Source organism: Bradyrhizobium sp. SZCCHNRI20481 (assembly GCF_032485055.1).
Classification (GTDB): Bacteria; Pseudomonadota; Alphaproteobacteria; order Rhizobiales; family Xanthobacteraceae; genus Bradyrhizobium.
The window spans coordinates 1-57,671 of the sequence record NZ_JAUEUE010000009.1 but is presented as its reverse complement, the minus strand read 5'-3'; the positions used below and the strand labels follow the sequence as shown (position 1 = coordinate 57,671).

Sequence of the window (57,671 nt, the reverse complement as noted above, 5' to 3'; positions counted from 1 at the left end):
CGGTCGTGCGCATCGTCAGGGCGACGCGTCGCTGGTACGAAGCGGGACTGCCGGCCTAGCTCCGGTCGGTGCTTCGCCAGGGGCCGGTTCGCCTCACCGCCGCGGCTCGTCCTGATCGTCGTCGTCGCCTTCGCGCTCGCGGCGGGCCGGTTCGTAGCTCAGCGGCTGACTTTCGGCCCGCGCATGCAGCGCCGCAAGATGCGGGTAGGCCCCAAGACCAGCTCCAAGACCGGCTCCAAGACCAGCTTCAAGACCGCCGTCCACGGCACGGGCCACCGGCACCAGCGTGGGCGCCGTCTCCCGGCTGGCTTGTGACATGGCCAAGATGCCGCCCAGCCCCGCCAGCACGGCTGCCAATGTCATCGTCTTACGCATGCTCGTCTCCGAACTCACCGCCCCCGGCTCGCTCCGTCCTGACGTGATCATGTTGCAACGAGACTGACGGCACCCTGTCGGGTCGTGTCAGCGGGGAGTCAGCTTGCCTCGGGCAGGATGCCGATCCTGTGCGAGTTTCCACCCCCGCATCTGTCTGATGCGCAATTCCGACATCGGAAGTTCAAACTATCATCCGCACCACCTCGGTAGCATTTGCGAATGCTCCGCAATTCGTGCCCCGCAATTCGAACCAGTGGCGAGAGCGCAACGAATGACGACGATCTCTGAAGATGACGGCGTCAGGCCCCGGAAGGATCATGCATTTGCCTCAAATTGGACGGTTCATGCGCATCACGGCATCTGCGATGCTGATCTCGACGGCTGCGTCCGCGGCGACGGTGGCGCGCGAGGATGATCGTGAGCGCCGTGATGCCATGCGTCATGCCGTGGAGGCGGGCGACGTCTTGCCGCTGTCGCAGATCCTGCCGAGATTGCGTGGCCGGGTCGCCGGCGACGTGATGGGGATCGATGTCGAGCGCCTGCGTGGCCGCTGGCGCTATGAGTTTCGGGTGATCGGCCGCGATGGCCGCGTGCGTGAGGTCTATGTCGATGCGCGCAGCGGCGAGATCGAACGGATCGAGGAAAAGTAGATGCGTGTGCTGCTGGTCGAGGATGATCCGCGGCTGGCGTCCGACCTGGTGCGGACGCTTCAGGCGGCGGGCTATCTGGTCGAAACGTCCGACAACGGCGAGCAGGCCTGGTTTCTCGGCGACACCGAGGACTATGGCGCCGTGATCCTCGATCTCGGCCTCCCCGGCATGGACGGCCTGTCGGTGCTGAAGCGCTGGCGCGGCGCGGGGCGACACATGCCGGTGCTGATCCTGACGGCGCGCGCGAGCTGGGCGGAGCGGGTCGACGGCATCGATGCCGGCGCCGACGACTATCTGCCGAAGCCGTTTCGCAACGAGGAGCTGCTGGCGCGATTGCGCGCGATCGTGCGGCGGTCCGCCGGCCGTGCGGCGCCGGTGCTCTCGTCCGGCGACCTGACGCTCGACGAGCGCCAGATGAAGGTCAGCCTGTCCGGCGTGCCGGTGACGCTGTCGCAGCTCGAATACCGGCTGATCGCCTATCTGCTGCGGCAGAGCGGGCGCGTCGTGCCGCAGCATGAGCTGGAGGAGAACGTCTACGGCCTCGGCCACGAGCACGATTCCAACGCGCTCGAGGTGCTGATCCGGCGCGTCCGCAAGAAGCTCGGCGCCGACATCATCGAGACCCGCCGCGGCTTTGGCTACATGATCCCGGAGACGGCGGAATGAGGCTCGGCTCGCTGCGGCTGCGGCTGGTGGCGGCGGGCACCATCGCGCTGCTGGTCGCGCTCGGCGTCGCCGGCTTCGGCATGGTCGTGCTGTTCAAGCGCCACGTCGCGCGGACGCTCGCCTCCGATCTCGACATTCACCTGCGCCAATTGCTGAACGGCCTCGAGGTCGATGCGGAAGGGCGCATCGTGGTCGCGCGGCCGCCGGCCGATCCGCGCTTCGTGGTGCCGCTGTCGGGGCTGTACTGGCAGATCTCGGACGATCATGGCCAGTTGCTGCGCTCGCGCTCGCTGTGGGACACCATCCTGCCGCTGCCGATCGACGAGCCCGGACCGAGCGACGTGCATCAGCATGAGCTCGCCGGGCCGGATGGCGAACACGTGCTGGTCGCCGAGCGCGGCATCCTGATGAATCCGGCAAGGCAGATCCGCGTGCGCGCGGCCGTGGCCTACGGCCTCGACGGTGCCACCAGCGCGGTGCTGACCTTCGCCAAGGATCTGTCGATCGCGCTCGCCGTGCTGGCCGTCATCCTCGCCGTCGGCACGTCGGTTCAGGTCACTCTCGGCCTGCGTCCGCTCGGCGTGCTGCGCCGTGGCGTCGCCGAGATCCGCAGCGGTCGGCGCCAGCATCTTCCCGTGGACGTGCCGACCGAGGTGGCGCCGCTGGTCGAGGAGGTCAACGCGCTGCTCGATGCGCAGCAGCGCGAGATCATGCGCTCGCGCAGCCGTGCGGCCGATCTCGCCCACGGCTTCAAGACGCCGCTCGCCGCCCTCACGGCCGACGCCGCGCGCTTGAGGGAGCTCGGCCAGCTCGAGCTGGCGCGCAACATCGAGGATGTCGCCGAGGCGATGAGCCGGCAGGTTGATCGCGAGCTGGCGCTGGCGCGGCTGCGCGGCAAGGCCCGCGGCGGGCCGGAGGCCGCGACCGAGCTCGCGCCTTTGGTGAATGCGCTGCTCGGGACGCTCGGCCGCACGCCGGCGGCCGCCCATGTCAGCTTCGATGGCGAAGTGCCCCCGGGCCTGAGCGTCGCCATGGATCGGACGGATCTCGCCGAGGTGCTCGGCAATCTGCTGGAGAACGCCGCGCGTCATGCGGCGAGCACGGTTCGCATCGTCGCGAGTGCCACCCCTCTGATCGTCATCGTCGAGGATGACGGTCCGGGCATTCCGGACGCGAAGATCGGCCGCGTGCTCGAGCGCGGCGGCCGCCTCGACGAGCAGGGGCCGGGCAGCGGGCTGGGGCTCGCGATCGTGCAGGACGTGCTCGAAGCCTATGGCTGGCGGCTGCAGATCGGCCGTTCCGAGCTGGGCGGCGCCAGGATCACGATCGCGCCGGCCATCGTCTCGGCGCTCCGCTGGCCGCAGCCCGCGATGTCCCAGGCGACCCCGGCGCCGTCCATTCTGACAGTAGGCTGACATCCCGCGTCAGCGGCGCGACGCCCCCGGTCAGCTATTACCTCAGGTCATGACGCCCCGCGCGGCTTGCCACCGCGGGGGTGCCCAATGGTCGAAGGAAGCTGATCATGCGTATTCGAAATTCCGCCAAGGCGTATGGGTCCGTCGCGATCGGGCTGCACTGGATCGTCGCCGTGCTGGTGCCGGCGGCCTGGATCTCGGGTCATCTCGGCGACATCCTGCCACGCGGCTCTCATGACACGGGCCTGTTCATGCACGTCTCGCTCGGGCTGGCGATGCTGGGCTTTGCGCTCGCGCGCCTGGCCTGGCGCCTGGCCGATCCGCCGCCGGCGCCTGAAGCGACCAAATTCGGCGCGTGGACCGTTCACATCGGCGAGATCACGCATCTGCTGATCTACGGCATCATGTTCGCCATTCCGGTCCTCGGCATCGTCACCCAGTTTGCCCGCGGCTACGGCTTGCCGGTGTTCGGCCTGTTCGAGATCGCCTCACCCTGGGTCGGCGACCGCGGCTTCGCCCACGACATGAAGGAGATGCACGAGGCGCTGGCCAATGGCCTGATGATCCTGATCGGCCTGCACGCCGGTGCGGCGCTGCTGCATCATTACTGGCTGCACGATCGCACCCTGCGGCGGATGGTGCCGGGACTGCGGTGATCGGTCCTGTCATCCGGGCCTGCTAAGAGGCCTCCGTCGATCACGCCATCGGAGGCCGTCATGCCGGCAACGCCGCACATCGAAAAGCACTTCACCGCGTCGGAAGTCGTCCGCGACGTCGTGATCGGCATGGCCGACGGGCTCACCGTGCCGTTCGCGCTCGCCGCCGGTCTCTCGGCTGCGGTCGCCAAGACCGACGTGATCGTCACCGCCGGCCTTGCCGAGGTCGTCGCCGGCGCGATCGCGATGGGGCTCGGCGGTTACCTCGCCGCCCGCTCCGACGCCGAGCACTATGCCGCCGAGGAGAAGCGGGAGCACGACGAGATCGAGCACCTTCGCGGCCGCGAGGTCGAGGAGGTCGCGGCGATCTTCCGCGGCTATGGTCTCGAAGGCCAGGCCTTGGCGACCGTGGTCGACGCCATCGCGTCCGATCGCAAGCGCTGGGTCGACTTCATGATGCGCTTCGAGCTCGGTCTCGAACGCCCGGATCCGAAGCGCGCGCCGGTCAGCGCCGTGACCATCGGCGGCTCCTACGTGATCGGCGGCCTGATCCCGCTGATCCCCTACATGCTGGCGCCTGACATCTCGTCCGCACTCCGGATCTCCGTGGTCGCAACCGGCATCGCGCTCTTGATCTTCGGCGCCATCAAGGGCCACTTCACCGGCGTCAACAAGATCAAGTCGGCGCTGCAGACTGCGCTGGTCGGCGGCCTCGCCGCCGGCGCGGCATTCTGGCTGGCGCATCTGTTCGGGTAGGGCGGGACAGGATTGCGGTCGAGGCCATTCGGAAGAAGGTCACCGGGCCGGTCATGATTGACGAGGGACCGTAGGGTGGGCAAAGGCGCGCCGGGGCGAGGCCTTGTCGGGCGAGCTTTCGCGCGCGCCGTGCCCACCGCCCGCACCCAGCGCCGCCGATGGTGGGCACGCGCCGCCTTTGGCGTCGCTTTGCCCAGCCTACGGCAGCGTCGTCTGCGGCAAAGGGCTTTGCCCGAGTTCGAGATCGCCGCGCCGGCAGACCCTTTCGGATTGATCAGCCTCGTGCCATGATGTGTGATGATGCGCGCGCTTCTCTTCATGACTTCGATCACAGTGCTTGCAACCGCTCCGGCCGCAGCTCAACGGTTCGATGGCATTGATCCGGTGTGCCTCCAGACATGGGAGTGGGGCGGTTCCAGCACAATCTCGTGCCAGTACAGGTCGTGGGAGGCGTGTAGAGCGGGGGCTGCGGGCATGTCGGCCATGTGCTTGCCGAACCCCTATGCACAACGCCCGTCTGAGCCAAGCCGCCGTCGGCCTCCCCGGTAGGCGCCGATTGCGATCTGACAAGACCCCAATCGTCAACGGAGCGGGCACGCGCCGCCCGATGCTTGCTCGGGCTGATCGGAACCAGTCCGTATTTCTGAGAAAAATAAATCTGTTGCCATTTTTCGGAAATCGTGCTTGATTGTCGCCATCCCGTGCTCATCGAGAGGGGCGCTTCGCGATCGTCACGGAACGTTGGGCGCGGGATGCGGTGGCTGCAGGGTGCCGCAGCGTGGGGCGACTCGCGCGGACGAACGGCAGCTTGCGGACGCGAAGTCGCGTGGTCCTGGCGCCCCGATGCTGGCGCCAAGTCTTCGGGCGATGACCCCGGGGGCGACGGTGACTAACTGTGGTCTTCCAGGAGGTTGTCCATCCGGTCTGAACCGAGGAAGCTGAGGTTGCGAAGCTTCAGTGTTCCAAGGAGAGACCAGATGGACGTCCACAAGAATGCGCCTATGACACCGAAAGGTCGAGAGGCGATGGTGCGGAGTGTCGTTGAGGGTGGGCTGAGCTATGCTGAAGCTGCTTACCAGTACAATACGACGCCGAAGACCGTAGCCAAATGGGTGAAGCGGTTCCGCGAGGAAGGTGTCGAGGGATTGCTCGATCGCTCCTCCAGACCGCACTCATCGCCAGGCCAAACCACTGCTGCCACATGTACCGCTATCGAGGCTTTGCGCCGTCAGCGCCACACGGGCAAGCAGATTGCGGCTGAGGTTAAGGTGTCGCCGGCCACGGTCAGCCGCGTTCTGCGACGACTGGGGTTGAACCGAATCCGTGATCTGGAGCCGATCGAACCCGTGCGTCGCTATGAGCACGCTGCGCCGGGCGAGATGATCCATATCGATATCAAAAAGCTCGGCCGTTTCGCGCAAAGCGGCCATCGCGTCACCGGCAATCGGAACGGCTATAGTCATTGTCGCGGACTTGGCTGGGAGTACATGCATGTCTGCATCGATGACCACTCCCGTGTCGCCTTTTCACAGCTCAAGCCTGATCAGACCGCCGAGAGTGCTGTTGCGTTTCTCAAGGCCGCTGTCGCTCACTACAAGAGCTTGGGCGTTACCGTCACCCGCGTCATGACCGACAACGGTGGCTGCTATATCGGCTTCGATTTCGATAAGGCCTGCCGCGATATTGGTCTCAAGCATATCCGCACCAAGCCCTACACGCCCAGAACCAATGGCAAGGCTGAGCGCTTTATCCAGACAGCGCTCCGGGAGTGGGCCTATGCACACACCTATCCCACTTCCGATCAGCGCGCCGCGCAACTGCCCATCTGGCTGCACCAGTATAATTGGCACCGGCCTCACGGCGGCATAAACTCCCAGCCGCCCATCAGCAGACTCGGTTTAACCGAGGACAACCTCCTGAGGCTCCACAACTAACAAGCCGGTACACCGAGGAGATCGCGAAGTAAGCGTGAAAACCATCGCGCGGGGAATGCCGGGATGTCTCGGCTGAACCTGTGGTGACTGCCGCCTGCTTTTTTTCTGCAGGCGGGCCATGGGGGCGGCCAGCTCCCGGCATTCCCTGCGCCCACTGCCTGATCGGGGGCAACACCGATGACATCACTCGGGCGCATGGCGCCGCGAGAGCAGTGACGCACGTCTTCACGGCGATGCCCAGGGGAGGGAGCGCGGGAACCAAATTCCGCAGTCAAGGTTAGCTGGCATGCAGGAGGACTCCCGATGCGCCGTCCGAAGATTCAGCCGTCCCGCAACAAGCTCGACATGACCGATCAGGCCCAGGTCCGCGTGGTGACCAAGCGGCTGAAGATGTCGCCTGGGGAATTGTCCGAGATGGTCGAACGCATCGGCAACTCCATCGCAGCCATCACCAAGGAAGTCGCGCAGCAGCGAGCCGCGAAGGCAGCGCCGGAAGGAGCCGTGATCGCGTCGGTGACGGTGACCGAGACCAAGGCGGAAGTGATCGTGCCGGACGAGACGCCAGCGGCAACCTAGCAATCGACGCTGATCATCGAGACCCCCGGCAATCGATCTGGGGAATTGGACGAAGGGGGCAAAGGATGGACCAACGCACCGACCTCGGTGACGCTTTGACGCAGGCGGCGTTCAATCTGCGCAAGACCAGGATCAGCGAAGGCCGTCCGTTTCCGCTCGGCGCGACCTGGGACGGGCTCGGCGTCAACTTTGCGATCTTTTCCGCCCATGCGACCAAGATCGAGCTGTGCCTGTTCGACGACACCGGCGAGACCGAGCTCGAGCGCATCGAGCTGCCCGAATACACCGACGAGGTCTGGCACGGCTACCTGCCGGCCGCGCGGCCCGGCACGGTGTATGGCTATCGCGTGCATGGACCCTACGAGCCGGACGCCGGTCACAGGTTCAATCCGAACAAGCTCGTGATCGACCCCTATGCCAAGCAGCTCGTCGGCAACCTGCGGTGGGGGCCGGAGCTGTTCGGCTATCGGCCCGATCATGCCGACAAGGACCTGTCGTTCGACGACCGCGACAGCGCGCCCTTGATGCTGAAGTGCCGGGTCATCGATCCCGCCTTCACCTGGGGCACCTCACGCAAGCCGGAAATTCCGTGGGAGCGGACGATCTTCTACGAGATGCACGTCAAGGGCTTCACCAAGCTGCATCCGCTGGTGCCCGAGGCCGACCGCGGCACCTTCGCCGGTCTCGCGCATCAGGACATTCCGGCCTATCTGCGCTCCCTGGGCATCACCTCGGCCGAGCTGTTGCCGATCCACGCCTTCATCGACGACAGCTATCTGGTCGAGAAGGGGCTGCGCAACTACTGGGGCTACAATTCGATCGGCTTCTTCGCACCGGAGCCGCGCTATCTGAAGACGCCGTTCGCGACCGAATTCAAGACCATGGTCAACCAGTTCCACGCCAACGGCATCGAGGTGATCCTCGACGTGGTTTACAACCACACCGCCGAAGGCAACGAGCTCGGGCCGACCTTGTCGTTCAAAGGCATCGACAATGCCAGCTACTACCGGCTGATGCCGGACCAGAAACGCTACTACATCAACGACACCGGCACCGGCAATACGGTGAACCTGTCGCACCAGCGCGTGCTGCAGCTCGTCGCGGACTCCTTGCGCTATTGGGCGACCGAGATGCGGGTCGACGGCTTCCGCTTCGATCTCGCCACCATCCTGGCGCGCGAGCCCTATGGCTTCGACGAGGGCGGCAGCTTCCTGGATGCCTGTCGTCAGGACCCTGTGCTGTCGAGCGTCAAGCTGATCGCCGAGCCCTGGGACATCGGTCCGGGCGGCTATCAGGTCGGCCAGTTTCCACCGGGCTGGGCGGAATGGAACGACAAGTTCCGCGACACCGCGCGTGCGTTCTGGAAGGGCGATGGCGGCACGCTCGCCGATTTCGCCAAGCGCATCTCCGGCTCGGGCGATCTGTTCAACAAGCGCGGCCGCCGCCCCTGGGCGAGCGTGAACTTCATCACCGCGCATGACGGCTTCAACCTCAACGACCTCGTCTCCTACAACGACAAGCACAACGAGGCCAATGGCGAGGACAATCGCGACGGCCACAGCAACAACCACTCCTGGAATTGCGGCGTCGAAGGACCGACCGACGACCCCGAGATCACCGCGTTGCGCGAGCGCCAGAAGCGCAATCTGCTGGCCACGATGCTGCTGTCGCATGGCACGCCGATGCTGCTGGCCGGCGACGAGTTCGGCCATACCCAGAACGGCACCAACAACGCCTATGCGCAGGACAATGAGACCACCTGGCTCGACTGGATGGGCATCACGCCGCAGGGGCGGGCGTTACGCGAATTCACGCGCAAGCTGATCGCCATGCGCAAGGCGTTTCCGATCCTCTTTCGCAGCCGCTTCCTGATCGGCTCGCACAATGAGGACCTCGGCGTCAACGACGTGACCTGGCTCGACCCGTCGGGCGAGGAGATGACGACGGAGCAGTGGACTGACGATCACGCGCGTTGCTTCGGCATGCTGCTCGACGGCCGCGCCCAGGAGACCGGCGTCAAGCGGCGTGGCTCGGATGCGACGCTCCTGCTGGTCTACAACGCGCATTTCGACGTCGTGAACTTCACGCTTCCGTCCGTGCCCGAAGGCCATAATTGGCTGGCGCTGCTCGACACCAACCAGCCGGACGCCCAGCCGCAGTCGCTGCCCTTCGGCCACGTCTACGCGGTGACCGGGCGATCGCTGCTGGCCTTCGGCCTGTCCTCGGAGCAGCAGCCGATGCGCGGCCTGCGCCATGGCCTCGGTGCCCTGCTCGACATCGCGGAGGCGCCGCTGGGGTAGGATGTTCGGCGGATTTTGCGGTCAGGCACCGCGGGCGTATTTCGCAAGCCGCGCGTCGAGCACACCGAGCATGGCCTCGCGCGCCGGATCGCGCGAGCCGCGCAGCCAGGCTGCCGCGAGCGGAAGCCGTCCGGCGGTGCTGCCGCGTGTCATCCGCAGCGGCACGAAGCGGACGCCGGAGACCGCGAGCCGCGAGGTCCAGCGCGGCACGATGGCAATGCCGAGTCGCGCGGCGACGAGATGCACGATGGTCTGCTTCTCATCGGCAAACTGCGCCACGTCGGGCGATAGCCCGGCCTGCGCGAACAGCTTCATGGTGAGGTCGTGGCTGTGCGGCCGCGATCGCCGATCCGGGACGATCAGCGGCTGGTCGGCGATGTCGGCCAGCGAGACCGCGGCGCGCGACGCCAGACGGTGCCGCTGCGGCAGCGCAACGACGGCGCTCTCGCTGAGCAGCGCGCGGAATTCGAGCCTGACATCGGTGCGCGCTGGCGGCCTGACGAAGGCGAGGTCGAGCGCGCCGGAGAGAATCTTCGGCAGCAGCCGGATCGTCTTCTCTTCCAGGAGATGCACCGCGATGCCGGGATGCTGCTCGCGAAAATCGTGCAGCAATTGCGGCAGCAGCCCGGCGGCCGCGCTGTCGATGGCGCCGACGCGCAGCCGCTGCGCCTTCGTGCCGCGCGCGCGGCGGCGGAAGCCGGTTTCGACCGCCTCGACGCGGGCCAGGATCGCCCGGGCGTCGCGCAGCAAGGTCGTGCCGTGCTCGGTCAGCGACACCGCGCGCGTGGTGCGAGCGAACAGCGGCGTCGCGAGATCCTCCTCCAGCAGCTTGATCTGGCGTCCGAGCGCCGAGGGCAGCATCTGCAGCCGCTGCGCCGCCTTGCCGAAATGCAGCTCCTCGGCGGCGGCCACGAAGCAGCGGAGCTGGTGCAATTCCATGGCGGGGTCCTGATGAGGCGATGGGCCGGATTATATCATTTTTTTGTATAATGATGCGAGTATTGAAGCCGGCCTGGTTCGCCGCCTACGCTTGTCAGATCAACGACAAGACGGGACAGGGAGGTGACGATGGCCGGAGAGCTGGAAATGCGCGTGCTGCGCAGGATCACGTTGCGCATCGTGCCCTTCATCATGCTGCTCTACTTCGTAGCCTTCATCGACCGCGTCAACGTCGGCTTCGCAGCGCTGACCATGAACAAGGACATCGGGCTGTCAGCCTCGGCCTATGGCTTCGGCGCCGGCATCTTCTTCTGGGGCTATTTCCTGTTCGAGGTCCCCTCCAACCTCGCGCTGGACAAGTTCGGCGCCCGCATCTGGATCGCGCGGGTCATGATCACCTGGGGCCTCGTCTCCGGCGCGATGGCGTTCGTGCAGGGACCGACGAGCTTCTATGTGCTGCGCTTCCTGCTTGGTGCTGCGGAAGCAGGCTTCTTCCCCGGCATCATCCTCTATCTCTCCTACTGGTTCCCGGCGCGCCAGCGCGCAGCCGTCACCGCGCTGTTCATGGCCGCCGCGCCGCTCTCCACGGTTCTCGGCTCTCCGGTTTCCGGCGCGCTGCTGGAGATGGACGGCATTCTCGGCTTCAAGGGCTGGCAGTGGCTGTTCCTGATCGAGGCGCTGCCGGCGGTGCTGCTCGGCTTCGTCGTGCTCGCCTACATGACCGATCGTCCGGAGCAGGCCCGCTGGCTCGCCGACGACGAGCGCGACTGGCTGGTGCGCACCATGAATGCAGAGGTGGCGAGCAAGGCCGCCACCGCGAGCCACAGCATCTGGCGCGGGCTGGCCGACATCCGCGTGCTGGCGCTCGCGCTGGTCTATTTCGGCACCTCGGCCGGCCTCTACACGCTCGGCGTCTGGGCGCCGCAGATCATCAAGCAGTTCGGCCTGTCGTCCTTCACCGTCGGCTTCCTCAACGCGGTGCCACCGACCGTGGCCGTGGTCGTCATGATCCTGTGGGCGCGCCATTCCGACCGTACCGCCGAGCGCACCTGGCACGTCGTGCTGGCCTGCGTGGCCGCAGCCGTCGGGCTCTGGTTGGCCGGGCTGTCGACCAGTGTCGCCGCCGTCCTCGCTGCGCTCACGCTCGTCAATGTCGGCATCTCCTCCTCGAAGCCTCCGCTGTGGAGCATGCCGACCATGTTCCTGTCCGGCTCGGCCGCCGCGGCGGGCATTGCAACCATCAACTCGATCGGCAATCTCGGCGGATTCGTCGGTCCCGCGATGATCGGCTGGATCAAGGACCAGACCGGCAGCTTCAATGGCGGGCTCTATTTTGTCGCCGGCCTGCTGGTGGTATCGGCGGTGCTGACGCTGTTGCTGTCACGTTCACAACGTGCAAAGGCCGCTGCGGCCACGCAATCCTGACCCATCACACGGAGCCCTTTCATGCGCACCCATTCCATCGCCGCGATTCCCGCCGACGGCATCGGCCCCGAGGTCATCTCCGAAGGTGTCCGTGTGCTCGAGGCGCTGGCCAAGCGCTCGGGCGACATCAGCTTCAACGTCAAGACCTTCGACTGGGGCTCGGACTACTACAAGAAGCACGGCGTGATGATGCCGGCCGACGGCCTCGCCGAGCTGAAGAAGTTCGACGCGATCTATTTCGGCGCGGTCGGCGCTCCCGACGTGCCCGACCACATCACGCTGTGGGGGCTGCGGCTGCCGATCTGCCAGGGATTTGATCAGTACGCCAATGTGCGGCCGACCAAGATCCTGCCTGGCGTGGCCTCGCCCTTGCGCAATGTCGGCGTCGGCGATCTCGATTGGGTGATCGTGCGCGAGAATTCCGAAGGCGAATATGCCGGCATGGGCGGTCGCGCGCACCGCGGCCTGCCGGAGGAGGTCGGCACGGAGGTTGCCGTCTTCACCCGCGTCGGCGTCACCCGCATCATGCGCTACGCGTTCAAGCTGGCGCAGTCGCGGCCGCGCAAGTTCCTCACCGTCGTCACCAAGTCGAATGCGCAACGCCACGGCATGGTGATGTGGGACGAGATCGCCGCCGAAGTGGCGCGCGAATTCCCCGACGTGACCTGGGACAAGATGCTGGTCGACGCGATGACCGTGCGCATGACCCTGCAGCCGAAGAGCCTCGACACCATCGTGGCGACCAATTTGCATGCCGACATCCTGTCCGATCTCGCCGGCGCGCTGGCCGGCAGCCTCGGCGTGGCGCCGACCGGCAACATCGATCCGGAGCGGCGCTTCCCCTCGATGTTCGAGCCGATCCACGGCTCGGCCTTCGACATCACCGGCAAGGGCATCGCCAATCCGGTCGCGACGTTCTGGACCGGCGCGCAAATGCTCGAGCATCTCGGCGAGACGGACGCGGCCGCGCGGCTGATGGCTGCGGTCGAGAAAGTCTGTGCAGCCGGCATCCTGACCCCCGATGTTGGCGGCAAGGCGACGACCAAGCAGGTGACCGACGCCGTCATCGACGCGATCCACGGCTCCAACGTCTGAGGCGTGCTGTTCTCTTGCACAATTTTGGCGTGTTTCGTGTCGCGCTTGCAATGGACGCTGCGGGGCGTATATCAGCGCTTCCGCTGCGTCCGCGCATGCCAATCACATGCGTGTCATAGAGACGCGAGACACGGCTTAAGGAGAAAGGACACATCATGCGTCGTCACCGTCGAGCCAAGATCGTTGCGACTGTCGGTCCCGCGAGCAATTCTCCGGAGATGCTGAAAGCGCTGTTCCTCGCCGGTGTGGACACCTTTCGTCTCAACTTCAGCCACGGCACCCAGGCCGATCACGCCAAGGTCCATGCCGCGATCCGCGCGCTCGAGAAGCAAGTGCAGCGGCCGATCGGCATCTTGATGGATCTGCAGGGTCCTAAGATTCGCGTCGGCACTCTGCGCGACAAGAAGATCCAGGTCGAAGTCGGCGAGACGATTCGATTTGTCCTCAACGGCACCGAGGGCGACAAGACATCGATTCCGTTGCCGCATCCGGAGATCTTTGCGGCGGTCTCGCCCGGTCACGATCTTCTGATCGATGACGGCCGCGTGCGCGTCCGCGTCACCGGCCTCGGCGACGACTGGATCGAGGCCAAGGTGATCGTCAGCGGCGCGATTTCCAATCACAAGGGCGTCAATCTGCCGGGCACCATTCTGGAGCTGTCGCCGCTGACGGCCAAGGACCGCTCCGATCTCGCCTTCGGGCTCGAGCTCGGCGTCGACTGGGTGGCGCTGTCGTTCGTGCAGAAGCCGTCGGACGTGCTTGAGGCGAGGGGCCTCATCAAGGGCCGCGCCGGCATCATGTCCAAGATCGAGAAGCCGGCGGCGCTGGAGCGGATCGACGACATCATCCAGTTGTCGGACGCGATCATGGTCGCCCGCGGCGATCTCGGCGTCGAGATTCCCAACGAGGACGTGCCGGGCAAGCAGAAGGAGCTGGTGCGCGCCTGCCGGCTCGCCGTGAAGCCGGTGATCGTCGCGACGCAGATGCTGGATTCGATGGTGGCGACGCCGACGCCGACGCGCGCCGAGGTCTCGGACGTCGCCACTGCGATCTATGACGGCGCCGACGCGGTGATGCTGTCGGCGGAGTCTGCCAGCGGCCAATACCCGCGCGAGGCGGTGGCGATGATGGACAGCATCATCAAGGCCACCGAAGGCCACAAGATGTATCGCTCGATCGTCGAGGCGACGCAGCCGGGCGAGGAGCAGACGCCGCCGCATGCGGTGGCAACCGCGGCGGCCGATCTCGCCTCGGCGATCCACGCCAGGGCGATCGTGGCCTATACGTCGAGCGGAACCTCGGCCTCGCGCGTTGCGCGCAAGCGGCCGAGCCTGCCGATTCTGGCGATCACGCCGAACGAGGATACCTCGCGGCGCATGTGCCTGCTGTGGGGCGCGCACAGCGTGCTGTCGCAGGACGTGCAGAGCTACGAGGAGATGGTCGAGCGCGCGACCTTCTTCGCTGTGCAGGAGGAGTTCGCTGAAGCCGGCGACCTGCTCGTCGTCGTCGCCGGCATCCCGTTCGCGCGAGCCGGCACCACCAACAATCTGCGCGTCGTCACCGTGCCGAGATAGGAGGCTGATTTTCCCTGTTCGCGCCGCCCGCCTGTCGCCTGATTGTCGCACCCCGCTGGTATCGCGGGGCAGTGACGAAGGACGTCGCGAGTCGTCGAACGAGCGGTGTCCGGTAGCGGTCCGGCAGGATGGGTTCTGCTGGTGCGGCGTTTCGTCATCGCGGTGTCATCAGGGACTGTTAGGTGGGCGCGCATGGGACTTGAGACTGCTGGTGAAGAAAGCCCGGCTCGGCGCTTTCGGACGTTGTTCATCTCGGACGTTCATCTCGGAGCCCGCGGCTCGCAGGCCAATCTCCTCGTCGATTTCCTGCGCCACCATGATGCAGATACGATCTATCTGGTCGGCGACATCATCGACGGCTGGGCGCTCAAATCGAGCTGGCATTGGCCGCAGTCGCATAACGACCTGGTGCAGAAGATGCTGCGCAAGGCGCGCAAGGGCGCCAAGATCGTCTATGTCCCCGGCAATCACGACGAGTTCCTGCGCGGTTATTACGGCACGCATTTCGGCGGCATCGACGTCGTCGAGAACATCGTCCACACCGGCGCTGACGGCAAACGCTATCTGGTGATCCACGGCGACATCTTTGATCTGGTCGTGCAGAACGCGCGCTGGCTCGCCCATCTCGGCGACAAGGCCTATGACTTCGCGATCCAGATGAACCGTCTGGTCAACTTTTTCCGTCGCATGTTCGGCGTTCCCTATTGGTCGCTGTCGCAATGGGCCAAGCAGAAGGTCAAGAACGCGGTGAACTACATCGGCGCGTTCGAGACGGCGCTGGCCTCCGAGGCGCGAAGGCATGGCGCTGACGGCGTGATCTGCGGCCACATTCATTGCGCTGTCATCCGCGATCAGGACGACATTCGCTACATGAATTGCGGCGACTGGGTCGAGAGCTGCACGGCGCTGGTCGAGCACGAGGACGGCCGCTTCGAGATCCTCACCTGGACCGATCCGCTGCGGCAGCGCGCGCCGGTTCCCCAACTGGCCGCCCGCGCCGCCTGACACCGGCTCCCTTGCCTCTCGGCAATCGGGCGCGGTAAAATAGGGGCATGACAGCTCATTCCCCGATCCTGCCCGTGACCGCCGCCGACATCGATGCGGCGGCACGCGTCCTCGCGCCCGTGGCCGTGCGGACTCCGCTGCTGCCGGCTCCCGTGCTGAGCGAGCAGTTCAAAGCGAACGTCTTCGTGAAGCCGGAGGTGCTGCAGCGGACCGGCTCGTTCAAGTTCCGCGGCGCCTACAACAAGCTGGCGTCGATCCCGCAGGCAGCGCGCGGCAACGGCGTCGTCGCATTCTCCTCCGGCAATCATGCGCAGGGCGTCGCCCATGCCGCCACATTGCTGGGCATGGACGCCACGATCGTGATGCCCTCGGATGCGCCGGCGGCCAAGCGCGAGCGCACCAAGGCGTTCGGTGCCGAGGTCGTGCTCTATGATCGCGATCGCGAGGACCGCGAAGCGATCGCGCGCGACATCGCAGCAAAGCGCGGCTCGACGGTGGTGCCGCCCTATGACGATCCCCACGTCATCGCAGGGCAGGGCACCGTCGGTCGTGAAATCGCCGAGGACCTTGCGGCGCTCGGCCTGTCGCCGGATCTGGTGATCGTCCCGGCTTCGGGCGGTGGTCTGCTTGCCGGCGTCTCGACCGCGGTGAAGGCGCATTTTCCGAGCACCCAGATGGTCGTGGCTGAGCCCAAGGGCTTTGACGACCATGCGCGCTCGCTGCGGGCCGGCCACCGCGAGGCCCATGATGCGAAGGGACGCACCATCTGCGACGCGCTGATGGCGGCGATTCCGGGCGAGATCACCTTCGCGATCAACAGCCAACTTCTGTCGGCTGCGGTCGAGGCCTCGGATGAGGAGGTGGGCCGCGCGGTCGGCTTTGCCTTCCGGGAGCTGAAGCTCGTGGTCGAGCCCGGTGGTTCGGTCGGGCTGGCGGCACTGCTGGCCGGCCGGCTGGATGTGGCGGGCAAGACGGTGGTGATCGTTTTGTCCGGCGGCAATGTCGATGCTGAGCTCTACGCCAGGCTGATCGCCTGACGATCAAGCCTCAGTGAAAGCTGAGGCCGCCTTTTGCAGATCCCCCACCGCCGATCCGCAGTCCGGACTGCGCGACGTGCGGCGTGCCCCGCGTCGGGCCGCCCTGCATCCCTCCTTGGCCACGCGCCATCGACGGACGCGACGCGTTGATGTTCGGCTTGAACGGTCCGGAATTGCCGAGGAAGGGACGCCGGACCTCGCGGGTGTCGAATGGCCGTCCAGGACTGCGCTTCAGTGGATCGCGCTGGATCTTCGCGGCGACAGGCGGATTTGCCGGCGGCATGATCCTGTCGCGCAACCTGGTCTGAGCGATAGGCCTGGGATCGACGACCTTGTTGGGACCCGCGTTGTTGATGGCATTGCCTTTCGTGACCACCGTTGGCGGCATCGGTCCGCGCGGCGGCACGGTGGTGACCGGCAGCTTCGGTTGCAGGCCTGGATGGCTCTGGATCTGGGCGCCGGGATTGAACGGCCGCGCGATCGGTGCCAGTTGCGGTGGCATGATGAGACGGCTCGGTTGCAGCACGGGGATGGGCCGAGGCTGTCCCTGCAGCCGCAGCGCGACCGGCGCATATGGGCTGTCGGCATAGGATTCACGGAAGCTCTGATAGGCGGCCGGCGAATTCGCCAGCACGGCCTGGTGCCACGCCGCGGCCTGCACGAGGCCGGCGAGCAGTGCGCGGATGCGGTCGGCGAGCGGATCGCGTGGGTACATCGCGATGAACTCGCGATAATATTGCGGACGGTTCTCCGACAGCACGTAGTCATAGGCCTGCCGCACGGAACGGCTCGGCAGGTCGGCGGCCATCTGCACCACGGGCGCGTTCACCGGCGCGCGCGCTGCGGCAACCAGGGATTCGCCGAAGAAGGTGAAATCACTGGTCAACGACGAGCTTTCCCACGGCGTCTGTCGACCATCAGTGCTCTGGTTCACCTGCAGGCGAATGCGCTTGAACAATTGCTCGATCGGCAGGTTCGGCTGTCGCGCCAGGTTCAGGAACGCCTGCGCGTACGGGCTGTGCTCGCCACGCCCGTCGAGCGCCTCCTCGCCAGGCGAGGTCGAATATCCGAGGATGGAGCCGTTCGGTGCGTCGACGATGGCAAGTCCGCGTCCGGCATCGTTGATGGCAGGGAATGGATTGTTGCGGCAGGCGTCCAGCACGACGATCCGCATGCGGCTCGGGATGGCGTCGAGCGTTGCCATCAGGTCCACCAGACGGATCGTCCCCGTCGTCAGGTCGGAGGGCGCTGAGATACGGGCATCGATCGGGATCAGATAGTTCTCGCCCGCGAGCTGAACCCCGTGGCCGGCGTAGTAGACCATTGCCACGGTGTTCGGGCCGTTTGCTGCCACCCGGCTCGAAAAATCCTGGACGACCTTGAGCATCTCGTTCTGCGTCAGGTCGGTCGCCGTGATCACCTCGAAGCCGGCCGAGTTCAACAGCTTGGCGACAGCATGGGCGTCGTTGTCCGGGTTCTCCAGCGGTGGCGCGTTCTGATAGCTCGCATTGCCGATCACGAGTGCGACGCGTGGCTCGGCTCCTTGAGGGATCGCTGCGGGGGTGTTGCTCTCCTTTGCAGGTGAGGGAGCTGCCAGCGCGCGCGGTGGCGTGTGAAGGTTGTCGATCTCACTGCCGGCGGCGAACGCCGAGTCCGGGCCGACCCAGGCCATCAGGCCCAGCAGCGCGGACATGAGCAGGGATTTCCAGGCGGATGTTACAGCGCGAAATTTCGGAACGGACACGGCGTTCTCCTCGAGCATGCGCCAAGCGAATGGCTTGAGGATTAGGCTACGCAGATCACGCGGCAGCGTACGTGATCCGCGTCACCTATCAACGCGTCACCTTTCGGTGCTCAGTGATCGAGGTTCGACAGGAGGTGGCCGAGACGCTCTCGCCCTACGAGAAGAATGCGATCTTCTCAGGCTGGGTCATGCGACGGATCGGCGCCAGCAAGTCATTGGCGGGCGCCTGTGGCCGCTGCAGAAGGCCGTTCGACAGGAGCGTCGATCCCAGCGACGGCTCGTAGGCAGGCCTGGGCATCGCGGATGCGCTGGTGCTGTGAGCCGCGGCGGCGGTCGGGCGGACCTGCTGGCTCGGCGCAACGTCGGCCTGCGCCGTTGCGGGAGATTGAGCTGCGACCGCAGCCGCCACGGCGGCCAGGGTCTCGATGGTGATCGCCTCCGGAAGCGGTGCCGATACAGGCACGCTGGGGACTGGCGCCGGGGCTGGAGGCGAGGCCATGCGCGGGGCCGCCGCGGGCGGGGCCGGCATCGGTGGGGCATACATTGGCGGGGCAGATATCGTGGGCGCAGCGGGAGCCGGCGCCGCCGTGGTAACCGGGGCTTCTGCCGTGGTCAGCGCGAGATCCGGCTCCGACGGCGCCGGCTCGCTGAAGCTCGCGACGATGTCGTCGTCGACCGACGTTGGCTCCTCAATGTCGAAGCCAAGCGTCCTGGCCCGGCTGAACTCCTCATCGTCGATCGGATCGGGAGCACCCATCTCCGCCGCGACCAATTCCAGGATGGCTTCGTCGTGGGCTTCTGCGGCGACGGCGTCATCCAGGGTCGCCGCGGCGTGCTGCTCGATTTCGAGAAGGGTTTCGTCCACCGACGGCTCGGTCGCAGCTGCGGGGGGCTGCACCAGCGCCGCAGCGTCGGTGTCAACCATCCTGGCTTCAACCGCTGCAGCCGCCATGATCACACCGTCAGCGCCGGAGGATGTCTCGACCGATTCGATCGCGGCCACTGCGGCAACGAGCGGAATGGTCATCTCGAGCCCGGCTTGGGCCGCCTCCGTCTGTTCCGGCACGGGCAACGGCCCCGAAGCCACCTGCGGCTCAGCCGAGACCGTCGCCTCCGCAGCCGGACCCGATGCGACATCAGGTACTGGCGGGGCGGCGGACTCGGTCGCCGGCTTGATCTCGTCAGCCGCGGGCGGAACGCTTGCTTCCGCCGCGTCGAGCTCCTTCAGCCGCGTCTTGATGATTTCGAAGGCCGCAAGCAGCGCGACCTTGGGGTCGGCACTCGCAAGCTGGTCGCACGCGGCCTCGATCGATGTGACCTGTGAATCGATCAGGTCGCAGATCCGGGAATCGGCGCCGATCTCGCGCCAGCGCCAGGAAATTTCCTTGATGATTCGGATGCCCTTGCGCACCGGCGCCAGGTTCTGCTCAAGGGCCATGCTGTCGACCGCAGAGGCTGCGGCAAGTGCAGCGTCTTCGACCGAGGCGCGGATCGCGGCCAGCGCTTCGGGCAGCGCCTTGCTGTCGGCCTGCTCGAACTCCTGCTGCTGCTGACGCTGCGAGGCCAGCGCATGCTCGATGCGGGCCACGGCGTCGAGCACCATGCCGGTGTCGGCATTGCGGTTGCGTTTGGCGTATTCGCCGAGGAACCAGCGGCCTCGGGACGTCTCCATGAAGGCGTCGCGGATCGCCTCGTAATCGGCCTCGTTCGGCTGAGCCGCGCGGGCGGATATCGGCGAGAGGGCGAAGACTTCATCGACCATGGCAAACCTATCGCGCACATTGCTGCGCGTTGGCATAACGATCACCATGATATTGATCGAATCGCAATTGAATTGATGCCACTGTCCCGACAAATCTCCACCACATCGCCGGTATTGTCGCGCCGATTCGCGGACAGGTTGGGGCTGTTCTATGGCGCGGTGTTCATGCTGTCGGGGACGCATCTGCCGTTTTTCCCCGTGTGGCTACGGGCGATCGGGCTGGACGCCTCGTGGATCGGCGTGATCATCGCGGTTCCCGCCGTGACCCGCTTCACCGTCCTGCCGCTGATCACCGCGGTTGCCGAGCGCCGGCAGGCCCTGCGCGCCGCGATGCGGCTGACCACCTTCGCAACGGCATCGGGCTTTGTGGTTCTCGCCTTCCAGCGCGAACCCTGGCTGGTATTCCTGGTCTACGTGGCAACCTGCTGTCTATGGACACCCGTTGTCCCGCTGACGGACGCTTATGCGCTCCGTGGCGTGATGAGCTATGGCCTGAACTACGGTCGCCTGCGGCTGTGGGGATCGGCCGCATTCATCGCCGGAACGCTGCTGTGCGGCGGGGTGGCCGACCTCGCGCCGTCGTCCGAGCTGATCTGGATCATCCTCTTGGTCGCGCTGTGCGGTGCGGCAAGCAGCCTGCTGCTGCAGGCGCTGCCGCCCCTGCCGCATGGCGCCGGCCTGGCCCGGGACGGGCGCAGTCTGCTGGGCCATCCGAGCTTCCTCTGCATCATCGCGGCTTCGGCGCTGATCCAGGCCAGCCATGCGGCCTACTACACGTTCTCCGCCATCGCGTGGAAGGCGCAGGGCTTCAGCGGGCTGACCATCGCTTGGCTCTGGACCATGGGCGTGCTGGCCGAGATCGTCGTGTTCGCCCTGTCACCACGCTTCACGTTGGCGCCCGCCAGCCTGGTCATGATCGGTGCATTGGCTGCCGTGCTGCGCTGGAGCCTCACGGCTCAGGAGCCGCATGCGGCCGGGCTCGCCGCGGTCCAGATCAGTCACGGCTTCACCTTCGGGCTGACCCTGGTCGGAACCATGGGGCTGCTGGTCCGCCATGTGCCGGCGCAACTGACGGCGCGCGGGCAGGGCTATTATGCGGCTGCGAGCGGCGTGGTCGGCTCGGCGGCATCGGCCCTCTCGGGGCCGGTCTATGCGGCCTATGGACCCGGTGTCTACTACGTGATGGCCGCGATGGCCGGAGCGGGTGGCGTCCTGATGTGGATCGCGCACCGAAGCCTGTCGCTTCAGCCCCACAACGCCTGATCGGGCGGATAGACCAGGCTGTCCTCGTAGTGCAGGCCGTGCTCGCAATCCTCGGCGAGCAGCAGCGGTCCGTCCAGATCGACGAAACGGGCGAGCGGCGTCAGCAGCATGGCCGGTGCCATCGAGAGCGATGTCGCCACCATGCAGCCGACCATGATGTCGAAGCCGAGCGCGCGCGCGGCATCGGCCATGGCAAGCGCCTCGGTGAGCCCTCCGGCCTTGTCGAGCTTGATGTTGACGGCGTCGTAGCGTCCGCGCAGCGCTTCGAGCGAGTTGCGGTCGTGCACGCTCTCGTCGGCGCACACCGCGAGCGGGCGCGCAATGTTGGCGAGCGCTTCGTCGTTTCCTGCGGGAAGCGGCTGCTCGACCAGCGTGACGCCGGCGGCGGCGCAGGCCGCGAGATTGGACTCCAAATTCGCCTCGGTCCAGGCCTCGTTGGCATCGACGATCAGTTGTGACTGCGGAGCTGCCTCGCGCACGGCTGCAATCCGCGCCGGATCGCCGTCGCCGCCGAGCTTGATCTTGAGCAGCGGGCGGTGCGCGGCCTTGGCCGCAGCTTTGGCCATCACGTCGGGGGTCCCGAGCGAAATCGTGTAGGCGGTCACGCATGGCCCCGGCGCGCGGCGTCCGAGCAGGTCCCAGATGCGCCGGCCGCTCCGCTTGGCTTCAAGGTCGAGCAGCGCGCAGTCGAGCGCATTGCGCGCCGCCCCCGGTGGCATCGCCGTCTGCAGGGCGTTGCGGTCGAGACCAGAGGCGATCGCATCGCGCATCGCGAGCAGCGCGCTCAACGATGCCTCGGGGGTCTCGCCATAGCGCGCATAGGGCACGCATTCGCCGCGGCCGACGATCGTGCCGTGTCGCACTTCCGCGATCACCGTGACCGCTTCGGTCTTGGCGCCGCGGCTGATCGTGAAGCTGCCGGCGATCGGCCAGTGGCCGATCCGGGCGTCCAGTATCGGAAAACCGTTGGAAGTCATTTGAAAGTCTGGCGATTTGTGAACCGGAATGAGGCGCTTGGGGCTTGCGCGATCTGACCGACTATGGCTGTTGATAGTGGTCTCCGGCAAGGTGGTAGCGACGCGGTGGGATTTTTCTCGTCAAGGAGCGGACGTCCGAGGCTCCGAGGATGGCCGTCGTGAAGGGCGGCCCTGATTTGCAGCGCAGTGGCGATGGCAACGCGCTGTCGCTGCGCGCGACCGGCGCCTGGACTGCGCCCTTTGCGCCGTCGCTCGAACGGCTCGTCGCCGATGCCGAAAAGCTCGCCGGCAAGAAGGTCGATGTCTCGATCGACGTCTCCCAGGTGTCCAAGCTCGATACGTTCGGCGCCTGGCTGATCGAGCGGCTGCGCCGCAGCTTCACGACCGGAACCGTCGAGGTCCGGATCGATGGGCTCTCTGCGAACTACGCCAGCCTGGTCGATGAGGTTCGCCGCGTCAGCACCGCGCCCAATGGCGACGCGACGATGGTGACCATCACCGGCATGCTCGGCCAGATCGGCCTCAGTGTCGCCGGCATCTTCGGCACGGTCGCCGCGCTGATCGACATGCTCGGCGCCGTGATCGTCGCCAGCGGCCGGGTCCTCGTTCATCCCCGCAGCTTCCGGCTGACCTCGACCATCCATCATCTCGAGCAGGTGTGCTGGCGCGCGGTGCCGATCATCGTGCTGATCACCTTCCTGATCGGCTGCATCATCGCCCAGCAGGGCATCTTCCATTTCCGCAGGTTCGGCGCCGACATCTTCGTGGTCGACATGCTCGGCGTGCTGGTGCTGCGCGAGATCGGCGTGCTGCTTGTGGCGATCATGATCGCCGGCCGCTCGGGCAGCGCCTACACGGCCGAGCTCGGCTCGATGAAGATGCGCGAGGAGATCGATGCGCTGCGCACCATGGGCTTCGATCCGATCGAGGTCCTGATCCTGCCGCGCATGCTCGCGCTGGTGATCGCGCTGCCGATCCTGGCCTTCCTCGGCGACATCGCCGCGCTCTATGGCGGCGGGCTGGTGGCGTGGTTCTATGGCGGCGTCGATCCCGAGGCCTTCCTGCTGCGCCTGCGCGATGCGATCTCGATCGATCATTTCACGGTCGGGCTGCTCAAGGCGCCGGTGATGGCGGCGGTGATCGGGATCGTCGCCTGCGTCGAAGGACTGGCCGTGCAGGGCAGCGCCGAGTCGCTCGGGCGCCACACCACCTCATCGGTGGTGAAGGGTATCTTCTTCGTCATCGTGATGGACGGCGTGTTCGCGATCTTCTTCGCCGCGGTCGGGATGTGACATGACGCAGGAGATGTCCGATCCGATCATCCGCGTGCGTGACGTCACCGTGCAGTTCGGCAAGACGCGCGTGCTCGACGGGCTCGACCTCGATGTCAAGCGCGGCGAGATCCTGGGCTTCGTCGGTCCCTCCGGTGCGGGCAAGTCGGTGCTGACGCGCACCATCATCGGCCTGGTGCCCAAGCTGTCGGGCAACATCGAGGTGTTCGGCGTCGATCTCGACGCCGCCGATCGTGCCGGCCGCCGCGCCGTCGAGCGGCGCTGGGGCGTGCTGTTCCAGCAGGGCGCGTTGTTCTCCTCGCTCACGGTGCGGCAGAACATCCAGTTCCCGGTCCGGGAATATCTCAAGGTCTCGCAGCGTTTGCTCGACGAGATCATGGTCGCCAAGCTGGTGATGGTCGGATTGCGGCCCGATGTTGCTGATCGTTTCCCGAGCGAGCTGTCGGGGGGCATGATCAAGCGCGTCGCGCTGGCCCGCGCGCTCGCGCTCGATCCGGAGCTGGTGTTCCTCGATGAGCCGACCTCGGGGCTCGACCCGATCGGCGCCGGCGATTTCGACGAGCTTGTCCGTACCCTGCAGCGCACTTTGGGACTGACCGTTTTCATGGTAACCCATGATCTCGACAGCCTGTATACGGCGTGCGACCGCATCGCCGTGCTGGGCAACGGCAAGATTATCGCTGCGGGATCGATGGCCGATATGCAGGCCTCGGAACATCCGTGGCTCCGGCAGTATTTCCACGGCAAGCGTGCACGGGCCGTGATGGGTTAGTGCGTAGCGCCCCTCGGGGCGATTATTTTTGTGAGCGGGAGTGGGGACTCCTGCGACATAGCTGATGGGGTGGGTGCCGCAGTCCGGCGCCAACCGAGAGCGCATGGGAGCGGCGGCTGGGATCTCCGCTGCGACGTGCCGGTACCGGAGTTGGTAATGGAAACGCGGGCGAATTACGTCCTGATCGGATCGTTCACGCTGGCAGTGATTGCCGCGGCGGTCGGGTTTGTCCTCTGGTTTCAGAGCCTGCACACGACCAAGCAGCGCAGCCCGCTGCGGGTCGTGTTCGAGGGGCCGGCCGCGGGTCTGCGCAACGGCGGCAGCGTCAACTTCAATGGTATCCGGGTCGGTGAGGTCATCTCGGTCAAGCTCGACAATCCGCGCCGCGTCGTGGCGCTGGCGATGGTCGAGAACAACGCGCCGATCCGCAAGGACACCCTGGTCGGGCTCGAGTTCCAGGGACTGACCGGCGTCGCCGCGATCTCGCTCAAGGGCGGCGAGGAGGCTGCGCCGCCGCCGCCGCTCGACGAGGATGGCGTGCCGGTGCTGCGTGCCGATCCGACCCGGCTGCAGGACGTGACCGAAGCGATCCGCGCCACCCTGCAGAACATCAACAAGGTGGTCGCCGACAACCAGGACGCCGTGAAGAACTCGATCAAGAACCTCGAGGTCTTCACCCAGTCGCTGGCCCGCAATTCCGAGCGCATCGATGGCGTCATGAGCCGTGTCGACGGCATCATGGGCAAGGCCGATACCCTGATGCTCGGTCTCAACACGCTGGCCGGCGGCAAGGATGGCGGCGAGCTGTTCCTGACGGTGAAATCGATCCGCGAGCTCGCCGAGGATCTGGACAAGCGCTCCGGCGCGCTGATGGCCGATGGACGGCGCACGCTGTCCGACATCAGCCGCGCCGTGAACAATTTCGATCGCAATCCGACCCGGGTCCTGTTCGGGGCCAGCAACGCCAGCCCGAGCAACGCCCAGGCCTCGCAGCCCGCGCCCGCACCGCCGGCGGCGACGGGACGGCGGTGACGCGAGCGAGTTGCGAATAGGGAGTAGCGAATAGGGGCGCGCGGCAGCGGACTGCGCTCCATCGCTGTCGCTATCCACCGCTGCTGGCTGGCTACGGAGCACGTCGCACACCGTTGTGCCGGCGATGCGGGGCCCGAACGGCCAAAGCCGAAAGCGCCTTCATTGCATCTCCAAACGCGAAGCGGAGGCCTCGTGGCCTCCGCTTGTTCTTCTTGTCGCAGCGCTGGTTCTACTGAACCCTTCGCTACTCGCTACTCGCTACTCGCCCATTCGCTCCCATCACGCCAGCCGGCCGGCGGCGTGGGCGAGCAGGGTGTAGACCAGCCCGGTCTCCGAGGTGAGTTGGGCGCGCAGCGCCTGCGGGTTGCGGTCGTCGCGGGCGACCTCGTCGAGCAGCCGTTCGAACTCGGTGATGTAGCGGTCCACCGTCTGCTTGAAGGTGCGGTCGGCGCGGTACTTGCGGGCGACCTCGTCGAACGCCTTCTGGCCGGCCGGGGTGTAGAGACGCTTGGAGAACGCCTTGGTCTCGCCGCGCTGGTAACGGTCCCACATCTCGGCCGCGAGATTGCGGTCCATCAGCCGTGCGATGTCGAGCGACAGCGACTCCAGCGGATTGCCCGGCTGCTGCTGGGCCGGTCCGCGGCCGCGCGGCGCAGTCTGGCCGGCGGTGCTGTTATCGGCCCGGTTGAGCAGGTCGGACAGCCAGTTGTCGCTGCGCTGATCGGCGACCGGACCCATCGGCGGCGCCTCGACCCGGCGCGGCTGCGGGGCCGGCGGCTGCATGCCGAGATCCGGCGGCGGCAGGTTGGCGACGCTGGTCGCAGCCGGCTCGCGCAGGCGCATGTCCGGCCGGCCGCCGACGGCTGCGGCGACGATCGGCTCTTCCTGACGGATCACGGCTGCGGGCGCGGCGACCGCGGCGGGACGCGACGCGCTGACCACGTCGAGACCGCGGCCGTGATGCGCGACGATCCGGTTGAGCTCGGCCAGCGCCTCGATCTGGTCGACGATGACCTTGCGCATCTGCGCCGTGCTCTCGGCGGCCTCCTGCGGCATCTCCAGCACGCCGCGGCGCAGCTCGTTGCGCGTCGCCTCGAGCTCGCGATGCATCTCGGCGGTCATCTGCTTCATGCTCGACACCAGCGTGGCGAACTTCTCCGCCGACTGCTTGAACATCGCATCGGCTTCCTGCGTGCTCTGCTGGTAGATCTCCTGCATCTGCGACGTGGTGAGGCGGCGTTCCTCCTCGGCGTTGGCGCGGATGGCCTCGAACTGGCGGCTGAGCGCGGTCGAGCCGGCACCCGCCGTTTCCGCCACGACCCGGGCGATGTCGCGGGCGCGCTCCTCGGCGGCCGCCAAGGACTCGTCGAGCAGGGTGGTGAAGCGCGTCAGACGCTGGTCGAGATCGGCGGTGCGCAGATCGATGGTGGTGACCAGCGATTCCAGCGTCGTCTTGCGATCCGAGATCGAGACGGTCGCATCGCGGTTGCTCTGCTCGACAATGGCCGCCGCCTCGATCAGCGCCTTGCCATGCGCGTCGAACTGGCCGGACAGCGAGTTGAGATCCTCCAGCGCCCGCGACGTCTTGGAGTTGAACACGTTGAGCTGGTCCTCGAGCGTCTGCGTCGCGGTGCCGTTGCGTGCGGTGACGTCGTTCATCGCGGTGACGAAGTCGGCCACCCGGGTGACCAGCGCCCGCTCCAGCGAGTTGAGGTTGTCGTGGGCGCCGGTCAGGACCTCCTGCAGCAGGATGTTGCCCTCGCGCAGACGTTCGAACAGGGCGACCGTGTCGGTGCGCAGGATCTTGCTCGTCTCCTGCATCTCGGTGACCGCAGCCACCGAGACCTGGCGCGACTGCTCGATCGCCGCGCGCGAGGCCTGCTCCAGCTCCTTGAGCGACTTGGTGATCGCGGTGGTCGCGAGCTCGCCCGCGGAGGTGATGGTGCGGGCGACCTCGGAGCCGTTGCCATTGACGCTCTGGGCGAAGTTCTGGCCGCGGACCTCGATCGCCTTCAGCGCGTCGGTGGTGACGCGATCGATCTCGATCGTGAGCTGGTTGGTCTTCGAGTTCAGCGTCTCGACCAGCGTGCCGCGCTTGCCGTCGAGCATCTGCGACAGTCGTTCGCTCTGCTGCTGCACATAGGTGACGATCTCGTCGGTCTTGCCGGTCATGGCCGAGCCGAACGAGTTGCCGGCGGCAAGCACCGAGCGCTCGATCTCGGTCGAGGTCGATTTGACCCGCGTGGAGACCTCGTTGGAGGCGGCGACGAGTGCGCTCTGCGCATTGAGCGCGCTGCTCTGGATCGCATCGGTGGTGTTCGCCGCGACGGAATTGATGACGCGCTCGATCTCCGACGACATCGCCTTGAGCTGGCCCGCGGTGTCGGTGGAGGTGGCCGTCAGCAGGTTCTGTGCCTCGCGCGCGCCGCCGACGATCACCGCGACCGTCTCGGTCGTGGTCGTGGTCAGCACCGCCTGGGCTTCGCGTGCGCTGCCGACCAGGGTGGCCGCGGTGTCGGCCGACGTGGCGGTCAGCGACATCTGCGCCTGGCGCGCGCTGTTGAGGATCGAGGCCGCGGTATCGGCGCCGACAGACGACAGCGTCCGCTCGACATCGACGGCCAGCGACTTGACGTGCTCGGTTGCTTCCGTCGAGGCGGTGACGAGCTTCGTCTGGACGTCGCGGGCGCTGTCGACGATCGCTGCGGCCGTGCTGGTTCCGACCGCGGCGAGCGTACGCTCGACGTCGGCTGCCAGCGACTTGACGTGATTGGCCGCTTCGGACGACGCGCTGATCAGCGTGGTCTGCGCTTCCCGGGCGCCGCCGGTGATCGCTTCCGCGGTCGTGGTTCCTGCGATCGACAGCGAGCGCTGGACGTCGACGGTCAGCGCCTTGACCTGTTCGGCCGCTTCGCTCGATGCCGCGAGCAGGGCATGCTGGGCATCACGAGCGCCCGCCGTGATGGCTTCGGCGGTTCCCGTCCCGGCACTGGTCAGCGAGCGCTGCACATCGGCTGCGAGCGACTTCACGTGCTCGGCCGCGTTGGAGGAGGCGGACACCAGCGTGTTCTGAACCTCGCGCGCACCGGCGAGGATCGAGGCTGCCGTGGCCGAGCCTGCGGCCGTCAGCGCCTGCTCGACGTCGACGGCGAGCGACTTGACGTGGGTGGCGGCATCGGAGGAGGCGGACACCAGCGTGTTCTGGGCCTCGCGCGCACCGGCGAGGATCGAGGCTGCGGTGGTCGAGCCTGCCGCCGTGAGCGTGCGCTCGACGTCGGCCGACAGCGACTTGATCTGGTCGGCGGTCTCGCCGGAGGCCGCGACCAATGTGGCCTGGGCCTCGCGCGCACTGGTCAGGACGGCCTCGGCCGCGCCGCTGCCCGCGTTCGACAGGGCGCGCTCGACCTCGGCGGACGTGTTCTTCAACTGCGAGCCGACGTCGGTCGAGACGTTGAGCAGCGCCTGCTGTGCCGAGCGGGCCCCGGTCTGGATGGTCTCGCTGGTGTTGACCACGAGATTGGTCAGCGCCCGCTCCGCGTCTTCCACGTGCGACTTGATGCTGGCGGACAGCAGCTCGGCGCGGGTCATCAGCTCGTCGCTCGCCTGACGGCCGCTGCTCTCGATGCGGCCGGCCACGGCCTCGACGCGCGAGCCGAGCAGGTCTTCGAACTGCGAGACGCGCTGGTCGATGTCCTTGGCGATCGAGCCGACGCGGGTCTCGATGCCCTGATGGATGTCCTGGAAGCGCGCGGTGACGGCTTCGGTCAGCTCGTAGCTGCGGCCGTCGATGATGTTCGACAGGCTGTGGATGCGCTGATCGATCGCTTCGAGCGCCTTGTCGGTGCCGTCGGTCAGCGAGGAGGTCAGAATGTTGAGGCGGGAATCGATCGACTGGATCGCCTGGGCCGAGCCATCGGTCAGCGAGGAGGTCAGCACGGTCAGCCGCGAGTCGATCGCGTGCAGCACCTGGGCAGCGCCGTCGGTCAGCGAGTTGGACAGAGTGCCGAGGCGGCCTTCGATCGTCGAAGTGACCGAGGTCGCGCGGTTGTCGAAGTTCTCCTCGAGCGACTTGAGGCGGCCCTCGACGCTGTCGTCGAAGGTCTTGATCTTCGCATCGAGCGAGGTGTCGAGGGTGGTGATGCGGGCCTGCAGATTGGTCTCGAACTGGTTCAGCCGCTGATCCAGCGTCGCCGTGATCTCACCGCTGTTGGACGACAGCCGCGTATCGAACGTATCGACATAGGACTTGAGATTGTCGGAGATTTCCTGGGTCCGCTGGCCCATGCGCTCGACGATCTCGCCGCCATAGGTCTTCACCGTGCGGTCGAACTCGGTGATGTGCCGGGTGATCAGCGCGCCCAGCGTCGAGCTGTCGCGTGCGAAGCGCTCGGCGAGCTCGGTGCCCTGGTTCTTCACCAGCTCGTCGAAGGCGCTGATCTGGATCGACAGCGTGTCGTGGGTGCTCTCGGTCTGGCTGACGACCTTGGCGACCAGCGAATTGACGGTCGCATCGAGCGACTCGCTCGCCTTCTCGCCTGACGTGACGATGTGGCCGGACATGCGCTGGCTCGCCTCGTCGATCTTGGTCACGAGATCGCCGCTGCGCAGCTCGAGCTCCAGCAGGAGGGACTCGCCGGACGCCTTGAGCTGGTCGTGAACCTGCTCGGTTCGCACCGAGATGCCGTCGACGATGGCCGCCGTGCGCTGCTCGAACTCGCTGGTGATGCGGTCGATGCGCTCGTTCAGCATCTCGTGGACTCGGTCCGACAGGTCGGCGAACTCGTCGTGGACGTGGCCGGTCTTGAAATTGAGGCTGGTGGTGAGCCGCTCCGAGGCGTCGAGCACGGCGCGGGTGGTCTCGGCGCTGGCCTCTTCGAGCCGGTCGAGCAGATCGCCGCCGCGCTCGCCGAGCGCGAGGATCATGTTGTCGCCGGCGTTGCCGAGCGCGGCCGTGATGTGGGCGCCGCGCTCTTCCAGCGCGCCGGTGATGCTCTTGGCGACCTCGTCGACCCGCGAGGCGATCGCGTCCGAGATCAGCGCGATGTCGTGGCGAAGGTCGATCTGTACGCCCGAGATGGCGCTGCGGACCTGCTCGGCCTGGCCGACGAGGTTATCGCGCTGATGGGCGATGTCCTGCAGCAGGGCGCGGATGCGGACCTCGTTGTCGCTGTAGGCGCGCTCAAGGGCTGCAACCTCGTTGGCGACCAGCATCTCGAGCTCGCCTGCGCGCGCGATCGCGCGCTCGACTCCGTCGCCCATCGCCGCGACCTCGCGGCGGATGGCCTGGCCGACGGTCACGATGGAATCGCTGACGGCGCCTTCCGGCTCGGAGAAGCGGATCGCGACCTGCGCCATCGACTGCGCGATCATGCGCAGCTCCTGGCCGCGCCAGGCGAGACTGGCCAGGAAGTAGAACAGCAGAACCGGTGCGAAGAACACGGCGGCGAGACCGGCGAGCACCAGCACGCCGCCGCTCTGGCCGATCAGGGCCTGCAAAGCGGGCAGGAAACCGATGGTCAGCAGGACGCAGCCGACGATCCAGATGCCTGCAAAGGCGGTTGCCAGCGTGTAGACGCCGCGTGACGGGCGGCCCTTCTGGATCGCCTGCAGCAACTGGCCGATGGTCTCGCGGTCGTCATTGGCCGGGCGGCGCGCGGCGAGCGGCGGCGGCTCGATCTCGTCAAGGCTGCTGCGGTCGATGCCCGGACGCGAGTCGAACGAATCCAGACTGGACACGCCGTTCGGCATGACGGGCGGGGCGCCCTCGGCGTGGACCGAGCTCTGCGAGTCCGTGGGCGCGGACGAATCGCTGATGTTCAAAGCCTCCTGAATGGCGGACAGCGCAACTTCAGTCGGGTCTTTGACCTTTTTCGGAGTGTTCGCCATGTTGAGTCCGAGCCCTCGTCTTAATTTCGATCCGGCGAGCCGCGTACGAGTGCCCTCTCGCAACGCTCGAACCGGACGTCATCCCTCGCAGGCACCAGGGGTGGCAAATTCCGCCAGGTGACCCACTCCATCCGGGCATCATCCTATTGGCAGTGCCTGCTGAAAGAAATGGCCGTGGTTAAGAGATTCTTAATCATCGTTAACAGCACTCGCCGTTAACACTTTAGAAGTTCTGCGAATTCCCGTTTCTGCCGCGATTGGGGCAGAGCCGGGCCCAAATCGCGGCAAACCCGCGGCAATTGGGCCGGTAACAATGCATTAACCATTGTCGTGCTTGACTTACCACAGGCGCGCGCGGCGCGCCCGCCGGACCGGATTGCCGCCATGATTCCCGACCTTTCACGGATCGAATGGATGCCCTCGCCCCCGCTGGTTCCCGACGACGGGCCGATCAGCCTGGACCTGCTGCGACGGATGACCCTCGGCGACAGCGCGCTCGAGCGCGAGGTGCTCGCCATGTTTGCGGACCAGGCTGTCCGCCTGCTGGAGCGGTTGCAGGTGATGCCCGAGGATGCGGCCACCGTCGCCCACACGCTGAAGGGCTCGGCCCGCGCCGTCGGCGCGCTCGATGTCGCCGACGCGGCGGAAGGGCTCGAAGCGGCGCTGCGGGCGGGCGACCCGGCCGATGCGCTGGCCTGGCTGGGCACGGCGATCGCGCAGGCCCGCGCGGCGATTTCGGAGATGCTCGGCGCGGCCTGAGCGGCCGGCGGCAGCACTAGCGCGGAGCGGAGCGGTCCGTTATAGGACAGCCCGACCTCATTCCCTGCGCAGCACGAGCACACATGGCCAAGATCACCTTTGTCGACCATACCGGCGAATCCAGAACCGTTGAGATCGAGAACGGCGCGACCGTGATGGAAGCGGCGATCCGCAACGCCATTCCCGGCATCGAAGCCGAATGTGGCGGCGCCTGCGCCTGCGCGACCTGCCATGTCTATGTCGACGAAGCCTGGCGCGAGAAGGTCGGCCCGCCGACCCCGATGGAAGAGGACATGCTCGATTTCGGCTACGATGTCCGGCCGAATTCCCGTCTCTCCTGCCAGATCAAGGTCTCCGACGAGCTCGACGGCCTCGTCGTCTCCACCCCCGAGCGTCAGGCCTGACCGTTCGCCTCGCGTCCTCATCGCCGCGCCCCCGGTGATCGCCGCCAGGCCTATGCCGGCAGCGCGATCGTCACGCCGCGGCGGACCCACGGCTGGAGCGCAGCAATGAGCTTCGGCGTCAGCGGCGCCGGCTTGCGCGTCGCCTCGTCGATCAGAACCATGACCGCGGTGGCCGACGCCACGCAGCGCCCGTCCGAGAACACGACCTGCTCGCAGGTCACCGACGTGCGCCCCAGCCTCACGACCCCCAGTCCCAGCTCGATCATGCCCGGCCAGCGCAGCTCGGCCCGGAAATGCATGTCGAGCCGCACCATGATCCAGGCCAGCCCCTCCTGTCCGAGGCCATGGCGCGGGTCCTTCATCAAGGTCACCCGGCCGGTCTCGAAATAGGTCGCATAGACCGCATTGTTGACGTGCTGGTTGGGATCTAGGTCGCCGAAGCGGACATTGTCCGTCAGCCGATAGGGAAAGTCCTCCAGGCGTGGCGCGTGGTCGCGGCGGGCCGTCTCTGTCACCGATTGATCTCCATCATTCATGCCCCCTTCAAACCCGGCTAAGCCCGCCGCTGCAAGCCGCGCGCGAGCGAGGGGCGGCTTTTGTGCCTTCCCTGCGACCACCCCGTTGGCTACAAATTCGGAACCGCCATCTGCCGCCATCCGTCGAGCGGCGCCTCCAACGAGAAGAGCGACATGAGCGAAGCGATCAAGACCGATGTGCTGATCATTGGCGCGGGCCCTTGCGGACTGTTTGCCGTTTTTGAACTGGGGCTGCTCGACATCAAGGCGCATCTGATCGACATCCTCGATAAGGTCGGCGGCCAATGCGCCGAGCTGTATCCGGAGAAGCCGATCTACGACATTCCCGGCGTGCCGATGGTGACGGGGCAGGGCCTCACTGAGCAGCTGATGGAGCAGATCAAGCCGTTCAGCCCGACCTTCCATCTCGGCGAGATGGTCGAGAAGGTCGAGAAGATCGGCGATCCCGGTTTTCGCATCACCACCGACGCCGGCAAGGTGTTCGAGTGCAAGGTCGTGGTGATCGCGGCCGGCGGCGGCTCGTTCCAGCCGAAGCGTCCGCCGGTGCCGGGCATCGAGGCATACGAAGGCACCTCGGTGTTTTATGCCGTGCGCAAGATGGAGCAGTTCCGCGACAAGAATGTCGTCATCGTCGGCGGCGGCGATTCCGCGCTCGACTGGACTCTCAATCTGCATCCCCTCGCCAAGCGCATCACGCTGGTGCATCGGCGCGACGATTTCCGCGCGGCGCCGCACAGCGTCGAGCAGATGCGCGCGCTCGTGGCGAGCGGCAAGATGGATCTGCGCATCGGTCAGGTGACGGCGCTCGAAGGTGCGAACGGTCAGCTTTCCGCGGCCACCATCAAGGGCAACGACAATGCGGTCGAGACCGTGCCGTGCGAGATGATGCTGCCGTTCTTCGGCCTGACGATGAAGCTCGGCCCCGTTGCCGAGTGGGGCATCGCTCTCGAGCACAATCTCATTCCGGTCGAGACCTCGGCGTTCGAGACCTCGGTGCCCGGCATCTTCGCGATCGGCGACATCAATACCTATCCCGGCAAGATCAAGCTGATCCTGTGCGGCTTCCACGAGGGCGCGCTGATGGCGCAGAAGGCGCACCGCTACGTGTATCCGGAGAAGCGGCTGGTGTTCCAGTACACGACGTCGTCGTCGAGCCTGCAGAAGAAGCTCGGCGTCAACTAATTGCTCGGAAGCGTGGAACCCGGCGCCGCCGGACCAACTCAAATGTGAAGAAATGTTTCCTGCGCGTGCCGGTTTCACCGGCGCGCCAGACCTGTTATGGGCTGGAACGATGCACGAAACGGCCGTACTGTGCGGCCATTCATTTTGTGACTTGGTCAAGGTGAGATGATAATGCGCAATGCGTTTCCCCGACTTCGGCTGGCGCCTGGTGTGACGAAGCTCGCGATCGGCGCGCTCGTCGTTGCCGGTGCTCTGCTGACGCGGCCTGCGCTCGCGGCTGAGCCGACAGCGGCCGGTCTGTGGCAGAAGGTCGAGGATGGCAGGCCCGTCGGCTGGTTCCTCTTCATCGACCACGACGGCGTGTTCGAGGGCGTGATCGCCAAGACGTTTCCGCGCCCCGGCGACAATCCGAACGAGGTCTGTTCGAAGTGCAGCGATGACCGCAAGAATGCGCCGGTGCTCGGCATCTCCTTCGTGCGCGACATGAAGCGCGAGGGCCTGAAATACGAAGGCGGCAACGTGCTCAATCCGCGCGACGGCAACATCTGGAAGGCCAATATGCGGGTCAGTCCGGACGGGCAGACGCTGATCCTGCACGGCTATCTCGGCATCTCGCTGTTTGGCAAGGACGAGACCTGGACCCGTCTTCCAGATACCAACATGGCCCAGATCGACCCCGCGATCCTCGCCAAATATCTGCCGGCCCAGGCGACCACGGCAACCGGCCCCGCGACCAAGCAGGCGCCGCCGCCGATGATGAAGAAGCCGGCGCCGACTAAGTAGTTCGCCGCCGAACTGCAGCTTGGTGGTCGTTGTTAAGCGACACACCATCGTGATCTCGCGGCGCATGGCGTCCGAGTTTTCAAGCTGAACGCGACCCTCTCGAGCGAGAGGGCGCAGGGAATGCCGGGTGAGGGCCTCACCCATGGCCCGCCTGCTAAAAAAATGCAGGCGGCAGGAACCACAGGTAAAGCCGATCAACCGGCATTCCCTGCGCGATGTTTGACGGCTTATACGTCCTCTCCCCGGGGACCGGCTGTCTTGCCCCCGTCACGAGCGGATCATCACCACCGCTCGCTTGGCATCAGCATCGGGATGCCAGGACCCTACGACTTCACCGTGCGCCGCCGCTCGTTCGTCGGCATGATCGGATCACGCTGCGACCGGTGGCGCCCACCGCGTCCCGCACTCCACGTTCGTGACGACCGCGAACCGCCCCTCTCATGAGCACGGGATGCGCTCATCAGAGCATGATTTCTGGAAAAAAGAAACAGGAAATTTTGTCACGAGGCGGCCGGACGCAGTCATCGACCTGGAATGGCGGGCGAATTTCGTCCTTTTGCGGCAGGCCGTTTCGGCGCAATCGACGGACTCCGCTCGCGACCGAGACGCAACGTCGAGCCGACGGGCGACTCGGTGCATCGGCGGTGAGCCGATCGTTGGCCGCGCGCTACTGCCGCACGACTCCCGCTGGCGGCAGCGGCTGGCTCGTGACGTTGGGCTCGGCCGCATCGAGGTTGAGCACCTCTGCTGCGGCCGGAAACGCGGCATCGGCCATGGCGGCGTGGCCCTCGGCGGTCGGATGCACGGCGCCGCCATAGACGGCCGAGAGCACGCCCCAGCTCGCATCGTGGATGTCGGAAGGCTGCATCGCCGCGGGCAGCCCTTGCGGATAGGTCATCGCCGAGAAGTAGCTGTCATTGGCGTCGCGGATCCAGCGCGCGCGCGGCAAATAGGGGCGATATTCGCTGGCGCCGCGGCCGCACAGCAGCGGCTCGTTGGCGGCGCTGACGATGTTCGGATCGAAGCTGGCGCCGTCGGCCGAAAAGCATTCGCGGTCGAACGGCGGATCCTGCGTCGAGCGGGCGCAGAAGCCGTGATCGGCAAACGCGGCCTGATGAGCATCGACGAAGGTCATGCGGTCGGCCTGCGGATCGCGGCACAGAACTCCCGCGGTGCATTGCGCCAGCCCGCGCAGCGACGGCAGGAACTCGTTCTCGACGAAGCCCGCGACCTTGGCGAGCCGCTGCGGATTGGCATTGAACGACGGATGGACCTCGAAGCCGGCCGGGCCGCCCGGGCAGGGCGTGCCGGCACGGCTCAGCGCCGGATTGCCGTAGGAGGTGTAGATGACGTGCGAGAGGTCGCCGACCAGCGGCTTCAGCGCCTCGCGCAGCTTGGCAAAGCCCTGCGGCAGGTCGCTCGCCAGCTCGCTGCGCGATTCCTCCACCGAGCCGATCACGCCGGAGCGCTTGAACAGGGTGCGCTCGGTCGGCGTGTCGACGATGACGTCGGCGACGAGGCCGGAGAAGTTGATGTCGTTGGCGCCGATCGACAGCAGAATCAGGTCGAGCTTGCGGTCCGGCTGGCGGCGCTTGGCCGCGGTCAGCGCCTCGCGGAGTTCGCCGAGCTGGCCGTTGACGCCGCCGGCGCAGGTCGCGACCGAGCGGCCGGGCGTGCATTCGCGCGCGCGCTGGCTGCCGAACAGGCCGTCGGCGATGGTGGCGCCGGTGCAGGCGAGCGGCAGGTAGGTGACCGCGACGTGCGGATAGCGCACCGCGAGCGCCAGCGCCGTGCGGGTCTGGTAGCTGTAGAGCGAGCGGTGGCAGGCAGCGTTGAGCCAGACCGCGCTGTATTTCTGCCAGTTCTGCAGCGTGTCCGGCGCCTCGCAGGCGCGGCCGCCTTTGAAGCCGGCGCGGCTCGGCCGATAATATTGCGCGGTCGGGCCGCCGAGATAGGAGCGGAAGCAGAAGCCGTCGTCGGCGAGCGCGATCGGGCGGTCCGGATTGCCCTCGCCGGAGGCGATGCTGTCGCCGAGGCCGGCGATCAGGACGTCGCGGACCTGGATTCCGGTCGAGACCTGCCGCGTGCCTTCGGGACTGGCGACATCGACGGATGCCACGGTCTGGCGGCCGTAGCGGACGCGCAAATTGACCGGCTCGGCGCAGTCGAAGGTCGAGGTCTGCGGCCCGTCGCCGTCGTCGAACGACCAGGCACAGGTGGCGCCGACCGGCACCGGGCCGGTCAGGCGCACGGTGACCGGATGGTCGAGGGGTGTGAGATAGCTTTCCTTGACGTTGTCGCGCGTGCACGGCTCGTTGACGCGGCCGGCGAGGTCGATGCAGAGCCGGTTGACGACGTTGCGGGCCCAGCCGCGGCCGTCGCTCTGCACTCCCAGCGCCTGCTCGGCGGCGAGGATGGAGCGGTCGCGCGTGCTCTCGGTATGCAGCAGGAAGTCGCGCTCCTCGCGGAAGAGACGGAAGCGGTTGCGCACCTCCCAGCTGATCTGCAGCGGCGCTGCGCCGAACTGCGCGGCCGCCTCGGTGACGGCGAGAGGGGCGAGCAGGCCGGCCAGGACGCAGGCGGCGAGCAGCGGACGAGGGGGCATTCGGGTCATGCGCAAGGATTCACGTCAGCGATGGGGCGGAAATAAGAGGATCGCACGCGAGTTCAACCGGTCGAGGGTCGAACCGTCCGCGAGAGAAGTTGCTGCTCAGCGCTGGGAGTGGCGCTTGATGCGCTGGGGAACCGCAGCGGGTGCCGCGGCCGCGGCGCGCTTGGCGGCGACCTCGTCCTCGCAGGCGGCGTTCAGCCGGCGCCGCTCCTGCCACGGCTTGACGACGTTCATCCAGAGCTCCCTGATGCCCATGATCGAGATCGCGATGGCGAAGGGGATCACGAAATAGAGCACGCGGAAGACGAGCAGGGTGGCCAAGAGCTGCTCGCGGCCGAACTGCGGCAGCGCCACCAGCATCGCGGCATCGAACACGCCGATGCTGCCAGGCGCATGGCTGGCAAAGCCGAGCAGGGTGGCGAGGATGAACACCACCGACAGCGACAGGAAGTCGATCGGAGGATCGGCGGGGACGAGCAGGTACATCGCCAGCGCGCAGAAGCCGAGGTCGACGACGCCGATCAGGATCTGCACCAGCGTGAGCTGCGCGGAAGGCAGTACCACCTTCCAGCCGTTCTGGCCGAGCTGCCGGCGGTTCTTGCCGGCGGTCAGCCAGCCGAGATAGGCGAAGATCGCCCCGAGGATGCCGATCGCGATCAGCTGGTTCATCGCCGGGGGCAACTGGTCCATCGCGGTGGCGGCGGCCGGATGCAGGGTCATGCCGATGCCGAGCACGAACAGGTTGCCGAGCCAGAAGGTCAGGCCCGACAGGAAGCAGATCTTGGCGACGTCGATCGCGGACAGGCCGTAGTCAGAATAGATCCGGAACCGGATCGCGCCCCCGGTGAAGACGGTGGCGCCGATGTTGTGGCCGATCGAATAGCTGGTGAAGGCGCTCATCGCTGCGATGCGATAGGGGACGTGTTTCTTGCCAATCGTTCGCAGTGCAAAATAGTCATAGAAGGTCAGCGTGCAGAACGCGCCGATCACACACAAGGCCGCGAGCGCGATGTGACCGAGCGGGATTTCGGTGAGCGCCGTCAGGATGACACCGGCATCGACGCCCTTGAGCGTGCGCACGAGCGTCGTGATCGCGAAGGCGATGATCGCAAGGCTCGCTGCAATCCCCAGCCGCTTCCAGCCGATCCATTTCTTGAAGCCACGCGAGAGCGTGGTCAGCAGGCGCTGCATTCATCCTCCCGGCGGGGCGGTACTAGTTCTTGGAAAAGAGGCGAAACCATTGGTCGATGGAGGCGGGCAATTCGTGACAGCCTGTTCCTTATGCTAAAATGCGCGCCTTGTGCAGTCCTTGACACAGCTCAGCTCCGACCCATGCGGCGCGGGTCTGTCACACTCCAGTCACATGGCTGGCGACCGCCTCAGTTCGGTCCAATTGGTTACGCGCGCGGTTCACGAGCAAACCTGGCCCTCTGCGACCGGTTCCGGCCGGCAGGGCCGGTTGCGCCGGAACAACCGCGGTGGCCGCCGGTTAGCGCCCCGCGGGCACAGCGAACATGGCGACGATCGGTCGGGGAGGGACCTGCCATGTTCCCGAACCAAGAGGACATGAGGCAAATGGGACTGTTCACCAAGGACATCAAGACGATGAACGATCTGTTCGTTCATCAGCTGCAGGACATCTATTACGCCGAGAACCAGCTCGTCAAAGCGCTGCCGAAGATGGCGGACAAGGCGACGGATCGGAAGCTCAAGCAGGGCTTTCTGACCCATCTCGATGAGACGAAGACGCATGTGACGCGTCTCGAGCAGGTGTTCAAGATGCACGGCATCGCGGCCAAGGCGGTCGACTGTCCGGCGATCGACGGCATCATCGAGGAGGCCGAGGAGGTCGCCGGCGAGGTCGACGACAAGGCCGTGCTGGACGCAGCGCTGATCAACGCCGCCCAGGCGGCCGAGCACTACGAGATCACGCGCTACGGCAGCCTGATCGCCTGGGCCAAGCAGCTCGGCCGCAGCGACTGCGCCGCCGTGCTGCAGAAGACGCTCGACGAGGAGAAGGCGACCGACATGAAGCTGACCAAGCTCGCCGAGAGCGGCGTCAACCTGCGCGCCGCGAGCTGATCGCGTCACCAGTCGATGAGACAAAACGCCGCGCGGACATCCCGCGCGGCGTCGTCGCATCCGGATGCCGCGCGTCAGCTCTTACGCAACGCGAAATTGGCGCCGCAGAACGCCATCAGGGCGCCGAGGCAGAGCGCGGCGAGGCCGGCCAGCACACCTGAGGCCGACGGCACCGGGCTCGGGCCGGAGATCGCCTGGCCGATGCCGGCCAACATCAGTACGCCGACCACGACCAGGAAGTTGCGCATCCGCTGCGGGATCTCGCCCGACACCGCGCTGTGCATGATGTTGGCGATGAAATAGCCCGAGGAGAAGCCGACGGTGGCGATCAGCCACCAGGCGATCGCCGATCCGGCCGGCATGAAGGCGCCGCTCTCGGTCTGCCACAGGCCGCCGAGATCGAGCCCGTAGCGGGCGCCGAGCATGTGCACGGCCAGCGCCAGCAGCACGCCGGCGGCCATCGCTCCGGCCAGGATCAGGTGGCGCGGAAAATAGATCGTTTCGCTCATGCTCCGTTTGTAGGATAAGGCGCGCGCCACACGCAACAGGACCGATCCATTTCCCAGGACATCACCACAGAAGGCCATGACGCGATCCGCTACGCCTACAAGGCGTCGTTGATCGGCGCCGCGCAGCAGTTCGAGCTCACGGGGCAGGGCCTGTCGTGGCGGTTCGCCGGCCGCACCGGCCTGTGGCCGTACGCCGACATCGCCGCGATCCGGCTGTCCTACCGGCCGGTGTCGATGCAGGCGAAGCGTTTTCGTGCCGACATCACCCATCGCGATGGCCGCAGGCTGAGCATCATCTCGACTTCCTGGCAGACGGCGGCGTTGATGGCGCCGCAGAGCGAGGCCTATCGTGCTTTCATCCTCGGCCTGCATGCGCGGCTCGCCTCGAGCGGCAGCAACGCGCGGCTCACGGCCGGCCTCGGCCGCTTCACCTACGGCGCGGCGCTAGCCGCGATTGCGCTGTTCGCGGTGGCGATGACCGGGCTTCTGGTGCGTGCGCTCGTCATCGCCGAATGGTCGGGAGCGTTGTTCCTGATCGGCTTCGCCGCGCTGTTCGCCTGGTATGTCGGCGGCTTCATCACCCGCAACAGGCCGCGCAGCTACACGTTCACGGATATTCCCGGCTCGCTGCTGCCGTGATCACGCGGCGTCATCGCCGGTCATCGAATGTGAGCGCGCGACAGCGCCGCGTCATGCCAGGATGAGCCGACGTTGGGAGAAGAACGATGCAGGATCGCGCGCTGCGCAGACCGGATGACGCCGAGATCGCCGCGGTCAACGCGCGGCATTTCGCCGATACGCCGCTGCGGCCGGCCGATCTCCTGTTCGTGTTCGGGACCCGCGTCGACGAGGAGCTGCGTGCCGAGACGGCGGTGAAGCTGTGGCAGCAGGGCTACTTTCGCCACGCCATCGTCAGCGGCGGGATCACGCCGGGCGCTGATCTTTCGGAGTGTACGCTGATCAAGGCCGCCATGGTGAGGCGCGGCATTCCGGCCGAGCGCATCCTCGAAGAGCACCACGCCACGAATACCGGCGAGAACGTCGCGCTCGCACTGCCGGTGATCGAAGCCGCGCTCGGCCTCGCCAATGTCGGCAGCGTGATCTGCCTCGGCAACAGCTGGACCGCGCGGCGCTACGCGATGACCCTGCAGCGGCACTGGCCCGAAGTGGAGAAGATGCTGCTGACGGTCGATAGCTTCAGCGTACCGCGGCAGTTGTGGCACACCGATCCGGAGTTCCGCCGCCGCGTGCTGAGCGAATGGGACAAGATCGAACCTTATAAGGCGAAGGGCTTCATCGCGGAGTGGCCGTGATCGACTCGGCGCGTGCTCGCACTTCGATGACAACAGCGTCCATCGGGTCTCATGGCAGACTTTGGTGGTCATTCCAGATGGGGCATCTGGCCCCTGCAACGGAGTTTCCATGAACCAAGGTGCAGGCCGTATTGTCGCCCACTACGAGCACCATGCGCTGTCGTGGGACGCCGACCGCCGCGCGGCTGCCTGGACTGACAAGCCTCCCATCGAACGCTTCCTTGCGTGTCTCCGACCGGGCGCAACCGTGCTCGATCTCGGCTGCGGGGGCGGTGTGCCGATCGCAGCGCACATTTCCGGACAGGGGTTGTCCGTCACCGGCGTGGACGGCTCGCCGACGATGATCGCACTTTGCCGAACGAGGATGCCGGATCAGGAATGGATCGTCGCCGACATGCGGTCGTTGACCTTAGGTCGGCGGTTTGACGGCGTGCTGGCCTGGGACAGCTTCTTCCATCTTGGGCACGATGACCAGCGACGAATGTTTCCAGTCTTCGCGGCCTGCACGGCTTCGGGCGGCATTCTGATGTTCAACGCAGGCCCCGCACATGGTGAAGCCATCGGGTGCTATCGCGGCGATCCGCTTTATCATGCGTCTCTCGATCCATCCGAGTACGCGGCGCTGCTTCGCGACAATGGTTTCGAATTGATCGCACATTCGGTTGGCGAGCCAGCGAACGGCGAGCGTAGCTTCTGGCTTGCTCGCGCGGCTGAGGCTGGTCCGACCGTCTGACTCACGGCTCGGTCAAAGCGGTCCGACATGCGAAGATGCGGTGATCTGCCGCCTCACGGCCTCACCACCAGCACCGAGCACTTGGCGTAGCGTACCACGTGCCCCGCGTTGCTGCCGAGGAAGTAGGTCCGCATCGCCGGGCGGTGCGAGGTCATCACGATCAGGTCGGCGTTGACCTTGGCCGCCTCCTCGAGGATCTCGTGATAGATGCCGCCCTGGCGTACCGTGTAGCTGATGCGCTCGGCCGGGATGCCGGATTCGCGCGCCACGATCGACAGCGCTTCCTCGGCGGTCTCGCGCTGCTGCGCATCGAAATCGGCCGGGACGTATTCGGCGAGCATCACCGGCGTCATCGGCATCACGTTGAGCAGATGCACCGTGCCGCTCCAGGTCTGCGCCAGCGTGGCCGCGGTGGCGATGGCCGGCTTGGCGAGGTCGGTGTCGGCCAGATCGATCGGCACCAGAATCGAGTTGAACATCGAAGGTCCTCCTCTCTCTCCGCCGGCATTACGCGCCGGCCCCGACCTGTCTGTCAATCGACCGAGCCGTGCTTGAGCAGTTTCGGCGTGATGAACCTCAGCAGGTTGCCGCGGGCGAAGCTCACATCGCCCCAATCGTCGGTGTCGAAATCGAGCACCGCGAGTCCCGCGGTCGGCATGTTGCGCATCAGCTCGTGGCGGGCCTCGGAATCGCCCTCGCCGGTCAGCGCCAGCGCCAGCTCGTGCATGCCGGGATTGTGCCCGACGAGCAGGAGCTGCTTCGGATCATGCGCTGCCGCAAGGCGGATGTGATACAGGATCTGCATCGGCTCGGCGCCGTAGAGCTCGGGAACGGACTCGACCTGCGGGGCCGGGACACGGTCCTTCATCGCCGCAAGCGCGAGGTCCCAGGTCTGCTGCGCCCGAACCGCGGTCGAGACCAGCACCAGCTCCGGCACCGGCGGGTGGCTGGCGATGAAATCGCCGATCATGGCGGCATCCTGGTGCCCGCGCTCGTCGAGACGGCGGTCCTGGTCGCGGCCGGTCGGCGCGTCAGTCTCGGTCTTGGCGTGGCGCAGCAGCATCAATCGGCGCATGGAATTCCGTCTCGAATCGTTCAGGCTGGGTCAGCCTCTACCACGTCTCTTTATCGCCATTAAAAGCGTCATGACGTCCGGCGCAGGGTTCGCTAAGAAAACGCCATGAGCGAGACTTCCACAAGCATGAACGATGACGCCGATGCCGCAGGTGCACACGGCCGCACCAGGTTGAATTTCGACCTCGATGTCGACGTCTGTGTGGTCGGGGCGGGATTGGCCGGCTTGACGGTGGCATTGTGCGCGGCCCGGCAGGGGGCGAGCGTCGCGGTGCTGGAAGGTCGCCAAGTCGGATGGAACGCATCCGGTCACATGATCGGCACGGTCATGCCCGGGTTCGACCTGCCGCTGCCGGATCTGATCGAGCGCGTCGGGCTCGCGCATGCGCGGGCGCTGTGGGCGTTGTCCTGGTCCGGCGCCGAGTTCATCCGCGCCCAGGCCACCGAGGCTGCGATGCCGGGCATCGGGCTCAGCGAAGGCGCGCTCGAAGTCTCCAATGTCGATGCCGGCGACGCCTTGATCCGCCGCCTGCAGATGCTGCACGAGGATTTCGACACCGAGGTCGAGGGCTGGCAGGTCGAGCGTGTCAGGACCAAGCTCAAGACCGACCGCTACTTCCATGGCGTCCATTACCCCCGGGCGTTCCAGCTCGATGGCCGGAAGTATGTTCATGCCCTGGCGCGGCTCGCGCACAGGGCCGGGGCGCGGATCTTCGAGGATACGCCGGTGGTCAGCATCGACGCGTCAGGCGTGCGCAAGCGCATCGTGACGCCGTCGGCGCGGATGCGGGCCTCGCACATCGTGCTGGCCGGCAACATCCATCTCGGCGCGCCGCTGCAGAAACTGTCCGATACGCTGTTGCCGGTGTGGCGCTATGGTGGCGTCACCGCGCCGCTCGGCGAGCGGCTCGCCGAGGCGGTCGCCTTCCAGGGATCGGTCAGCGATACCGATGGCATCGATCATTTTCGCATCGTCGACGGTGACCGGCTGATGTGGGCGAGCCCGGAGACGACCTGGGACGCCCGGCCCAGCGGATTTGCCGCGGCGTTGCAGCGCCGGATCCGGACGGTGTTCCCGCAGCTCGGCCGCGTCGAGATCGCCGAGACCTTCGGCGGCGTGACCGGCCAGACCGTGCATGGCATGCCGCAGATCGGCCAGCTTCGCAAAGGGCTGTGGGTCGCGAGCGGCTTCGGCCGGCAGGGGCTCAACACCTCGGCGATGGCCGGGCAGCTGATCGCGCAGGCGATCCTCGCCGGCGACGACCGCTGGAAGCTGTTCTCGCCGTTCGAGCTGGTCTGGGCCGGCGGCGTCAGCGGCCGGGTCGCCGGCCACGTGGTCAATCTCTGGATCCGCGGCCGCGCCGCCGCGGCCGGGACGCTGGCGCGGCACCGCGAGCGCGTGCGCGTGCAGGAGCGTGTGCGCGAGATCAGGGCGGCCGAAGCGCGGCGCCGGGCAGCCGAGCGTCCCGGCTCGCGGCTGCCGTTGCGGCCGCAGCCATCCGATCTGAACCGCCGTCCCGACGCCGGGGAGGGCTGACCCCTCGCAAGAAAGTGAGCCGTCGCGCCGGCGCCTGACGTAACTTCGCGGGATCCCATCCGTAGATCCGGTAACCCATCGCCGCACGGAGACCTCCATGATCGACCGCCGTCTGATGTTCACCACCGCCGCCGGCCTGTTCGGCTTCGCTGTCCTGCGCTGGCTCGGCGGCTCCGCGCCGGCCCGTGCCGCCGAGAAGTTCGAGATCGAGAAGACCGAGGCCGAGTGGCGCGCGCAATTGACGCCGCAGCAGTACGAGATACTGCGCGAGGAGGGCACCGAGCGGCCCTGGACCAGCCCGCTGCTGAAGGAGCACCGCAAGGGCACCTTCGCCTGCGCCGGCTGCGACCTGCCGCTGTTCTCCTCCGACACCAAGTTCGACAGCGGCACCGGCTGGCCGAGCTTCTTCAAGCCGCTCGACAATGCCGTGGCGACGCGCCAGGACAAGACCTACGGCATGGTCCGCACCGAGGTGCATTGCCGCCGCTGCGGCGGCCATCTCGGCCACGTGTTCGACGACGGCCCCAAGCCGACCGGCTTGCGCTACTGCATGGACGGGCTGTCGCTCACGTTCCACCCGGCAAATCCGTCGTCGACCTGACAGGAATTTGCGCCCGGATTGTCCGGCCCGTCCGTTCAAGGCTCAGATGGGGGTCTTCAGGACGCGCCGGCAGCCGCGACGAGCGGTCGAGCCGGAGCGCGATTTGGCGCGTCCGGCCCGGCAAGAACTGCCGGCTCGGCAATTGTTCACCAGTTTTGACGCCGTTTTTTTTACGTTGTTGTTTTCCAACCTGCTGATTTCGCAGCATTTTCACATCTGGCACAGCGATTGCGACAGCTCTCCACGAAACGCGGTGCGGGCCGACCCCGCCGCCGGCATCACAGTGGAGAGATTGGTATGGGTATCTTCGACGCGATGAACACTTCGGTGAGCGGTCTGTCCGCTCAATCATTCGCGCTGCAGAACATTTCCGGTAACATCGCGAACGCGTCGACCGTCGGCTACAAGGGCATCGGCACCAGCTTCGAAGACCTCATCCCGAACGCCACCAACCCCACGCGCCAGAATGCCGGCGGCGTCACCGCCTTCGCCAAGGCCACCATCACCACCCAGGGCACCGTCTCGACGTCCTCGGTCGCCACCAACATGGCGATCAACGGCGATGGCTTCTTCAACGTGCAGAAGGCCTCCTCGGTCGTCGACAACGTGCCGGTCTTCACCGGCGTCACCAACTACACCCGCCGCGGCGACTTCCAGCTCAACGCCAACGGCAACCTGATCAACGGCGCCGGCTATTACCTGATGGGCGTCGCGGTCGATCCGAAGACCGGCAACGCCACCGGCAACGTGCCGACCGTGCTGCAGTTCGCCAACAACTTCGTGCCGGCGCAGGCGACCACCGCGATCCAGTACGCCGCCAACCTGCCGACGCAGCCGAAGACCGCAGCGAGCGGCAATGCTGCGACCGGCACGCTGGTCGCGGCCGGCGGCCTCAACTCGGCCGATCTCTCCAACGTGCCGCTGCCGGTCGGCACCAACTTCTATGCCGACTCCACCGTGACCGGCGCCACCGCCATGAACAAGGTCCCGGCGCAGATCACGACCTCGACATTGTTGAGCGGAGCCAGCGGCGACTCGATCTCGAGCAACTTCACCGCCGGCGACACCATTACCCTGACCGGCAGCGCCGGCGACGTCGTCACCTTCACCTTCGTCGCCTCCGGCGCCTCGGGTACCCAGATCAATGTCGGCGACTCCGTCGGCACGCTGTTGGCGAAGATCGCGACCGTCACCGGCGTGCAGCCGACCATCACCGCCGGCAAGATCACGCTGCATTCCGGCAGCGGCGAGGACTGGAACTTGAGCAGTGCCTCCCCGGGTTTCACCGCGCTCGGCCTCACGTCACCTGTGGCGCTGACGCGCACGGCGAGTCCCGGCACCGGCATCGTGATCGGCAATGATCTCACCAACTTCAACAACGAGACGATCTCGGGCGGCGCGGTCACGGCCTACAACTCGTCGGGCACGCCGGTGAACGTGCAGCTGCGCTGGGGCAAGGTCGACAGCTCGACGCTCGGCACGGGCCACAAGGACACCTGGAACCTGTTCTACCAGACCGACTCGAACGCGACCGGCTCGACGGTGGCGTGGCAGAACGTCGGCACCAATTTCGTGTTCGCCTCCGACGGCTCGCTGGTGTCGCCGACGACCTCCAACATCTCCATTCCCAACGTCGTGGTCGACGGCACCACGCTCGGCACCGTCAGCCTCAACATCTCCTCGGGCGCGCTGACGCAATATGCGAGCACGATCGGCTCGGCGACCATCAACCAGATCAATCAGAACGGCTTCGCCGCCGGCCAGCTGCAGTCGGTCGCCGTCAACAACAGCGGCGTCGTCACCGGCACCTTCTCCAACGGCCAGACCATCAACCTGGCGCAGGTCACGCTGTCGCACTTCAACGGCACCAACTACCTGAAGGCGCTCGACGGCGGCGCCTATGAGGCGACCGACCAGTCCGGCCAGGCCATCATCGGCGCGACCGGCAAGATATCGGGCGGCTCGCTGGAAGGCTCCAACACCGACATCGCCGACGAGTTCACCAAGCTGATCGTGACCCAGCAGGCCTATTCGGCCAACACCAAGGTGATCACGACGGCCAATTCGATGGTGCAGGATCTTCTGAACGTGCTGCGCTGATCGCGCTGAGACGTGGCAGTTGAATTGACACAAGGCTACCGAACATGGGTTTGAGTTCTGCCCTCGCCACCGCGATGTCCGGCCTGCGTTCGACGCAGGCCGCGCTCTCGATCATCTCCTCGAACGTCGCCAACGCGAACACGCCCGGCTATGTCGCGCAGAACCCGAACCAGATCGAGGTCGCCAGCGGCGGCTTCGGCTCGACGGTGACGACGACGGGCGTCAACCGTCAGCTCGATTTGTTCGTCCAGAACCAGCTCCGCACCGAGACCTCGGGCGGGACCTATGCCAATCAGATGGCCAACATCCTGGGTCAGCTGCAAACCGTGTACGGTACGCCCGGCGGCAGCGGCACGCTCGAGACGGCGCTGAACAATTTCACGACGGCGCTGCAGTCGCTGTCGAACAATCCGAGCAACCAGTCGGCGCAGTCGGTGGCGCTGTCGGCGGCGCAGGGCGTGGCGCTGCAGCTCAACGCGACCACCAAGGGCATCCAGACCCTGCGCACCAATGTCGAGCAGGACATCGGCAATTCGGTCACGCAGGCGAATGCCGCGATCAAGCAGATCGCGACGCTGAACATGCAGCTGCAGGGGCTCAGCCCATCCGACCCGCTGTCGGCGACGTTGCAGGACCAGCGTGACAACGCCATCGACACGCTGTCCAAATACGTCGACATCCGTGTCGTCTCGGATGCGACCAACGGCACGAGCGTGTTCACCAATTCCGGCATCCAGCTGGTCGGCGCAGGCCTCAGCTCGGAGTTCACCTTCTCGTCGCCGGGGACGCTCGACGCCACCTCGCTCTACAGCAGCGATCCGACCAAGACCGGCGTCGGGCAGCTCAACATCAAGCTGTCGAACGGCGTATCGCTCGACGTCGTGTCGAACAATCTCCTGAACTCGGGGCAGATCGCGGCCGATCTCAAGCTGCGCGACCAGACCCTGGTGCAGGCGCAGACCCAGGTCGACCAACTCGCGGCGACGATGGCCTCGGCGCTGTCCGACAAGACCACGGCGGGCACCGCGGTGACCGGTCCGCCGGCCGGCTTCGACGTCTCGACCACCGGGCTGCTGGCGGGCAATACCATCAATCTGACCTACACGGATTCGAGCAACGTCCAGCGCCAGGTCAAGATCGTCAACGTCAACGATCCAGCGGCGCTGCCGCTGCGGAATGCCACCGGTGCCAACCCGTCCTATGTCGGCGTCGACTTCTCGCTCGGCATGGCCTCGGTGGTGTCGCAGCTCAACAGCGCGCTCGGTGGCGCGCATCTGCAGTTTGCCAATCCATCCGGCACGACGCTGCGCATCACCGATGACGGCACCAGCCAGGCGACGGTCAAGGCGGCCTCGGCCACCACCACGGTGCAGACGCTCGCCAGCGGCAACGCGCAACTGCCGGTCTTCACCGACGGCGGCGCGCTCTACACCGGTGCGATCACCTCGACCGGCTCGCAGATGACGGGTCTCGCCGGGCGGCTCAACGTCAATCCGGCGCTGCTCAACGATCCGACCAAGCTGTCGACCTATTCGACCTCGCCGCAGACCGCGGCCGGCGACCCGACGCGGCCGGACTTCCTGTTCGCGCAGCTGACCTCGGCGACCTTCAGCTACTCGCCAACCACCGGCCTTGGCTCGGCGGCGCAGCCGTTCCAGGGCACGGTGTCCGGCTATCTGCAGCAGTTCGTCAGCCAGCAGGGCAGTGCCTCGACGCTGGCGACCCAGCTCAGCCAGGGCCAGAGCGTCGTGGTCAGCACGCTGAAGGAGAAGTTCCAGAGCACGGCGGGGGTCAACATGGACAGCGAGATGTCCAACCTGATCCAGGTCCAGAACACCTATGCGGCCAACGCCCATATCATGTCGGTCGTGCAAAGCATGATGCAGAGCCTGCTCCAGGCATTTTAGTGAGGCGCGTGTAAGATGTCGATCAGCAGTGTCAATTACGGAAATTCCCTGCTCGGCCTGTCCGTGCGGAACATCTCGAACCAGCTCGCGGACCTTTCCACGCAGCTCTCGAGCGGCGTCAAGGCGAACAACTACGCCGGCATGGGGCCCGACGAGGGGTTCGCGATCGCGGCGCGAGCGCAGCTCTCGAACATCTCGGCCTTCACGCTGACGATGACCCACGTCAATACCGTGATCGGCGCGGTCAATACCTCGCTGCAGTCGCTGTCCAAGATTCATGACCAGGTCCAGAGCGGCGCCTCGGCGACGCCGCAGAACCTGACCAGCACGGGCCAGACCACGGGACAGTTGACGGCGCTGTCCAACCTGTCGGCCATCACTGGCATCCTCAACACCCAGGTCGGCGATCGCTACATTTTCTCCGGCAGCGCCACCGACCGGCCGGCGATCGCGTCGGCCGACGACATCCTGAACGGCACCACGACGCAGGCAGGCCTGAAGCAGGTTATCGCCGAGCGGCAGCAGGCCGATCTCGGGCTCAACGGTCTCGGGCGTCTCAACCTTTCGGCGTCGGCCACGATGCCGATCACGCTGGCGGAGGACGTCGCCGGCTCGCCGTTCGGCTTCAAGCTGAGCGGCGTGACTTCGTCGCTCACCAACGCCACGGTGACCGGACCGTCCGGCTCGCCTGCGGGCATTTCGGTCGACCTCACGGCGGGCAATCCGAATGCGGGCGACCAGATCAGCTTCACCTTCAAGCTGCCCGACGGCACCTCGGAATCGATCAAGCTGACGGCGTCGACCACGACGCCGGCGCCGACCAATACGTTCGCCATCGGTGCGACGCCGGCGGCCACCTCCGCCAATCTCAACGCGGCGCTCAACACGGCGCTGTCGACCCTGGCCAACACCTCGCTGACCGCCGCCTCGGCAATCGTCGCCGGTGACAATTTCTTCAACACGGCGAGCTCCGTTTCGGGAACGGCCGTCAACAACAAGGCCGCGACGCCCGCGCCGATCACCGGCGCGACGCTGCTGTCGGGACCGCTCAGCAGCGATTCGATCGCGACCAATTTCACCGCCGGCGATACCATCACCGTCAATGGGCAGACGCTGACCTTCGTCGCCTCCGGCGCCAACGGCAACAACCAGATCAACGTCGGCGACAGCGTGCAGACGCTGCTGTCTAAGATCGACACGCTCAGTGGCACGTCGAAGCCGTCGACGATCAGCGGCGGCGTGATCACCTTGCGCACCGACGACGCCGCCAGCTTCTCGGTGTCGAGCTCGAACGCGGGTGCGTTCGCGGCGCTGGGCTTCTCCGGCACGGTGACGGCGGCGACGCCGCCCTTGCGCGTCTCCGGCTCGCCGCTGGGGTCGGCGACCAGCCTCGTCAACGGGTCGGCCAACACCGTCGCCTGGTACACCGGCAACAGCGGTCCCGGCTCGGCGCGGTCGAGCGCGACCATCCGGATCGACACCGCGCAGAGCATTCAGTTCGGCGCCCAGGGCAACGAGTTCGCGATCCGCAACCTCGTGCAACAGACCGCGGTCTACGCCGCCGTCAACACGCCGCCGGCGGGAGCGAATGCGCCGCAGCAGATCGGCGCGCTCAGCCAGCGCATCGCCGCCAACCTGACGCCGCAGCTCGGTCAGCAGTCGATCTCGGACATCCAGACCGATTTCGCCAACGCCCAGACCACGATGAAAGACGCCACGGCGCGTCAGACCCAGGCCAAGGCCGCGATGCAGAGCATGGTCGACCAGACCGAGGGCATCTCGCAGCAGGAGGTGGCGAGCCAGATCCTGCAGCTGCAGACCAACCTCCAGGCGTCCTACCAGACGACGGCGATGCTGGCCCAGCTCACGCTCGTGAAATATCTGTAGCGCCCCGGGGGCGGCGGTTAGGTTTTCGTTAACCACGTCTCTTTAGCTTTTGTTCAGATCTGGGGCGAGAGCCTCTTTGTCTGGAGGCGGACGTGAGTGACGGAACCGACGAGCGCATTCACCTGGTGATCGCGACACCATGCTTCGGTGGCCAGGTGTCGAGCATCTATGCGAGCTCGATCTTCGCCCTGCAGCGCGAGTTGCGCGCCACCTCGAACGTCGACCTGACCGTCCACATGCGCGACGGTGATGCGCTGATCACCCGGGCGAGGGCGAATCTGGTCACCCTGTTCCTCAATGATCCCTCGGCCACGCATCTGTTGTTCGTCGATGCGGACATCGGCTTCACGCCAAGGCAGGTGTTCCGGCTGATCGAGTCCGGCGGCGACATGGTCGCCGGTGTCTATCCGGTCAAGAAGGTCAATTGGAACAAGGCACGCCGCGCCATCAACGACAACCGGATGGACGTGCCGGCGGCGTCGCTCGACTACGTGCTGGAGATCGACAATCCGGATCACGTCGCGGTGGTCAACGGCTTCACCCGCGTGCGCTATGCCGGCACCGGCTTCCTGATGATCCGCCGCCGCGTCGTCGAGGCAATGATCGCGCACCCGGCCTACGCGCCGCTGCAGTTCTTCCGCGAGCATTCGCAGGACGCGCTGGCCGGCTGCCCGAACCGCTTCGCGCTGTTCGAATGCATGATCGATCCTGAGACGGGCACCTATCTCAGCGAGGATTTTGCGTTTTGCCGGCGATGGACCGATCTCGGCGGTGAGATCTGGGCCGATCTCGACAGCCGGCTCGATCATGTTGGTCCGTCCGTGTTCCACGGCAATGTCGCCTCGCAATTCGCGTCGGCGGTGGCGGTTCCCACCGCTGCCACGGCCGACGCAGCCTGATGATCCGCGCGATGACCCCGGCGGCAACCCGGTCGCACATCTCTCACCCATCCCCGATCGACCGGCGCGAGCAGGGCGCCGCGACCGGACTGCGTGATCTGTTTGCCTTGCTCGGCGATCTCCTGATCGACGGCGGCGACACCCGCCTGGCGCTCGATCGCCCCTGGGGCCGCAACGTCTATGGCTGCGGGCCGTCGCCCGAACCCGATGTGCTGTGCTTCGCATCGAGCACGGCCTCGCCGATTTCGGAACGCGCCTATGCGCGTGTCGAGCTGGCGCGCGAGCAACTGATGCATGCGGCGATCTCGCTCGGCCTCGACGCGGCGCTCGACCGGCGCACCGAGGAGATGCGCTGCGAATTGCGTGGATATCTCGGCCTTGCCGACGAGGTCGACATCGTGTTCTCGCCGTCCGGCACCGACTCGCAACTGCATGCGCTGGCGCTCGTACGGGCGGTGCTGGGTGAGGCCGTCACGAGCATCGTCGTCGGCGGCGACCAGACCGGCAGCGGCACCGCCACGAGCGCCCGGGGACACCATTTCAGCACGCGGACGGCCAACGGTCTGGCGGTGCGAATGAACACTCCGATCGACGGGCTTTCGGGCGACGCCGTGTCGCTGCCGCTGCTCGACGGCGCATCGATGCAGCCGCGCGCTGATATCGACGCCGAGGTGCTCGACAGCGTCGAGGCGCTGGTGCGGAACGGTCGTAGCGTCTTGCTGCAGGTCATGGATTCCTCCAAGCTCGGCTGGCGCGCGCCGGACATGGCCTGCCTGGACGAGGTGGCGCGGCGCTGGCCGGGGCGCGTCCAGGTCGTCGTCGATGCCTGCCAGATGCGGCTCGGCGCGGCGCGGCTGCGCGATCATCTCGAGCGCGGCCATCTGGTGCTCGTCACGGGCTCGAAGTTCTTCGGCGGCCCCGCCTTCAGCGGCGCGCTGCTGGTGCCCGCGGCCGCAGCGGCTGCGCTGCGCAGCGGGCATCCGATCGCGCCCGGCCTGTTCGACTACGTCAATCGCAGCGATTGGCCGCTCGCCTGGACGGATCTGCGCGCGCGCACCGCGCCGCGCGCCAATATCGGCCAATGGCTGCGCTGGGAAGCCGCGCTGGCGGAGATCGCGGCGTATCACGCCGTGCCCGAGACGTTCCGTCGGATGGCGATCCGGCAGCTCGGCGAGTCGATCGAAAGCCTGCTGATGCTGTCGCCGGTGCTGCGTCCGATCACCACCCGCGTCCCCGCGCAGGATGGGAGCGATGGCGAATTCGGCTTTCCCACCATCTTCCCGTTCGCGCTCCAGCGCGATGGCGGACCGCTCGGCCTCGGTGAGACGCAGGCGGTGTATCGCGCGCTGCAGCGCGACCTCGGCAACGGCTTCAGCGGACGCGCGGCCGAGGTTGCCGCGCGCCAGTGCCTGATCGGCCAGCCGGTGCGGATCGAACGCGCGGGCGAGGCGCCGACGGCCGCGCTGCGGCTGTGCATCGGCGCGCGCCAGGTGACGGACGCGTGGTGCGACGACGTCACCGCCGCCCGGGTCAATCTCGATTCCGACATCGACCGCATCGCCGACATCGTCGCCAAAACAGAGCTGCTCGTATCGGATCTGAGCAGCCAGGATCTCAGGGACATCTGCAATGCCGACTGATTTGCTCGCGCTGGCCGACGCCACCGACGCAGGATGTGCCGACCGGATCGGCATGGCCAAGCTCGCCAAGGCCGCCTTCGACGGCCAGGACCTGAAACCGATGTGGGCCGCCTTGCTCGCCAAGCTGCTCGACGGCCGCGCGCAGCCGGGCGAGGGGCTCGATCTCGCGCTGATCGCGCAGCTCATCGGCGAGAAATCGTCCGGGCTCGCGATCCAGTACGACGTTCTGCAGTCGCAGCAGCTCTACCGCGTTGCCAGCAACAGTGCGACGCCGCGGCTGCGCGTGCTCGCGCTCGCTGCGGCCACCGACATGGGCAGCAACACGCCGATCGAGTTCCTGCTCGAGGACAGCGACATCGAGCTGCTGCTGCTCTATGTCGTTCCGGGCGCGGACCTGCTGGCGCCTTTGCCCGCTCATGACGTCGCCATCGTCATCGCCTCCGATTCCGAGGATTGTCAGCACGCGCTGCGCGAGATCGATGCCGTCGCGGCGCGCTGGCCGCGTCCGCTGCTGAATCCGCCGGAGCGGATCTGGCATCTCGATCGCGACAAGCTGCATGCGCTGCTGGCCGGCATCGACGGGCTTACCATTCCGGCGACCATCCCCGTCGACCGCGAGCGTCTGATCGAGATCGCCGACGAGCGCGAATGGATCACGGACGTCGACCACTCGCTCGCCTTCCCGGTCATTGTCCGGCCGCGCGGCTCGCATGCCGGCGTCGGCCTCGAGAAGATCGACGAGCCGCTCGAGCTGTCGCTCTATCTCGACGAGCGCGACGAGCAGGAATTCTTCGTCTCGCGCTTCGTCGACTATGCCAGCGAGGACGGCCAGTTCCGCAAGTACCGCATCGTGTTCGTCGACGGCACGGCCTACGCCTGCCACATGGCGATCGCGCGGCGCTGGGACATCTGGTACCTCAACGCCAACATGGCCGGCAGCGAGAGCAAGCGCCTCGAAGAGGCGACCTTCATGCAGACCTTCGATATCGGCTTCGGCCGCCGTCACCGCAGCGTGCTCGATGCGATCGCCGCGCGCGTCGGCCTCGATTATTTCATCATCGACTGCGCCGAGACCAGGGACGGCGCGCTGCTGGTGTTCGAGGCCGACAACACGGCCGTCGTCCACAACATGGATTCGCCGGAGGTCTTCCCCTACAAGCCGCCGCAGATGCAGAAGATCTTCGCGGCCTTCGCGGCCATGATCGACAAGCGCGCCGCGTCGCGGGCGGAGCAGGCGGCGTGACCGCCGGGCTGCGCATCGATCCTGCATCGCGGACGGCGGAGACGCTCGATCCGCAACATTGGGACGAGATGCGCGCGCTCGGTCATCGCATGCTCGATGACATGATCGACTATGTCGCTGATATCCGCGACCGGCCGGTATGGCAGCCGATGTCGCCTGCGACGCGGCAGAGCTTTCGCAGCGTGCTGCCGCATGCGCCGACGGATCTCGCCGAGGTCTATCGGGATTTCGGCGAGCTCGTCGTTCCCTACGCGACCGGCAACGTGCATCCCGGCTTCATGGGCTGGGTGCATGGCGGCGGCACCGTGGTCGGCATGCTCGCCGAGATGCTGGCTGCCGGACTGAACGCCAATCTCGGCGGCCGCGACCACGCACCGATCGAGATCGAGCGGCAGGTCGTCGACTGGATGCGCCAGCTGTTCGGCTTTCCGGCAAGCGCGAGCGGCATCTTCGTCACCGGCACGTCGATGGCGAACCTGATGGCGGTGCTGGTGGCGCGACGCGCCGCGCTCGGCGCGTCGGTTCGCAACGCCGGCCTCGGTGATGACGGCCGGCGCTTGCGCGCCTACACCTCGAAGGCGGCGCATGGCTGCATCGCCAAGGCGATGGACGTCTGCGGGCTGGGCAGCGACGCGCTCGGCTGCATCGCGGTGGATGCCGCACATCGCGTCGACGTCGGCGAGCTGCGGACCGCGATCGCGCGCGATCGCGCCGCGGGACTGCATCCGTTTCTTGTCGTCGCCTCCGCTGGCACCGTCGATATCGGCGCCATCGACGACCTCGCTGATATTGCCGAGCTCTGTCGTGCCGAGGGGCTCTGGTTTCACGTCGACGGCGCCTTCGGTGCGCTCGCGATGCTGTCCCCGGAGCTCGCACCGAAGCTCGCCGGCATCGAGCAGGCGGATTCGATTGCGCTGGATTTTCACAAATGGGGGCAGGTGCCCTACGATGCGGGCTTCCTGCTGGTGCGCGATGGCACCAAGCATCGCGACGCCTTCGCCTCGCCGGCCGCCTATCTGCGCCGCGAAACCCGTGGTCTCGCGGCGGGCACCGAGTGGCCCTGCGATCTCGGTCCTGATCTGTCGCGCGGCTTCCGGGCGCTGAAGACCTGGTTCACGCTGAGGACGTTCGGCACGGACGCGCTCGGCGCCGTGATCGCGCGAAGCTGCGAGCTCGCGCGCCATCTGGAGGCGCGGGTGCGCGCCGAGCCCGAGCTCGAGCTGCTGGCGCCGGTCAATCTCAACATCGTCTGCTTCCGCTATCGTGCCGACGATGCCGATGCGCTCAACGGCGAGATCGTCGCCGACATCCACGAATCCGGCCTCGCCGCGCCGTCGACCACGATGCTCGACGGACGGCTGGCGATCCGTGCCGCGATCGTCAATCATCGTACCGGGACGAGCGACATCGACCGGCTGATTGCGGCGGTCCTCATGTTCGGCCGCCAGCGCGCGGCCGGTCTCACGCCGTTGATCGAGGTCGATGCGCCGCCGCTGGCGCTCTGAGCGCAAACCGCATCTCGGCGTCGTCCGCTGGTCGATGACGACCGCCGGCAGAATGTCGCCGCGCGTGTCGAAACCTTTCCAAAGGTGGTTGACGCGTTGTGAACGACGGGCGCGTTTGTTGAATCAACGAGCCTTTTCAAAGGGCGTTCTTGCGCGATGACGCGGCAATGAGCCGCGCCGATGCGCCTGTTCCGCTGATTGAGGCGGCTGCGCACCACAGCCCTTCAGCGTTTGTTAGCCACTGCCATTCACCGTGACGCCCGTCGTCCGGGGTCGTTCAAATCGACCTGGGCTGCACCCTGATCTCGAAGGGATCGGGGTTTATTTCACACCAGAAGGGTATGAAAATGTCAGGTATCGTCCTCTCGGCGTCGGTGCGCCAGAATCTGCTGTCGCTTCAGTCGACGGCTCAGCTCCTCGCCACCACCCAGAACAATCTCTCCACGGGCAAGAAGGTCAACTCGGCGCTCGACAATCCGACCAACTTCTTCACCGCCCAGGGTCTCGACAACCGCGCTTCCGACATCTCCAATCTGCTCGACGGCATCGGCAACGGCGTGCAGGTGCTGCAGGCCGCCAACACCGGCATCACCTCGCTGCAGAAGCTCGTCGACAGCGCCAAGTCGATCGCCAACCAGGTGCTGCAGAGCGCGGTGGGCTACTCCACCAAGTCGAATGTCACCTCCGCGGCTCTGACCGGGGCGAGCGCCACCGACCTGCTCGGCTCCAGCTCGACGGCTGTGACCGGTTCGGTCGTGCAGAACGACAACACCACCCCGGCGGCGATCACCGGCTCGACCAAGCTGTCGGGCACGGCGGGCACCGCGTCGAACAACCTCGCCACCGGCATCACCTCCGGTGAGACGCTGGTCGTCAACGGCACCACCTTCACCTTCGTCACCGGCACGTCCTCGTCCGGCACCAACATCGGCATCGGCGACAGCGTCAGCAACCTGCTGTCGGCGATCCAGACCCAGACCGGCGTGACCGCGTCGATCACCGCGGGTGCGATCACCCTGACGCCTCCGGCGGCGGGATTGACGCTCTCGGGCAGCACCGGCACCTTGGGCAAGCTCGGGCTGACTGCTGTCGGCGACGGCTTGTCGGGTCAGACCTTGACGGTCGGCGCGACAGGAGGTGGCACGGCGACCAGCATCACGTTCGGTCTAGGGACAGGACAGGTCAAGTCGCTGAACGATCTCAACGCCAAGCTCGCAGCCAACAACCTGCAGGCC

At 66.5% G+C, this 57,671-nt stretch carries 48 protein-coding genes and 1 pseudogene (1 of these 49 running past the window's edge); 37 read left to right on the top strand and 12 right to left on the bottom strand.

The features are described from left to right. Window positions 1-59, top strand: the 3' portion of a protein-coding gene (arsB, locus tag QX132_RS16170; protein ID WP_316161911.1) for an ACR3 family arsenite efflux transporter. Its footprint begins 970 nt before the window's first position; 59 of the gene's 1,029 nt are visible here — the last part of the coding sequence; the start codon falls outside the window, past its left edge; it ends in the stop codon at window positions 57-59. Between the two features lie 34 nt (window positions 60-93). Here the strand turns inward: arsB and QX132_RS16165 are convergent, their stop codons facing one another. Next, window positions 94-375 carry a hypothetical protein gene (locus QX132_RS16165; protein ID WP_316161909.1) on the bottom strand — a complete coding sequence of 94 codons (282 nt, stop codon included), beginning with the start codon at window positions 373-375 and terminating at the stop codon, window positions 94-96. A 344-nt stretch (window positions 376-719) separates the two neighbouring features. Here QX132_RS16165 and QX132_RS16160 point away from each other — a divergent pair, with 344 nt between their 5' ends. The 9 genes from QX132_RS16160 (at window position 720) to glgX (ending at window position 9,328) form a co-directional block, all read left to right on the top strand. Then, window positions 720-1,025, top strand: coding sequence for a PepSY domain-containing protein (locus QX132_RS16160; protein WP_315738841.1), 306 nt, complete (start codon window positions 720-722; stop codon window positions 1,023-1,025). Further along, entirely contained in the window at window positions 1,026-1,691 is a 666-nt protein-coding gene (locus tag QX132_RS16155; protein ID WP_315773329.1) for a response regulator transcription factor, read from the top strand. Next, entirely contained in the window at window positions 1,688-3,106 is a 1,419-nt protein-coding gene (locus QX132_RS16150) for an ATP-binding protein (protein WP_316161908.1), read from the top strand. The genes QX132_RS16155 and QX132_RS16150 overlap by 4 nt, the downstream gene beginning before the upstream one ends. 107 nt (window positions 3,107-3,213) lie before the next feature. Further along, on the top strand, window positions 3,214-3,762 hold the full coding sequence (locus QX132_RS16145) for a cytochrome b (protein WP_316161907.1): 549 nt from the start codon (window positions 3,214-3,216) through the stop codon (window positions 3,760-3,762). A 60-nt stretch (window positions 3,763-3,822) separates the two neighbouring features. Further along, window positions 3,823-4,518 carry a VIT1/CCC1 transporter family protein gene (locus QX132_RS16140; RefSeq protein ID WP_315782639.1) on the top strand — a complete coding sequence of 232 codons (696 nt, stop codon included), beginning with the start codon at window positions 3,823-3,825 and terminating at the stop codon, window positions 4,516-4,518. A 297-nt stretch (window positions 4,519-4,815) separates the two neighbouring features. Beyond that, window positions 4,816-5,067: a DUF3551 domain-containing protein gene (locus QX132_RS16135; protein ID WP_316161905.1), complete on the top strand. Its 252-nt coding sequence runs from the start codon at window positions 4,816-4,818 to the stop codon at window positions 5,065-5,067. 428 nt (window positions 5,068-5,495) lie between these two features. Next, on the top strand, window positions 5,496-6,452 hold the full coding sequence (locus QX132_RS16130) for an IS481 family transposase (RefSeq protein ID WP_315740559.1): 957 nt from the start codon (window positions 5,496-5,498) through the stop codon (window positions 6,450-6,452). A gap of 303 nt (window positions 6,453-6,755) precedes the next feature. Beyond that, a complete protein-coding gene (locus QX132_RS16125) occupies window positions 6,756-7,028 on the top strand; it encodes a DUF3606 domain-containing protein (protein ID WP_315738834.1) in 273 nt (90 codons plus the stop codon). Window positions 7,029-7,093: 65 nt separating this feature from the next. Next, window positions 7,094-9,328, top strand: coding sequence for a glycogen debranching protein GlgX (gene glgX / locus QX132_RS16120; protein WP_316161902.1), 2,235 nt, complete (start codon window positions 7,094-7,096; stop codon window positions 9,326-9,328). 21 nt (window positions 9,329-9,349) lie between these two features. On the opposite strand, the gene QX132_RS16115 is transcribed toward glgX, so the two are convergent. After that, a complete protein-coding gene (locus QX132_RS16115; RefSeq protein WP_316161901.1) occupies window positions 9,350-10,267 on the bottom strand; it encodes a LysR family transcriptional regulator in 918 nt (305 codons plus the stop codon). 129 nt (window positions 10,268-10,396) lie between these two features. Here QX132_RS16115 and QX132_RS16110 point away from each other — a divergent pair, with 129 nt between their 5' ends. The 5 genes from QX132_RS16110 (at window position 10,397) to QX132_RS16090 (ending at window position 16,403) form a co-directional block, all read left to right on the top strand. Beyond that, a complete protein-coding gene (locus tag QX132_RS16110; protein WP_316161900.1) occupies window positions 10,397-11,692 on the top strand; it encodes a D-galactonate transporter in 1,296 nt (431 codons plus the stop codon). A 21-nt stretch (window positions 11,693-11,713) separates the two neighbouring features. Further along, window positions 11,714-12,787, top strand: a complete 1,074-nt coding sequence (locus QX132_RS16105) for a tartrate dehydrogenase (protein ID WP_316161898.1) — start codon at window positions 11,714-11,716, stop codon at window positions 12,785-12,787. 155 nt (window positions 12,788-12,942) lie between these two features. Continuing rightward, entirely contained in the window at window positions 12,943-14,361 is a 1,419-nt protein-coding gene (gene pyk, locus QX132_RS16100) for a pyruvate kinase (RefSeq protein ID WP_316161896.1), read from the top strand. A 192-nt stretch (window positions 14,362-14,553) separates the two neighbouring features. Further along, entirely contained in the window at window positions 14,554-15,366 is an 813-nt protein-coding gene (locus QX132_RS16095; protein ID WP_315738828.1) for a UDP-2,3-diacylglucosamine diphosphatase, read from the top strand. Between the two features lie 47 nt (window positions 15,367-15,413). After that, the gene (locus QX132_RS16090; RefSeq protein WP_316161895.1) at window positions 15,414-16,403 is read left to right on the top strand and encodes a threonine/serine dehydratase; all 990 of its coding nucleotides are present in this window, start codon (window positions 15,414-15,416) and stop codon (window positions 16,401-16,403) included. A gap of 10 nt (window positions 16,404-16,413) precedes the next feature. Here QX132_RS16090 and QX132_RS16085 read toward each other — a convergent pair whose 3' ends face one another. Both QX132_RS16085 and QX132_RS16080 read right to left on the bottom strand, forming a co-directional pair. Beyond that, window positions 16,414-18,147, bottom strand: a complete 1,734-nt coding sequence (locus tag QX132_RS16085) for a caspase family protein (RefSeq protein ID WP_409999370.1) — start codon at window positions 18,145-18,147, stop codon at window positions 16,414-16,416. A gap of 154 nt (window positions 18,148-18,301) precedes the next feature. Further along, entirely contained in the window at window positions 18,302-19,909 is a 1,608-nt protein-coding gene (locus tag QX132_RS16080; protein WP_316161894.1) for a hypothetical protein, read from the bottom strand. 75 nt (window positions 19,910-19,984) lie between these two features. Between QX132_RS16080 and QX132_RS16075 the strand changes: the two genes are divergently transcribed. Beyond that, a complete protein-coding gene (locus QX132_RS16075; protein WP_316161892.1) occupies window positions 19,985-21,172 on the top strand; it encodes an MFS transporter in 1,188 nt (395 codons plus the stop codon). Here the strand turns inward: QX132_RS16075 and dgcA are convergent. Then, a complete protein-coding gene (gene dgcA, locus QX132_RS16070; protein WP_316161891.1) occupies window positions 21,154-22,149 on the bottom strand; it encodes an N-acetyl-D-Glu racemase DgcA in 996 nt (331 codons plus the stop codon). The two genes, QX132_RS16075 and dgcA, sit on opposite strands and share 19 nt — an antisense overlap. Before the next feature lie 158 nt (window positions 22,150-22,307). Between dgcA and QX132_RS16065 the strand changes: the two genes are divergently transcribed. The 3 genes from QX132_RS16065 to QX132_RS16055 all read left to right on the top strand — a co-directional run bounded on the left by QX132_RS16065 (window position 22,308) and on the right by QX132_RS16055 (window position 25,245). Further along, window positions 22,308-23,441, top strand: coding sequence for an ABC transporter permease (locus QX132_RS16065; RefSeq protein WP_315813292.1), 1,134 nt, complete (start codon window positions 22,308-22,310; stop codon window positions 23,439-23,441). A 1-nt stretch (window position 23,442) separates the two neighbouring features. After that, a complete protein-coding gene (locus QX132_RS16060) occupies window positions 23,443-24,213 on the top strand; it encodes an ABC transporter ATP-binding protein (protein WP_315738822.1) in 771 nt (256 codons plus the stop codon). Between the two features lie 156 nt (window positions 24,214-24,369). Further along, complete coding sequence (locus QX132_RS16055) at window positions 24,370-25,245, top strand: MlaD family protein (RefSeq protein WP_315738821.1); 876 nt, start codon at window positions 24,370-24,372, stop codon at window positions 25,243-25,245. Window positions 25,246-25,524: 279 nt separating this feature from the next. Here the strand turns inward: QX132_RS16055 and QX132_RS16050 are convergent, their stop codons facing one another. Further along, complete coding sequence (locus QX132_RS16050; RefSeq protein ID WP_316161889.1) at window positions 25,525-31,131, bottom strand: methyl-accepting chemotaxis protein; 5,607 nt, start codon at window positions 31,129-31,131, stop codon at window positions 25,525-25,527. 384 nt (window positions 31,132-31,515) lie between these two features. Here QX132_RS16050 and QX132_RS16045 point away from each other — a divergent pair, with 384 nt between their 5' ends. Continuing rightward, window positions 31,516-31,890 (top strand): Hpt domain-containing protein, encoded by a 375-nt coding sequence (locus tag QX132_RS16045; protein WP_315774086.1) that lies wholly within the window; start codon window positions 31,516-31,518, stop codon window positions 31,888-31,890. Window positions 31,891-31,973: 83 nt separating this feature from the next. Beyond that, window positions 31,974-32,294 carry a 2Fe-2S iron-sulfur cluster-binding protein gene (locus QX132_RS16040; RefSeq protein WP_315707114.1) on the top strand — a complete coding sequence of 107 codons (321 nt, stop codon included), beginning with the start codon at window positions 31,974-31,976 and terminating at the stop codon, window positions 32,292-32,294. Window positions 32,295-32,344: 50 nt separating this feature from the next. Here QX132_RS16040 and QX132_RS16035 read toward each other — a convergent pair whose 3' ends face one another. Then, on the bottom strand, window positions 32,345-32,809 hold the full coding sequence (locus QX132_RS16035; protein ID WP_315738818.1) for a thioesterase family protein: 465 nt from the start codon (window positions 32,807-32,809) through the stop codon (window positions 32,345-32,347). Window positions 32,810-32,983: 174 nt separating this feature from the next. Here QX132_RS16035 and QX132_RS16030 point away from each other — a divergent pair, with 174 nt between their 5' ends. Together QX132_RS16030 and QX132_RS16025 are read left to right on the top strand one after the other, a co-directional pair. After that, window positions 32,984-34,012, top strand: a complete 1,029-nt coding sequence (locus QX132_RS16030) for an NAD(P)/FAD-dependent oxidoreductase (RefSeq protein WP_315777176.1) — start codon at window positions 32,984-32,986, stop codon at window positions 34,010-34,012. Window positions 34,013-34,183: 171 nt separating this feature from the next. Then, entirely contained in the window at window positions 34,184-34,795 is a 612-nt protein-coding gene (locus QX132_RS16025; RefSeq protein ID WP_315738816.1) for a DUF2147 domain-containing protein, read from the top strand. Between the two features lie 667 nt (window positions 34,796-35,462). Here the strand turns inward: QX132_RS16025 and QX132_RS16020 are convergent. Both QX132_RS16020 and QX132_RS16015 read right to left on the bottom strand, forming a co-directional pair. Continuing rightward, window positions 35,463-37,409 (bottom strand): hypothetical protein, encoded by a 1,947-nt coding sequence (locus QX132_RS16020; protein WP_316161887.1) that lies wholly within the window; start codon window positions 37,407-37,409, stop codon window positions 35,463-35,465. Window positions 37,410-37,505: 96 nt separating this feature from the next. Beyond that, window positions 37,506-38,597: a YbhN family protein gene (locus QX132_RS16015; protein WP_315738814.1), complete on the bottom strand. Its 1,092-nt coding sequence runs from the start codon at window positions 38,595-38,597 to the stop codon at window positions 37,506-37,508. Window positions 38,598-38,981: 384 nt separating this feature from the next. On the opposite strand from QX132_RS16015, the gene QX132_RS16010 reads away from it, so the two are divergent. Continuing rightward, window positions 38,982-39,488, top strand: a complete 507-nt coding sequence (locus QX132_RS16010; protein ID WP_315777178.1) for a ferritin-like domain-containing protein — start codon at window positions 38,982-38,984, stop codon at window positions 39,486-39,488. Between the two features lie 74 nt (window positions 39,489-39,562). On the opposite strand, the gene QX132_RS16005 is transcribed toward QX132_RS16010, so the two are convergent. Further along, window positions 39,563-39,997, bottom strand: coding sequence for a hypothetical protein (locus tag QX132_RS16005; protein ID WP_315738812.1), 435 nt, complete (start codon window positions 39,995-39,997; stop codon window positions 39,563-39,565). A gap of 108 nt (window positions 39,998-40,105) precedes the next feature. On the opposite strand from QX132_RS16005, the gene QX132_RS16000 reads away from it, so the two are divergent. The 3 genes from QX132_RS16000 to QX132_RS15990 all read left to right on the top strand — a co-directional run bounded on the left by QX132_RS16000 (window position 40,106) and on the right by QX132_RS15990 (window position 42,043). Further along, on the top strand, window positions 40,106-40,636 hold the full coding sequence (locus QX132_RS16000; protein ID WP_315738811.1) for a hypothetical protein: 531 nt from the start codon (window positions 40,106-40,108) through the stop codon (window positions 40,634-40,636). A gap of 86 nt (window positions 40,637-40,722) precedes the next feature. Further along, window positions 40,723-41,310, top strand: coding sequence for a YdcF family protein (locus tag QX132_RS15995; RefSeq protein WP_316161885.1), 588 nt, complete (start codon window positions 40,723-40,725; stop codon window positions 41,308-41,310). 109 nt (window positions 41,311-41,419) lie between these two features. Further along, window positions 41,420-42,043 (top strand): class I SAM-dependent methyltransferase, encoded by a 624-nt coding sequence (locus tag QX132_RS15990; protein ID WP_316161884.1) that lies wholly within the window; start codon window positions 41,420-41,422, stop codon window positions 42,041-42,043. Window positions 42,044-42,096: 53 nt separating this feature from the next. On the opposite strand, the gene QX132_RS15985 is transcribed toward QX132_RS15990, so the two are convergent. Both QX132_RS15985 and QX132_RS15980 read right to left on the bottom strand, forming a co-directional pair. Next, entirely contained in the window at window positions 42,097-42,522 is a 426-nt protein-coding gene (locus QX132_RS15985; RefSeq protein WP_315712676.1) for a universal stress protein, read from the bottom strand. Window positions 42,523-42,575: 53 nt separating this feature from the next. Further along, window positions 42,576-43,118: a histidine phosphatase family protein gene (locus tag QX132_RS15980; protein ID WP_315738806.1), complete on the bottom strand. Its 543-nt coding sequence runs from the start codon at window positions 43,116-43,118 to the stop codon at window positions 42,576-42,578. Window positions 43,119-43,223: 105 nt separating this feature from the next. Between QX132_RS15980 and QX132_RS15975 the strand changes: the two genes are divergently transcribed. The 10 genes and pseudogenes from QX132_RS15975 to QX132_RS15930 all read left to right on the top strand — a co-directional run. Then, complete coding sequence (locus QX132_RS15975) at window positions 43,224-44,654, top strand: FAD-binding oxidoreductase (protein ID WP_315738805.1); 1,431 nt, start codon at window positions 43,224-43,226, stop codon at window positions 44,652-44,654. A 97-nt stretch (window positions 44,655-44,751) separates the two neighbouring features. Next, complete coding sequence (gene msrB, locus QX132_RS15970; protein ID WP_316161882.1) at window positions 44,752-45,255, top strand: peptide-methionine (R)-S-oxide reductase MsrB; 504 nt, start codon at window positions 44,752-44,754, stop codon at window positions 45,253-45,255. 297 nt (window positions 45,256-45,552) lie between these two features. Then, window positions 45,553-47,355 (top strand): flagellar hook-basal body complex protein, encoded by a 1,803-nt coding sequence (locus tag QX132_RS15965; protein WP_315777184.1) that lies wholly within the window; start codon window positions 45,553-45,555, stop codon window positions 47,353-47,355. A 44-nt stretch (window positions 47,356-47,399) separates the two neighbouring features. Then, on the top strand, window positions 47,400-49,262 hold the full coding sequence (gene flgK / locus QX132_RS15960) for a flagellar hook-associated protein FlgK (protein ID WP_315738802.1): 1,863 nt from the start codon (window positions 47,400-47,402) through the stop codon (window positions 49,260-49,262). A 15-nt stretch (window positions 49,263-49,277) separates the two neighbouring features. After that, window positions 49,278-51,149 (top strand): flagellar protein, encoded by a 1,872-nt coding sequence (locus tag QX132_RS15955; RefSeq protein WP_316161880.1) that lies wholly within the window; start codon window positions 49,278-49,280, stop codon window positions 51,147-51,149. A 92-nt stretch (window positions 51,150-51,241) separates the two neighbouring features. Then, window positions 51,242-52,048: a hypothetical protein gene (locus QX132_RS15950; protein WP_316161878.1), complete on the top strand. Its 807-nt coding sequence runs from the start codon at window positions 51,242-51,244 to the stop codon at window positions 52,046-52,048. A gap of 11 nt (window positions 52,049-52,059) precedes the next feature. Then, window positions 52,060-53,688, top strand: coding sequence for a hypothetical protein (locus QX132_RS15945; RefSeq protein ID WP_316161877.1), 1,629 nt, complete (start codon window positions 52,060-52,062; stop codon window positions 53,686-53,688). 52 nt (window positions 53,689-53,740) lie between these two features. Beyond that, the gene (locus QX132_RS15940) at window positions 53,741-54,931 is read left to right on the top strand and encodes a hypothetical protein (RefSeq protein WP_315739127.1); all 1,191 of its coding nucleotides are present in this window, start codon (window positions 53,741-53,743) and stop codon (window positions 54,929-54,931) included. A gap of 68 nt (window positions 54,932-54,999) precedes the next feature. Then, on the top strand, window positions 55,000-56,436 hold the full coding sequence (locus tag QX132_RS15935) for an aspartate aminotransferase family protein (RefSeq protein ID WP_316162094.1): 1,437 nt from the start codon (window positions 55,000-55,002) through the stop codon (window positions 56,434-56,436). Window positions 56,437-56,783: 347 nt separating this feature from the next. Next, window positions 56,784-57,671 (top strand): annotated as a pseudogene (locus QX132_RS15930) (flagellar protein); the annotation flags it as partial.

Bases quoted from the DNA above. Each gene is read 5' to 3' on its own strand.
- QX132_RS16165 (WP_316161909.1), bottom strand. From the start codon at position 375: ATGCGTAAGACGATGACATTGGCAGCCGTGCTGGCGGGGCTGGGCGGC.
- QX132_RS16160 (WP_315738841.1), top strand. From the start codon at position 720: ATGCGCATCACGGCATCTGCGATGCTGATCTCGACGGCTGCGTCCGCG.
- QX132_RS16155 (WP_315773329.1), top strand. From the start codon at position 1,026: ATGCGTGTGCTGCTGGTCGAGGATGATCCGCGGCTGGCGTCCGACCTG.
- QX132_RS16150 (WP_316161908.1), top strand. From the start codon at position 1,688: ATGAGGCTCGGCTCGCTGCGGCTGCGGCTGGTGGCGGCGGGCACCATC.
- QX132_RS16145 (WP_316161907.1), top strand. From the start codon at position 3,214: ATGCGTATTCGAAATTCCGCCAAGGCGTATGGGTCCGTCGCGATCGGG.
- QX132_RS16140 (WP_315782639.1), top strand. From the start codon at position 3,823: ATGCCGGCAACGCCGCACATCGAAAAGCACTTCACCGCGTCGGAAGTC.
- QX132_RS16135 (WP_316161905.1), top strand. From the start codon at position 4,816: ATGATGCGCGCGCTTCTCTTCATGACTTCGATCACAGTGCTTGCAACC.
- QX132_RS16130 (WP_315740559.1), top strand. From the start codon at position 5,496: ATGGACGTCCACAAGAATGCGCCTATGACACCGAAAGGTCGAGAGGCG.
- QX132_RS16125 (WP_315738834.1), top strand. From the start codon at position 6,756: ATGCGCCGTCCGAAGATTCAGCCGTCCCGCAACAAGCTCGACATGACC.
- glgX (WP_316161902.1), top strand. From the start codon at position 7,094: ATGGACCAACGCACCGACCTCGGTGACGCTTTGACGCAGGCGGCGTTC.
- QX132_RS16115 (WP_316161901.1), bottom strand. From the start codon at position 10,267: ATGGAATTGCACCAGCTCCGCTGCTTCGTGGCCGCCGCCGAGGAGCTG.
- QX132_RS16110 (WP_316161900.1), top strand. From the start codon at position 10,397: ATGGCCGGAGAGCTGGAAATGCGCGTGCTGCGCAGGATCACGTTGCGC.
- QX132_RS16105 (WP_316161898.1), top strand. From the start codon at position 11,714: ATGCGCACCCATTCCATCGCCGCGATTCCCGCCGACGGCATCGGCCCC.
- pyk (WP_316161896.1), top strand. From the start codon at position 12,943: ATGCGTCGTCACCGTCGAGCCAAGATCGTTGCGACTGTCGGTCCCGCG.
- QX132_RS16095 (WP_315738828.1), top strand. From the start codon at position 14,554: ATGGGACTTGAGACTGCTGGTGAAGAAAGCCCGGCTCGGCGCTTTCGG.
- QX132_RS16090 (WP_316161895.1), top strand. From the start codon at position 15,414: ATGACAGCTCATTCCCCGATCCTGCCCGTGACCGCCGCCGACATCGAT.
- QX132_RS16080 (WP_316161894.1), bottom strand. From the start codon at position 19,909: ATGGTCGATGAAGTCTTCGCCCTCTCGCCGATATCCGCCCGCGCGGCT.
- QX132_RS16075 (WP_316161892.1), top strand. From the start codon at position 19,985: ATGCCACTGTCCCGACAAATCTCCACCACATCGCCGGTATTGTCGCGC.
- dgcA (WP_316161891.1), bottom strand. From the start codon at position 22,149: ATGACTTCCAACGGTTTTCCGATACTGGACGCCCGGATCGGCCACTGG.
- QX132_RS16060 (WP_315738822.1), top strand. From the start codon at position 23,443: ATGACGCAGGAGATGTCCGATCCGATCATCCGCGTGCGTGACGTCACC.
- QX132_RS16055 (WP_315738821.1), top strand. From the start codon at position 24,370: ATGGAAACGCGGGCGAATTACGTCCTGATCGGATCGTTCACGCTGGCA.
- QX132_RS16050 (WP_316161889.1), bottom strand. From the start codon at position 31,131: ATGGCGAACACTCCGAAAAAGGTCAAAGACCCGACTGAAGTTGCGCTG.
- QX132_RS16045 (WP_315774086.1), top strand. From the start codon at position 31,516: ATGATTCCCGACCTTTCACGGATCGAATGGATGCCCTCGCCCCCGCTG.
- QX132_RS16040 (WP_315707114.1), top strand. From the start codon at position 31,974: ATGGCCAAGATCACCTTTGTCGACCATACCGGCGAATCCAGAACCGTT.
- QX132_RS16030 (WP_315777176.1), top strand. From the start codon at position 32,984: ATGAGCGAAGCGATCAAGACCGATGTGCTGATCATTGGCGCGGGCCCT.
- QX132_RS16025 (WP_315738816.1), top strand. From the start codon at position 34,184: ATGCGCAATGCGTTTCCCCGACTTCGGCTGGCGCCTGGTGTGACGAAG.
- QX132_RS16020 (WP_316161887.1), bottom strand. From the start codon at position 37,409: ATGACCCGAATGCCCCCTCGTCCGCTGCTCGCCGCCTGCGTCCTGGCC.
- QX132_RS16015 (WP_315738814.1), bottom strand. From the start codon at position 38,597: ATGCAGCGCCTGCTGACCACGCTCTCGCGTGGCTTCAAGAAATGGATC.
- QX132_RS16010 (WP_315777178.1), top strand. From the start codon at position 38,982: ATGGGACTGTTCACCAAGGACATCAAGACGATGAACGATCTGTTCGTT.
- QX132_RS16005 (WP_315738812.1), bottom strand. From the start codon at position 39,997: ATGAGCGAAACGATCTATTTTCCGCGCCACCTGATCCTGGCCGGAGCG.
- QX132_RS15995 (WP_316161885.1), top strand. From the start codon at position 40,723: ATGCAGGATCGCGCGCTGCGCAGACCGGATGACGCCGAGATCGCCGCG.
- QX132_RS15990 (WP_316161884.1), top strand. From the start codon at position 41,420: ATGAACCAAGGTGCAGGCCGTATTGTCGCCCACTACGAGCACCATGCG.
- QX132_RS15985 (WP_315712676.1), bottom strand. From the start codon at position 42,522: ATGTTCAACTCGATTCTGGTGCCGATCGATCTGGCCGACACCGACCTC.
- QX132_RS15980 (WP_315738806.1), bottom strand. From the start codon at position 43,118: ATGCGCCGATTGATGCTGCTGCGCCACGCCAAGACCGAGACTGACGCG.
- QX132_RS15975 (WP_315738805.1), top strand. From the start codon at position 43,224: ATGAGCGAGACTTCCACAAGCATGAACGATGACGCCGATGCCGCAGGT.
- msrB (WP_316161882.1), top strand. From the start codon at position 44,752: ATGATCGACCGCCGTCTGATGTTCACCACCGCCGCCGGCCTGTTCGGC.
- QX132_RS15965 (WP_315777184.1), top strand. From the start codon at position 45,553: ATGGGTATCTTCGACGCGATGAACACTTCGGTGAGCGGTCTGTCCGCT.
- flgK (WP_315738802.1), top strand. From the start codon at position 47,400: ATGGGTTTGAGTTCTGCCCTCGCCACCGCGATGTCCGGCCTGCGTTCG.
- QX132_RS15955 (WP_316161880.1), top strand. From the start codon at position 49,278: ATGTCGATCAGCAGTGTCAATTACGGAAATTCCCTGCTCGGCCTGTCC.
- QX132_RS15945 (WP_316161877.1), top strand. From the start codon at position 52,060: ATGACCCCGGCGGCAACCCGGTCGCACATCTCTCACCCATCCCCGATC.
- QX132_RS15940 (WP_315739127.1), top strand. From the start codon at position 53,741: ATGGCCAAGCTCGCCAAGGCCGCCTTCGACGGCCAGGACCTGAAACCG.
- QX132_RS15935 (WP_316162094.1), top strand. From the start codon at position 55,000: ATGCGCGCGCTCGGTCATCGCATGCTCGATGACATGATCGACTATGTC.